We start from the raw sequence: 55,470 nt of genomic DNA, 5'->3' as shown, positions 1-55,470 counted from the left end.
TGATCAGGATGAGGCAAGACGAATCGATCTCTCGGGCGACGCCGGAGAATGCTGGCTGTTCGCCCCCCGGGTAAAGCCCGAGGTTAGCGGAACATATCGGAAACGTCAGCCCGGGATGATCCGGCGCAGCCAGCTCTCGCGCTCACCGCTCGGCGCCACGTCGGGACGCTGGCCTTCTTCAGTCAGCAGGGCGTAGGCCTCGGCGTACCAGGGGCTGCCCGGATAGTTGTGACCGAGCACGGCGCCGTTGCGGGTCGCCTCTTCCTTCAGGCCGAGCATCAGATTGACCTCGACGAGCCGGAACAGGGCCTCAGGCGTGTGCGAGGTGCGCTGATAGGCCTGGTTGTCGATCACCGCCTTGTAGCGGTTCAGCGCCGCCAGCGGCTGGCCGGCGCGCTGGTAGTAGCGGCCGATCGCCATTTCCTTGCCGGCGAGCTGGTCGTTGACCATGTCGATCTTGACCGTGGCGTCGCTGGCATAGGTGGTCCCGGGGTAGCGGCGAACCACGTCACGCAGGCCGTCGAGCGCCGCCTGGGCGTAGCCCTGGTCGCGGCCGACGTCGGTGATCTGCTCGAAATTGCTCAGCGCCTTCATGTAAAAAGCGTACGGCGCGCTGGGATTGCCCGGGAACAGCTGGATGAAGCGGTCCGAGGCGGCGATGGCCTCGGCGTAGTTGTTGTTCTGATAGTGGGCGTAGATCTGCATCAGGATCGCGCGGCGCGACCACTCCGAATACGGATGCTGGCGCTCGACCTCCTGGAAATAGTCGATCGCGTCGGCCCAGCGCTGGCTTTCCAGGCGCTGGTAGCCGGTGTTGTACAGGGCCTCGACCGGGCGCTCTTCGTAAGCCAGGCGGGGCCGGTCGGAGCGGCCGGCGCACGCCGCCATCGTCAGGGCTGAGACGGCCACGGCCGACAGGATCAGGCCAGTGCGAATCTTCGAAGCGAGCAAGGACGACCTCAACATGACATGCCGACGGGTTTGCCCCCCGCCGACGCCCCCTGGGAACGAGACGCGATCTCTACACCAGCCGACAAGTCCACGCCAATGCGAGAAGAAGTCGTTCAAAAAGACGCTCAGCGCCTTGTGGCCCCGCCGTCCCCTGATATGTAGCGCGCCAACGCCACGGCGGCGAATGAGCCGGGCGATGACGGCGAAAGGATGACCGGACATGAAGCTGCTCTCTGGCAACTCCAACCGGACCCTGTCCCAGGCGATCGCCGATCACCTGGACACCCCTTTGACCAAGGCGCAGGTCAAGCGATTCGCTGACAACGAGGTGTTCGCCGTCATCGAGGAGAACGTCCGCGGCGAGGACGTCTTCATCATCCAGTCGACCAGCTATCCGGCGAACGACAACCTGATGGAGCTGTTGATCATGACGGACGCCCTGGTGCGGGCTTCCGCCAAGCGGATCACGGCGGTGATGCCCTACTTCGGCTACGCCCGTCAGGACCGGAAGACCGGCGGCCGCACCCCGATCTCGGCCAAGCTGGTGGCCAACCTGATCACCCGCGCCGGCGCCGACCGGGTCCTGACGATGGATCTGCACGCCGGCCAGATCCAGGGCTTCTTCGACATTCCGACCGATAACCTGGTGGCCACCCCGGTGCTGGCCCAGGACATCAAGGACCACTATCCGCGCGGCGACGACCTGATGATCGTCTCGCCCGACGTCGGCGGCGTGGTGCGCGCCCGCTCGCTGGCCAAGCGCCTGGATGCGGACCTGGCCATCGTCGACAAGCGCCGCCCCAAGGCCGGCGAGAGCGAGGTCATGAACATCATCGGCGACGTCGAAGGCCGTCGCTGCATCCTGTTCGACGACATCGTCGATTCGGGCGGCACCCTGGTCAACGCCGCCCAGGCCCTGATCGACAAGGGCGCGACCGAGGTTTCGGCCTACATCAGCCACGGCGTGCTCTCGGGCCCGGCGGTCCAGCGGGTTACGGACGGCCCGCTGAAGGAGCTGGTCATCACCGACTCGATCGAGCAGCCCCACGAGGTGCTGAACTGCGCCAAGATCCGCAGCGTCTCGGTCGCTCCGCTCATCGGCGAGGCCATCCGCCGCATCGCCAACGAAGAATCGGTCTCCAAGCTGTTCGACTGAGTTTTCGCGGAACGCCTTCGGGCCCGCCGTATTAGCGCCCTACGGTTCGGCGTTGATGGGGCGTCGGCATTCCGAGGAGTTCGTATGAGATCGGCTGTCCAACGCCGCGGCGTCGCCGTGGCCGCCATCGTCGCCGCCGCCGTGCTGGCCAGCTGCGGGACCACCCAGGCTGAGCTGCAGGCCCAGGCGGCCGCGGAACGCGCCGCCGCCGAAGCGGCCGCCGCGCTTGCCCCCCCGCCGGTGAGGCTGGACGCGGGCGTGGCCGAGGCCGCGGCGGTCTATGTCGCCTTCACTCGCGAGATGTCGGCCATGCAGGGCGGCTTCGACAGCCCCGAAGCGGTGCAGGCGGCCCTGCGCAGCGGCTCGTCCTACAATGCCGAACAGCTTTCGCGCGGCCTGGTGGCCTACGCCTCGATCCTGGCCCTGCAGTCGCCGGAGTATGTCGCCGGGGTGCGGCAGTACACGCTCAATCCGGATGCGCGCCGCGAGCTGGTCGCCAAGATCATCGCCGACCCCCGGCAGGCCTCGTACATCGACGGCGCGGACGCTGCGGCCCAGCTGGTCACCTCGATGCTGAAGCGGGACATCGACGCCCTGAGTCGCGCCGCCAACTCGGTCGAGAACGACGCCTACGCCGTCCAGGCCCGGCACGATCCGCGGCGCGGCTGGGGCGTGGCCGAGGTGTTCGACCGCGAGGGCCGGCTGGCCCGGACCAAGGCCCTGTCGGCGCAGGACGTGCTGCCCTCCGCCTCCGAAGCCGCCGAACTGCTGGCGGCGGCTCAGGGCGGACGCGAGCTGTCCAGCGAAGGACAGCGCCGCAGGCCGCCCTATCCGCCGGTGATCGAACGGGCCCTGGCCATTGCGGCTCTGGCTGCGCTCGGCGAGGGCGACCGGGCCAACACCGAGGCCCTGCAGGTCGAGGCCGTCAGCGAGCGCTGCCTCAACCTGTCCAAACTGATGCTCTTCCAGTGCCTGGCCGCGTCGCGACCGAGCTATGAGGACATGTTCTGCGTCGGGCGGCACGTCGTGCGCGACCTGGCCACCTGCACCCGCGGCGCGGCGATGCCCGCGGCGATCGTAACCGTCTCGGACGTGGTGCCGGCGCCGTCGATCACTCCTGCCCCGTTCACGCCGGACCCGCCGGCCCGCAGCGAACCGGCCCCGACACCGACCCCGACGCCGGCGCGCGTCACGCCGCCGGCGCCGCGCATCCAGACCCCGACGCCGCGGCCGCGGCCTGTGACCCCGGCGCAGACTCCGGCCCAGTCCCCCGCGCCGACCCCGGGCCCCGCCTCGCCGGCCAGTTCGATCACCGAGCGGCTCAACACCGGACCGGGCGCAGAACGCTGACGGAAATGTCGCCCTCGCGACGCATCTTATTGCTACGCTTGGATTAACGCTCGGCGAACCCTTTTGGCCGCGATATAAGCGATGGTCGTCATTCGCGTCTGAAAGCGGACGCACGGGTCGTTGGGGGTATGCATGGTTGAAGCTCACGTGCGTAGGGGACTGGCGCTCGCCGCCGTTGCCGCCGCGGCCATTCTGGCCAGTTGCGCCACCCCGGAGCCGGAGCCTGCTCCGCCGCCACCCCCGCCGCCGCCGCCGCCGGCCGTGAGCATGAACGAGGGCGTGGCCCAGGCCGCCTCGATCTACGTCGCCTTCATGCGCGACGTCGGCACCATCCCGCCGGGCGGCTTCCCGGACGCCGAGTCCATCCAGGCCGCCCTGCGCAAGGGCTCCGCCTATGAGCCGACCCAGCTGTCGCGCGGCATGATCGCGTACGGCTCGATCCTGGCTCTGCAGTCGCCCGAGTTCGTCAACGGCGTCCGCACCTTCGCGACCGATCCGACCACCCGCCAGGAAGTGATCGCGCGCATCATCGCCGACCCAGCCTACGCCGCCACCCTGCCCGGGGCGGACGCCGCCGCCGGCCTGATCGTCGAAACGATCGGCAAGGACTCGGCCGCCATGCTGCTGATCGCCGACGCGGTCGAGCAGGACGCCTACACCATCCAGGGCCGCTCGGACCCGCGCCGCCGCTGGGCCGTCGCCCACGTGCAGAACCGCGAAGTCCGCCTGCAGACGACCAAGACCCTGTCGGCCAACCAGATGCTGCCCTCGGCCGAAGAATCGGCCCGCTTGTTCGCCGCCGCCAACAGCGGCGCCGGCCTCGAGGTCGCTCCCGCGCAGGCCACGCCGCCCTACACCCCCGCCGTGGTGCGTTCGCTGGCCCTGGCGGCTCTGGCGGCCTTGGGGGCCGGCGGCGAGGACGCCCGCGCCAACACCGAGGCCCTGACCGTCGAGCAGACCAACGAGTTCTGCCTGAACATGTCCAAGCTGATGCTCTTCCAGTGCCTGGCGGCCTCGCGCCCCAGCTATGAGGACATCTTCTGCGTCGGCCGCCACGTGGCGCGTGACCTGGCCACCTGCACGGCGAACTACGTCCGCCCGGCCCCGCCGACCGTCCCGATGCACGCGACTCCGGGCGAGGGCGAGGTGCCGCTGCAGACGTCGGTCGCCGCTGGAGCGGCCGCCGCTTCGACCACCGCAACGGCCGCACTGAACGGCCGAAGCTGATCGCGGAGCACAAGACGCCGCGGAGACGGTTGCGTCCCGCGGCGTCTGCGTGTAATAGCCCGCGCTCTTGAATTCCGAGGGTTCGAGGACCCCGCCGCGCGGCAGTATATGTCAGCGCGGCGCTTCTGTTGTTGAGGCGAGCCAGATGGCCGAGATCATTCTGAACGTCGACGTCCGTGACGGCGTTGGCACCGGTGGCGCCCGCGCCGCGCGTCGTGCGGGCATGGTCCCGGGCGTCCTGTACGGCGGCGACAAGGCCCCCGTCGCCATTTCGGTGAACGAGAAGGACTTCCGCAAGTCCCTCTACACCGGCAAGCTCCTGGGCCACCTGGTGACCCTGAAGTACGGCAAGGAAACCCAGCCGGTCATCGCCCGCGACGTGCAGTTCGACCCGGTGTCGGACCGCCCGCTGCACTTCGACCTGATGCGCGTCGACGAAAAGCAGACCATCAAGATCGAAGTGCCGGTGCACTTCATCAACCAGGACCAGTGCGAAGCCTTCCGTCAGGGCGGCTCGCTGGAAATCGTCCGTCACTCGGTCGAAGTGAAGGTCCGCGCGGACCACATCCCGGAAGACCTGATCGTCGATCTGGCCGGCCACAAGCTGGGCGACACCATCCGCTGGACCGACCTGAAGGGCACGGAAGAGGTCGAGCCGACCATCACCGACCGCGACTTCGTGATCGCCTCGATCAAGGCCTCGTCGGCCGCCAAGGCTGCTGACGAGATCGAAGAAGCCATCGCCGAGGAACAGGCCGCCGCCGCCGAGGCCGCTGCCGAGGACGTCCCGGCCACCGAACAGGCCGAAGGCGAAGACGCCGCCGCCGAGGGCGAATCGTCGGAAGGCTAACGCCTCCTACGATCGACTGTTATCTGGAGCGGCCCCTTCCGGTTACGGATGGGGCCGTTTCCTTGTCCGGAGCATGCCATGATCATCGTCGCCGGCCTGGGCAACCCGGGTCCGAAATACCAGGGCAACCGCCACAACATCGGCTTCATGGCCGCCGACGAGATCGCGCGCCGCTGGTCGTTCGGGCCGGAGCGCGCCAAATTCCAGTCGGTGATCCGCGAGGGCGAGGTCACCACGGTCAAGGGGCCGGTCAAGGTCCTGCTGATGAAGCCCCAGACCTATATGAACGAGAGCGGCCGGGCCGTCGGCGAGGCGGCGCGCTTCTACAAGGTCCAACCGGCCGACGTCATCGTCTTCCATGACGAGATCGACCTGGCCCCGGGCCGCTTCCGCATGAAGTTGGGCGGCGGCGCCGCCGGCCAGAACGGCGTGCGCAGCCTGATCAGCCAGCTGGGCGCCGACTTCCGCCGCGCCCGCATGGGCATCGGTCATCCGGGCGAGCCGCAGCTGGTCCACGGCCATGTGCTGAGCGACTTCCACAAGGCCGACCAGGCCTGGCTGCAGCCGATGCTGGACGCCTGCGCCGACGCCCTGCCCTTCGCCCTGGCCGGCGACGACGACCGCTATCAGGCCGAGGTCATGCGCCTGGCCCCGGCCCCCAAGTTCAGCCCCCGCCAGGCGGCGCAGGACGCGCGGAACGGCGGCTAGTCCAGCCGAGACGTACGGTCGCGGTTCCCAAGCGGCCCGCGCCCGGCTAGGAGGGCGGCGTGAACGCCCGGGCCGACAATTGGTCGCTTTCGAAGTCGCTGGCCTTCCTGGCCGCGGTGTTCGCGATCACGCTCGGCAGCCTGTTCCCGTTCGCGGCCCTGGCCGCGGTCCAGCCCGGCCAGCCGCTGATCATCTGCTCGGCCCAGGGGCCGATGGAGGTCCAGCTGGGCGGCGACATGGACGGCCCGGCGGGCAAGACCCACCTGCCCAAATGCGCCGCCTGCGTCATGCCGCTGCTGGCCGCCCTGCCCGCCCCGCCGACGCCCGAGCCGACCATCACCCCCGCCTCGGCCGAGGCCATCGCCTACACTCCCCAGGCCGCGGCTCCACCGCCGCCCGCCCGCGCGCCGCCGCGCCCGCCGTCGACCGCCCCGCCCCACGCCTGAAGCAGAACCGCGCCCTCGCGCGCATGTCCCCGCCCGCCGACCGGCGCGGCGGGCGCCCTTCTCTGTTTCAGGACCCATTTGATGTCCCTTCGGACCCTCGCAGCGCCCTGCGCGCTGCTGCTTGCGGCTTCGGCCGCGCCCGCCTTCGCCCATGAGCCTGCTGCGCCGAGCGACGACCCCGCCGTGCTAGACAGCGTCATCGTCACCGGTCGCCGCGATCCGGAAGATCCCCAGGTCGTCGCCGACGCCCGCGCCCTGATGGCCCGTACGCCCGGCGCCGTCGCCGTGGTCTCGGCCGAGAGCTATGAGACCCGCTTCGCCCAGGGCTTCTCCGACAGCCTGCGCAATGTGCCCGGAGTGATGGCGCAGAAACGCTATGGCGAGGAGAGCCGCCTCTCGATCCGCGGCTCGGGCATCGCCCAGGGCTTCCACCAGCGCGGCGTGCTGCTGGCCCAGGACGGCGTACCCTTCGCCGACGCCGACGGCTTCTCCGACTTCCAGGGGGTCGATCAGCTCGGCGCCCGCTATATCGAGGTGTGGAAGGGGTCGAACACCCTACGCTTCGGCGGGGCCCAGCTGGGCGGCGCGATCAATCTGGTCACGCCCACCGGCCGGACGGCGCAGGACGAGCTGAGGCTGCAGGCCGAGGCCGGGTCGTACGGCTTCCGCCGCCTGCACGGCGAGGCCGGGGGCGTGCGCGGCGACTGGGACGGCTTCGTCGCGCTCACGGCGATGGAGGCGGACGGATGGCGGGCGCAGAGCGACCAGTCGCAGGCCCGCATCGCCGCCAACCTCGGTTACAGCTTCGGCGACGACCGCGAGGTGCGCCTGATCGTCCAGGCGGCCGACATCCAGCAGTCCGTGCCGGGCGCCCTGACCCTGAACCAGGCCCTGACCACGCCGCGCATGGCCCCGGCGAGCAACATCCTCAACGACAACGCCCGCGACCAGACGCTGAAGCGGGCGACCCTGCAGACGCGCTGGCGGTTCGACGATCAGACCCTGTTCGAGGGCGCGGTCTGGGGCTGGGGCAAGGCGCTGTATCACCCGATCTTCCAGGTCGTGGACCAGCAGAGCGAGACCCGCGGCGCCTTCGCCCGCGTCGACTGGACCGGGACCGTCGCGGCTCTGAAGGCCGACGCCTTCTACGGCTTCAGTTGGCGCGACGGGGGGCTGGACGCCCTGCGCTACGTCAATGTGGGCGGCCAGCGCGGAGCTCTGACGGCCAAGGCCTATCAGCAGGCCGACGGACTGGACGTGTTCGGCGAGGGCCGGCTGTTCGTGACGGAGCAGCTGGCGCTGGTCGCCGGAGGTTCGTTCGGACGGGCGACGCGCAACTACGCGGACCGGCTCGACCCGGCCAATGACGACGCCATCGCGTACGACTGGTTCGCGCCGCGCCTGGGCCTGTTGTGGGAGGCCGAGGACGGGGCGCAGGTGTTCGCCAACCTGACCCGCTCGGTCGAACCGCCGGCCTATGGGGCGCTGGTGCAGGCGCCGCTGGCGGGGTTCACCCCGGTCGAGGTGCAGGACGCCTGGACCGCCGAGCTCGGCACGCGCGGGCGGCGCGGGGCCTTCGCCTGGGACCTGGCCGTCTATCGCAGCGAGATCGAGGGGGAGATCCTCAGTTTCATCGTCGGCCCGGACATCCCGGCGGCGACCTTCAACGCCGGTCGGACCGTGCACCAGGGGATCGAGGCCGGGCTGGACTGGCGGCTGCCGTCGCTTACGGGGGGCGACCTGTTGCTGCGCCAGACATACGCCTTCAGCGACTTCCGCTTCGAGAACGATCCGCGCTGGGGCGACAACCGCCTGCCGGTGGTTCCCCGGCGCCAGTACCGGGCCGAGCTGACCTGGCGGCGCGGCGGAGCCTTCGTCAGTCCGTCGGTAGAATGGCGTCCGCAGGACGTCTGGGTCGACTACGCCAACACCCTGAAGGCGCCGAGCTACGCCCTGCTGGGATTGAACACCGGCTTCGACGTGAGCGAGGGCGTCGCGGTCTACGCCGACCTGCGCAACCTGACCGACGAGCGCTACGTCGGCGAGTTCGCGGCGGTCACCGATGCGCGGACCGCCGGGACGGCGGTCTTCTATCCCGGCGAGGGCCGCTCGGCCTACGTCGGCGTGCGGGTGAGCTACTGATGGACAAGCTGCGAGCCGTCGCGCCGATCTCGGGCGCCTATCGCGCCGTCTGGCGCTGGCATTTCTATGCCGGGCTGATCGTCCTGCCCGTGCTGATGCTGATGTCGCTCACCGGCGGAATCTACCTGTACCGGGCCGAGATCGAGGACGCGGTCTATCGGCCGGTCGCCGAGATCAGCGCTCAGAAGGAGACGGTTTCGCCCGACCTCTGGGCCGCGGCGGCCGCCCGCGAGGGCCGGGTGGTCAATGTGCTGAGGCCCGCGCGCGACGATCGCGCCGTGCGCTTCACCGTCGAGCGGGCGGACGGGCGGCAGGCTTTCGTCTTCGTCGATCCGCACGACGCGCGAGTGACCGGCGTGGCCGAGGGCGGCGGGCCGATGGAGACGGTCAAGCGGCTGCACTCCCTGGTCATCGCCGGCCCGTGGGCCAACATCCTCGTCGAGATCGTCGCCGGCTGGGCCATGATCCTGGTCGCCACCGGCCTGTTCCTGTGGTGGCCCCGCAAGCGCGAGGCCGGGGTGCTGACCGTGCGGGCCCGGGCCGGACGCGGCCTGTGGCGCGACATCCATGCGGTGACCGGCCTCTACGCCGGGGCGGTGATCTTCTTCCTCGCCTTCACCGGCATGCCCTGGTCGGCGGTGTGGGGCGACCAGATCCTGAACGTCATGCGCGAGAGCGGAATCGGACGCCCGCCGGCCCCGGCGGCGGAGAGCTGGGCGCACGCCGAGCACCATGACGAACCGGCCGGCGTGGGCTGGACGATGGAGCACGCGACGATGGCGCACGGCGCGCCGGGGACGCCGAGCCTGGCCAAGGTGGTCGCGGCCCCCGAGTCACGCGGCCTGCCCCGGCCCTATCTGATCTCTGCGCCCAAGAGCGACGGGCTGGCCTGGACGGCGGCGACCCAGCCGCAGCGGGTGGAGGACACCCGCATCCTCTATGTCGACGGGGTGACCGGCGCGGTCCGTGGCGATATCGACTACGGCCAGTTCGGCTGGGGCGCCAAGGCCTTCGAATGGGGCGTGGCGACCCACCAGGGGACGCAGTACGGCGAGGCCAACCGGATCGTCATGCTGCTCGGCTGCATCGCCATCTGGGTGCTGTCGCTGAGCGGCCTGGCCATGTGGTGGACGCGGCGGCCTCACGGACGCCTCGGCGCCCCCGTAGCCCCGCCGGGACCGCGCGTGCGGGCGGCGGTTCTGGGAATCGTCATTCCCTTCTCGATCCTCTATCCCCTCACCGGGTTGAGCCTGCTCGTCGCCCTCCTGCTGGACTGGGTGGTGAGGACGGCGATGCGGCCCCGGCCTGCCTCTGCGTGAAAGGACTGCGCATGAAGACCCTGCCCCTGCTGGCCTCGGCCTTCGTTCTGGCCGGACTGGCCGCCTGCAACCAGGGCGGCGCCAAGAGCGCGGGCGGCGCCGAGGCCGCGACGGTGCAGGTGACCGGCGCCCTGTGCCGGCCGACGCCTCCGGGCCGGAAGGTGACCGGCTGCTATCTGACGATGACCGCCTCGACGAACGACCGCCTGGTCTCGCTCAGCTCGGAGGCCGCCGGCCGGGCGCAGCTCCACGAGAGCAAGATGGAGAACAACATGATGGTCATGTACGAGCTGCGCGAGGGCCTCGCCCTGCCGGCCGGCGAGGCCGTCGTGCTGGAGCCGAACAATCGGCACATCATGCTGCTGGGGGTGAAGGAGCCGCTGAAGGCCGGCGACACCGTGCCGCTGACCCTGACCTTCGCCTCGGCGCCGCCGGTTCAGATCGAGGCGAGCGTGGCCCAGCCGCCCGTCCCCGGGACCGAACACGCAGGTCATTGAGGCCTTCGACGACGCGCGAGCCTGACAAACGGCCTCAGGTCCGCTAAGGGCACGCGCTCATCAAGGAATACCCGCCCCCATGGCTCTGAAAGTCGCGATCGTCGGCCTGCCCAACGTCGGCAAGTCCACCCTGTTCAACGCCCTGACCAAGACGGCGGCGGCGCAGGCGGCGAACTATCCGTTCTGCACCATCGAGCCGAACACCGGCGACGTGGCCGTGCCCGAGCCGCGCCTCGACGTGCTGGCGGCCATCGCGGGCTCGAAAGAGATCATCCCGTCGCGGATCACCTTCGTCGACATCGCCGGCCTGGTGCGCGGCGCGTCGAAGGGCGAGGGCCTGGGCAACCAGTTCCTGGCCAATATCCGCGACTGCGACGCCGTGGCCTTCGTCGCCCGCTGCTTCGTCGATGACGACATCACCCACGTCGAGAACCGCATCGACCCGATCTCGGACCTCGAGATCATCGAGACCGAGCTGATGCTGGCCGACCTCGAAAGCCTCGAGAAGCGCTACCCCAACGTCGAGAAGCGCGCCAAGACCGGCGACAAGGAGATGCAGGGCACCCTGCGCCTCATCAACCTGGCCCTCGAACAGCTGCGCGCCGGCAAGCCCGCCCGCGTCGCCGAGATCAGCAAGGAGGACGAGAAGGCGTGGCACATGCTGCAGCTGCTGACCTCCCTGCCCGCCCTGTACGTCGCCAACGTCGACGAGGGTTCGGCCGACAAGGGCAATGAACTGTCTGACCTAGTCGCCAAGCGCGCCGCCGCCGACAACGCCAAGTCGGTGGTCATCTCGGCCAAGATCGATTCCGAGCTGGCCGTGCTGGACGCCGAGGAGCAGGCCGAGTTCCTGGAGAGCCTGGGCCTAGCCGAGCCGGGCCTGAACCGCCTGATCCGCGAAGCCTATGCGCTGCTGGGCCTGCAGTCCTACTTCACCGTGGGACCGAAGGAGGCGCGCGCCTGGACCATCCACGTCGGCGACACCGCGCCCCAGGCGGCCGGCGTCATCCACACCGACTTCGAGAAGGGCTTCATCCGCGCCGAGACCATCGCCTACGACGACTATGTCGCGTTGAAGGGCGAAGCCAAGGCCCGCGAGGCCGGCAAGCTGCGCGCCGAGGGCAAGAGCTACGTCGTCAAGGACGGCGACGTGATGAACTTCCTGTTCAACTGATCGCGGCTTCGCCTCAGCCCTTCGCGGCGGTCTCGTTCAGCTGCGTGCATTTCGTGAGGGCGACCGTCGCGTTGTCGCGGTTCAGCCAGGTCAGCCGCATGGTCTGGCCGGCGACCTCCATGCGGATGCGTTCGTTCGAGGTCATGCCTTCGCCGGTGCATGTCAGGGCCGCCTCATAGCCCTGGCTCACCTGGTCGACGGCGGCGATGGCGCAGCTGTTTTCATAACCCTCGAACCGGGTCGTGGTGATCTCGATCGGCCGCTCCGGGCCTTCCCGGTTGAGACACCAGGCGACATCGGCGGCCCAGCGGCCGACAAATGAGCGGGGACCGGCGCCCGGCATCACCGTGCCGACCCCGGGTGGCGGCGGCGGCGGCGGAGCCGCGGCCTGAGGCGTATCGATCGGCTGAGCGGGTTCGGTAGGGGGATTGGTCGCCTGCGGACCGCAAGCGGAGAGGGCGAGCAGGCTGATCAGGGTGAGTCGCAAAGGGGCCATGGCGAAGCTAACGCGCCGCCTCAAGGAGGGGTCCAAACGGACTTGTCCGCGGCAATTTACTCGCCTGAATGACGATTTTCGCGGCCACGCTTGCATCCCCGGCTTGTTTTTGCGACCGCTTCGGCAGTGTCGAGAACAAGGGGGCGTCCCGAATGACTCAGAACACCAATCCGTGGGCAGTTCAGATCGATCCGCTGGCGCAGGACGTCGCAGCGGTGCTCAAGCGCATGGGCGGTTCGGCCCACCAGCGCGATGTCGTGCAGTGCGTCGCCGCCATGAAGCGACAGCGCGGCGAGATGGTCGCCCAGGATCTGGCCAACCGGATCATCGAGGTCTTCGAGCGCTATCGCGACCTGTTCTTCAAGCCGTTCGGCGAAGGCTCGATGCGCTGGGCGTTGCAGCCCGGGGTCGCCTGAGGCCCGCGCGCCTCGGAGCAAACGAAAAGGCCCGCGACGTCGCCGTCGCGGGCCTTCGTGCATCTGGCTATCCGATCAGAAGCGACGCACGTAGCTCAGGCCGTAGGTGTCGAGCTCGCCGCCGTCGTCCTGGAAGTCGCGACGGGTCCAGTCGGCGCGCAGGCCGTTCTGGCTGTCGAAGAACCAGTTGGCGCCGGCGCCGTAGTTGACGCTCTCGCCGTCCGCCTGGGCGGTGACGCCGGCCACGTCCGCCTTGATCGAGGTCGTGCCGTAGCCGACCCGACCGAACAGTTCGAGGTTCGGGCTCACCGGCACGTTGGCGACGCCGTAGATGGCGGCGTCATAATCATGCTCGAGCTTGCCGTCGACGCCGGCGAAGGAGATGTCCTCGTCCTTCACGCCGACCGAGGCTTCGCCCTCGACGCCGAAGTAACGGCTCATCTTGGCCGTGACTCGACCCGTGACGGCGCCCAGGTCACCTTGGTCCCCATCAAGTTGAGTGTAGCCGAGCGAACCCGTCCATTGAGGGTTCGAAACGCTCTGAGCCATCGCAGGCGCAGCGATCAGAGTAAGAGCGGCGGCGGAGAGTAGAATAGTACGCATAGTTTCTGTATCCCTTTGGATGTGGTGACTTCTGTGGTCACCAGCCCCATCCAGCGGGTCTACAAATGGCTCTCTAGCCGAGCCGTTCCAGAGCCCATGCTAAACCTGAATCAACCTGTGAGCGCGGGGACACATACACCGCTACGCCAACCTTGACCTTATCGTGTCCATAGGCTGAACGCAGGATGACTAGCGGTCTTTTTCCCGCTCCGTCCCGGCCCGGGCGTGCAGTGCGGCCTGGGCAGCGGCGAGGCGAGCGATGGGCACGCGGTAGGGCGAGCAGCTGACGTAGTTGAGGCCCGCCTCCTCGCAGAAGGCGATCGAGGCGGGGTCGCCGCCGTGCTCGCCGCAGATGCCCATCTTGATGCCAGGACGCACAGCGCCGCCCCGCTCCGCGGCGATGCGGATCAGGTCGCCGACGCCGTCGCGATCCAGCCGGACGAAGGGATCGGTCTCGAAGATGCCCTTGTCCAGATAGGCCTGCAGGAAGCGGCCGGAGTCGTCGCGGCTGATGCCGAAGGTGGTCTGGGTCAGGTCGTTGGTGCCGAAGCTGAAGAATTCGGCGTGCTCGGCCAGGTCGCCGGCGCGGAGCGCCGCGCGGGGCAGTTCGATCATGGTGCCGACCAGGTAGTCGATCGACTGGCCGGTCTCGGCGAACACCGCCTGGGCGGTCCGGTCGGTCAGCTCGCGCAGGTATTTCATCTCCAGGCCCAGGGCGACCAGCGGGTGCATGATCTCCGGCAGCGGGGCCTGGCCCGAGGTCGCCTGCACCTCCAGGGCCGCCTCGATAATGGCGCGGACCTGCATCTCGTAGATCTCGGGATAGGCGACGCCGAGGCGGCAACCGCGGTGGCCGAGCATGGGGTTGGTCTCGTGCAGTTCGCGGGCCCGGCGCTTGAGCTTGCCGGCGTCGATGCCCGAAGTCTTGGCCAGGGCGTCCATCTCCGCCTCGGTGTGCGGAATGAACTCGTGCAGCGGCGGGTCGAGCAGGCGGACTGTGACCGGCAGGCCGGCCATGATGGTGAACAGCTCGACGAAGTCCGCCTTCTGGAACGGCGCGATCTTGGCCAGGGCGGCGCGGCGGCCGGCTTCGTCGTCGGCGAGGATCATCTCGCGCACGGCGGCGATGCGGGTGTCGTCGAAGAACATGTGCTCGGTGCGGCACAGGCCGATGCCCTCGGCGCCGAAGCCGCGGGCGGTCTTGGCGTCCAGCGGCGTCTCGGCGTTGGCGCGGACGCGCAGGCGACGGACCTTGTCGGCCCAGGCCATCAGGGTCTGGAAATCGCCGGTCAGCTCGGGCTCGATCATGCGCACAGCGCCGTCCAGCACCTCGCCCTTGGAGCCGTCGATGGTGACGATCTCGCCGGCGCGGAAGGTGCGGCCACGCGCGGTGAAGGTCTGGGCGCGATCGTCGATGTGGATCTCGCCGGCCCCGGACACGCAGGGCCGGCCCATGCCGCGGGCGACCACCGCCGCATGGCTGGTCATGCCGCCGCGGGCGGTGACGATGCCGCGAGCCGCGTGCATGCCGTGGATGTCCTCGGGCGAGGTCTCCTCGCGCACCAGGATCACCGCCTCGCCCAGCTGAGCCAGGCGCTCGGCCTCGTCGGCGTCGAAGACGATCTTGCCGGTGGCGGCGCCCGGACTGGCCGGCAGACCGGCGGCGACGACATTGCGGACGGCGTTCGGATCCAGGGTCGGATGCAGCAACTGGTCCAGAGCCGCCGGCTCGACGCGGCTGATCGCTTCCTCCTGGGAGATGACGCCCTCGGCGGCCAGGTCGACGGCGATCTTCAGCGCAGACTTGGCGGTGCGCTTGCCGTTGCGGGTCTGCAGCATCCAGAGCCGACCCTGTTCGACCGTGAACTCGATGTCCTGCATGTCGCGGTAGTGGCTCTCAAGCCGTCCGACGACCTCGACGAACTGGCCGAACACCTCCGGCATCGCCTCTTCCATCGAGGGATGGATGTCGCCCATCTCCTCGCGCCCGGCCCGGGTCAGGGCCTGGGGGGTGCGGATGCCGGCGACGACGTCCTCGCCCTGGGCGTTGATCAGGAACTCGCCGTACAGGCGAGCCTCGCCGGTCGAGGGGTTGCGGGTGAAGGCCACGCCGGTGGCCGAGGTCTCGCCCATGTTGCCGAACACCATCGACTGGATGTTCACGGCCGTGCCCCAGCTCTCGGGGATGTCGTGCATGCGGCGATAGAATTTGGCCCGGTCGTTCATCCAGCTGGCGAAGACGGCGCCGACGGCGCCCCACAGCTGGTCGTGCGGTTCCTGCGGGAAGGCGTGGCCGAGGTTGCGCTGCACCACCGCCTTGTAGTCGGCGACGACCTTCTCCCAGTCCTTGGCTCCCAGGTCGGTGTCGACGGTGACGCCGAGGCGGTCCTTATGGTCGTCCAGCACCTCTTCGAAATCGTCATGGCTGAGCCCCAGCACGACGTTCGAATACATGGTGATGAAGCGGCGGTAGCTGTCGAGGGCGAAGCGGCGGTCGCCGCTGAGATTCGCCAGCCCCTCGACCGTCTCGTCGTTGAGCCCGAGGTTGAGGACGGTGTCCATCATCCCCGGCATCGAGGCGCGGGCGCCCGAGCGGACGGAGACCAGCAGGGGGTTGGCGGGATCGCCGAAGGTCTTGCCGGTGACGGCCTCGACCTGGACGAGGGCCGACTTCACCTGACCTTCGAGCTCGGCCGGATAGGCCTGGCCGTTCGCATAGTAGTGGACGCAGGCCTCGGTGGTGATGGTGAAGCCCGGCGGCACCGGCAGGCCGAGCGAGGACATCTCGGCGAGGTTGGCCCCCTTGCCGCCGAGAAGGTTCTTCATCGACGCATCGCCGTCGGCCGAACCGCCGCCGAAGCCGTACACCCACTGAGTCATCTGACAGCCCTGAACCGTGGTCCAGCCGCAGCGGATTCGCTCCGCCCGGCGTGTTGGCCCCGCTTACCGCGCCGGGGGCGCCATGGCGAGGCTGAGCGCGTAACAAAACGTGAGCGGGTGTGACGGTTCCGCCGGCCAAGGCCGCATCGACCTTCCGGCTTGCGCCGGAGACCTGTGCTGCGTCAGGAAAGGCTCGACGAGCTTGAGCTTGAGGGGAAGACGATGAAACGCACGGTCATGACGGCGGCGCTGGCGGCCGGGCTCATTCTGGCGCCCCTGGCCTGCGCTGCCTCGGTCGCTGCGCAGGAAGCGGCCCAGTCCGACCCTCAGGTGAAGATCAACCTCGGAGGCGAGGCCGCGCCGCAGTCCGAGGCGAGGCACTACGCCGTCTACGAAGCCGCCATTACCGACTTCAACACCGGCGGCTTCGCCGCGCTGGCCCCGCATCTGGCGGGCCTTCGCGAGGCGCTCGCCGCAGCGCCGGCGACCTATCCGGCCGTGATGCAGGTCGACGGCGGCTGGGTGATCCATTCGGACGACTTCGAGGAAACCATGATCCTCGCCCAGGACATCGGCATGGACTTCGCCGCGTCGGGCGGCCGGGGCGAGCTCAAGGTCGTGGCGCGGCCCAATATCTATCCGCGCATCGCCTTCCTGCTCGGCAGCGAGGCGTTGGAGCGTCGGGACTTCGACCAGGCGATGACCTTCCTCGACCAAGGCCTCGCCCTCCAGCCGCTGGATCGCCTTCTGCTGAACGAGAAACTGGTCGTCCTGCACGCCCAGCAGCGTTGGGATGACGCCTACGCCCTGATCAAAGAGGCCATGGCGGCGGAGGATCCGCTCCTGACCGCCAAGCCGGCGCATCTTCAGCGGCGCCTGGGCTACACCCTGGTCGAACTCGGGCGGATTCCCGAGGCGCGCGCCGCGTACGAGGCCTCGCTCGTGGCGGAGCCCGGCAACCAGACAGCCCTGCAGGAACTCGAGTTCATCGCCGGGCTGGAGGCCAAAAAGCCCGTCTACGGCGAGATGCAGATCACCGCTCCCCTCGCGCCGCGGCCCGCGGAGTGACGGGTCGCGCTGCGGCGCCGGGCTGAGGCCATCTGCGCCGGGAACCGAGGGTTTTCCCGGATGAACAGGCGGCCGGCGCTGCGCGATGGTGGCTCCAGCTGAAGGACCGCCGTTCGATGTGGACCACCATCGCCGCCTGGCTCGATTTCGCGCCGGCCATCGTGCTGGGGCTGATCATCCTCTTGGCCATGACAGCGGCCGGTTGGCTCGGGAAGAGGCTCCGGACCTGGAGCGACCGGGATGCCGTCCTGACAGGGCAGGAACTCAAGGAATCCCAGGAAGGGTATCTGGTCTCGGCCGTGGTCGGGCTCCTGGCCCTGCTGGTGGGCTTCACCTTCTCCCTGGCGGTGGACCGGTTCGAGACCCGGCGCTCGCTTGTGCTCCAGGAGGCCAACGCCATCGGCACGGCCTATCTGCGCACCCAGCTGCTGGAAGAGCCGCACCGCGCGCGGTTAAGCCGGCTGCTGGTCGCCTACACCGAGAACCGGCTGGTGCTGTCCAAGGCCACCGACCGATCCCAACTCCCGGCCCTGCTGGCCCGGAACGACCGTCTGGCGACCGATCTCTGGCAGGCGACGGTGGCCGCCTTCCCCACGATCCGCGGCTACGACTTCTCGAGCACCTACCTCGAGAGCATGAACGAGGTCATCGACCTCGACCGATCGCGCAAGGCGGCCCGGCTGGTGCGAATACCGACCGAGGTGTTCGTGGTCCTGCTCGTCTACATGATCGTGACGGCGGCGGTCATGGGCTTTGTGCTTATCGGGCCGCGCGGCCGGGCGACCGGCTTCTTCCTGATGTTCCTGACCAATATGGCGGTCGTGCTGATCATCGATATCGATCGGCCGGCCCGGGGCGGCATCACCGAGGGTCAACGGCCGATGGAATGGCTGCGCGACGACATGCGCGAACATCCTCCGTCGACCTATGATCGCTTCCTGCTGCCCGAGGCGCCCACAAGGGAAGCGCCGCGGTCGTGAGCGGTTTGGTTACCCGAACTTAACCGTGATGATTCACCAATCCCCCTTCAAGCTGAGCGGGATCGCGTATCATGTCCGAGTTGAAGACCGATGTCGTCCTTCGGGGCGACTGCATCGAAGTCCTGAAGGGCCTGCCGGACGCGTCCGTGGACATGGTCTTCGCCGACCCGCCGTATAACCTGCAGCTCGGCGGTGACCTGCTGCGTCCGGACAACAGCATGGTCGACGCCGTCGACGACGACTGGGACAAGTTCGACAGCTTCGCCGCCTATGACGCCTTCACCCGCGCCTGGCTGGCGGAATGCCGCCGGGTTCTGAAGCCGGAAGGCTCGATCTGGGTGATCGGCAGCTATCACAACGTCTTCCGCCTCGGCACGGCGATCCAGGACCTCGGCTTCTGGGTGCTGAACGACATCATCTGGCGCAAGTCGAATCCGATGCCGAATTTCAAGGGCACGCGCTTCACCAATGCGCACGAGACCCTGATCTGGGCGGCCCGGTCGCGCGAGCAGAAGCGCTACACCTTCAACTACGACGCGCTGAAGGCCTTCAACGAAGACACCCAGATGCGCTCTGACTGGACCTTCGCCCTGTGCACCGGCGAGGAACGGATCAAGGACGCCGACGGCAAGAAGGCCCACCCGACCCAGAAGCCCGAGGCCCTGCTGCACCGGGTGCTCCTGTCGGCGACGCGGCCGGGCGACGTGGTGCTGGACCCCTTCTTCGGCACCGGCACCACCGGGGCCGCGGCCAAGCGGCTGGGCCGCCACTTCATCGGCATCGAGCGCGACGAGGGCTATGCCAAGGTCGCCGAGAAGCGGATCAAGGCGGTGGTCCCGGCCTCGCCGGAAGACCTGCAGGTCATGGGCTCCAAGCGGTCCGAGCCCAAGGTGCCGTTCGGTGCTCTGGTCGAGGCCGGCCTGCTGCGTCCGGGCGACCGCCTGTACTGCCCCAAGGGCGAGCGCGAGGCCCGCGTCCGCGCCGACGGTTCTCTGGTCTCGGGCTCGCTGAGCGGCTCGATCCACAAGCTGGGCGCCCTGTTCGAGAACGCCCCGGCCTGCAACGGCTGGACCTACTGGCGCTTCAAGTCGGACCAGGGCTTGCGTTCGATCGACGCCCTGCGCGCCGAGATCCGCGCCGGGATGCAGTAACGACGGGTGCGATAGGGGCGGCGGTTCAATCGGTTGCCGCCCGCTCCTGCCTGAAAGTCCGAACGGACCGCCAGCGCTGTAATTCTCTGTAAACGGCTAAGTTTACAGAGAAAAAGATCGCCGTTCCCGGAACTTCGCAACTGCGAGATGGTTAGCTGATCCGTCGCCGAGTCCGCGTCGGGAGGCTGCTTGCCATGAAGATCGCCCAGGTCACGCCGTTGTATGAAGCCGTCCCGCCCAAGCTCTACGGAGGGACTGAGCGCGTCGTGGCGCACCTGACCGACGCCCTGGTCGACCTCGGACATGAGGTGACCCTGTTCGCCTCCGCCGACGCTGAGACGCGGGCGCGGCTGATCCCGGTGCGGGATCAGGCGATCCGGCTGGATCCGGCGCCGCTGAAGTCAGATCTGGCGGCCCATATGGCCATGCTGTGCGAGGTGCTGGAGCGGGTCGACCAGTTCGACGTGATCCATTTCCACACCGACATGCTTCACTTCCCCTTCTTCAGCCGCCACGCGGACAAGACGGTCACCACCCTGCACGGGCGGCTGGACCTGAAGGACCTGCCCGGCGTCTACGAGCGCTGGGCCGAGTTCGGTCTGGTGTCGATTTCGGACGACCAACGGCGGCCCCTGCCCTTCGCCAACTGGCAGGCCACGGTGCACCACGGCATGCCGGCCGATCAGTTCCGCTTCTCGCCGAAGTCCGAGGGCTACCTCGCCTTCCTCGGCCGCATCTCGCCGGAGAAGCGACCCGACCGGGCCATCGAGATCGCCGCCAAGCTGGGCAAGCCGCTGAAAATGGCGGCCAAGGTGGATGCTCAGGACAAGGCCTACTGGGAGACGGTCATCAAGCCGCTCGTGGACGCCAATCCCAACGTCGAGTTCATCGGCGAGATCGGCGACCACCAGAAGTCGGCCTTCCTCGGCGGGGCCGAGGCCCTGCTGTTCCCGATCGATTGGCCGGAGCCCTTCGGCCTGGTGATGATTGAGGCTATGGCCTGCGGCACGCCGGTGGTGGCCTTCCGCTCGGGCTCGACGCCGGAGGTTATCGAGGACGGCGCGACCGGCTTCCTGGTCGACAATCTTGAGCAGGCGATCGCCGCCGCGTCGCGAGCGCATTTGCTGGACCGCGAGGCCATCCGCGCCCGGTTCGACCTGCGCTTCTCGGCCACGGCCATGGCCCGGCGCTATCTCGACGTTTACGGCGACCTGCTGGCCCGCCGCCCGTTCGCCGAGGCTCCGCTGGAGGACGTGGTGACGCCGCTGCGCCCCTGGGAAGGCAAGACCTTCGCCGCCAACGGCTGACATCCGGCCCCCGCCCTAGGGGCTGAACCTCCGGCGGCTTCGTCTGTTTCGGTACCGAGGGGCCTTCAACGGCCGCATTCGAGTGCGAGGTTCCGGAGGCCCTGGTCGTAAACCGATCCGAGGTTCCGCATGGACGACGCCTATACCGTTCAGGTCACCGCCGCCGAGTCGCAGGAAGTCGGCGGGCTCGAACAGCTGATGGCGCTCAAGGACGCCGACACCTTCCTGGTCGCCGACAGCTGGGGCGACATGAAGGGCGGCGCGGACGGCCTGTTCGACCATGACACCCGGTTGCTGTCGCGCTTCATCATGACCGCCGGCCAGGCGCGGCCGTCCAAACTGAGTTCGGGCGTCAGCCAGGACAACGTCTTCTTCATCAGCCACACCACCAACCGGCCCCTGCCGCCGATGGGCGGACGGTCGGCGCCGGCGGGCGTGCTGCATATCGAGCGGCGGCGCTTCGTCTGGGACCGGCGGATGTTCGAGCGTGTCCGCATCGCCAACCACGGCATCGAGGACGTGCTGCTGCCCCTGGCCTTCGATTTCGGGGCCGACTTCGTCGACATCTTCCAGGTCCGGGGCACGCCGCGGTTGAAGCACGGGACCCAGGAGCCGCCGGTGCTGGACGGGCGACGGGTGACCTTCCGCTATCATGGCCTCGACGGCGTCGACCGGATGAGTTGCCTGGCCTTCTCGGAGCCTCCCGCGCGGCTAACGGCTTCGCGGGCGGAATTCATGTTCAGCCTGCCCAAGGGCCGGCGCTGCGACCTCTACATCGAGTGCGGCGGGCAGTCGTGCGAGCCACCGGACGAAGCGCGCTTCCGCCTGCACGCCCTGCAGGCCCGCGTGTCGATGCGCAGCCGCCGGCGGCGAGGGGCGTCGGTCCGCGGCCCGCGCAGCCCGCGCTTCAACGACTGGCTGGACCAGAGCCGGGCCGACGTCGCCCTGCTGACCACCGACCTGCCGACCGGCCCCTACCCCTATGCTGGCATTCCCTGGTTCTCGACGCCGTTCGGGCGCGACGGGATCATCACCGCCTGGCAGATGCTGTGGCTCGATCCCAGCCTGGCCAAGGGGGTGCTGACCTATCTGGCCATGCGCCAGGCCACCGAGGTCTCGGCCTTCCAGGACTCGGCCCCCGGCAAGATCATGCACGAGACCCGGCGCGGCGAGATGTCCGCCCTGGGCGAGGTGCCGTTCGGCCTCTACTACGGCGGCGTCGACACCACCTGCCTGTTCGTGGCCCTGGCAGGGGCCTACGCCCGGCGGACGGGCGACTTCGAGCTGATCGAGAGGCTGTGGCCGAACCTGATCGCCGCGGTCGGCTGGATGCGCGACTACGGCGACATCCGCGGCGACGGCATGATCAGCTACCAGCGCGGGGCGGACACCGGCCTGTCGAACCAGTGCTGGAAGGATTCCGAGGACTCCATTTTCCACGCCGATGGCCATTTCCCGAAAGGCCCGGTCGCGGTGCTGGAGGTGCAGGGCTACGCCTTCGCCGCTTGGCAGGCGATGGCCGACCTGGGCCGGGTGCTCGGTGACGAGCGGACGGAGGAATGGGCGGACCGGGCCGAAACCATGCGGACGCGGGTCGAGGAGCGGTTCTGGATGGAGGACGAGCAGTTCTACGCCATCGCCCTGGACGGCGACGGCCGGCCCTGCCGCTCGATCGCATCCAACGCCGGCCACCTGCTGTTCACCGGCTTGCCGACCCCTGAGCGCGCTCGGATCGTGACGCGCCGGATGCTGTCGGCGGAGTTCCGCTCGGGCTGGGGCGTGCGCACCCTGGCCACCGGCCAGGCGCGCTTCAACCCGATGAGCTATCACGACGGTTCGGTCTGGCCGCACGATACCGCCATGGCGGCCGTGGGCATGGCCCGCTACGGCGAGCGCCGCGCCGTAGCCCTGCTGCTGGGCGAGGTCTACGCCGCCGCCACCCATTTCCACATGCGCCTGCCCGAACTGTTCTGCGGCTTCGAAAAGACGACCGGCGAGCCGCCGATCGCCTATCCGGTCGCCTGCCTGCCCCAGGCCTGGGCGGCGGGATCGGTCTTCCACATGCTGCAGGGCGCGCTCGGCCTGACCATCGATGCGTCACGCTCGCTGGTCGAGATCGACGATCCGATGCTGCCGATGGGCATCGATCGGCTGAGCATCACCAATCTGCAGGTCGGGGACGGCCTGGTCGACATCAGCTTCGAGCAGGCGGGGCGGCATACAGTGGTCGTCCCGCACCGCCGCCAGGGGAATGTCTCGGTGCGCACCATGACCTGGGGCTCCGCCCGCTATCGCCCGTCGACGCGGGCGCCGAACACCTAGAGCGAGGCCAGACCGCGCTCCAGCGCCTTGCGGAACACCGTCGGCAGGGCGGTCAGCGCCTCCTCGGCGGGGATCCACAGGAAGTCGCCTTCGCCCTCCGCCGCCCGCACCAACAGCGTCAGGGAAAAGTGGGTGAAGACGTGCTCAACCGCGCCCGCCTCGCGCCAGTCGGCCTCGACCGGCGGGACCGGCGGGGCGGGCGTCGCGCCCCACTCCGACGTCGGCAGGCCCAGCATGCCGCCGAGCAGGCCCTTGGCGGGGCGCTGAACCAGAGCCACCCGTCCCGCCGCGTCTCTCAGCACCCAGGCCGCGCCGGCGCGGTGCGGACGCTCCGCCTTCGGAGCCTTGACCGGAAAACGCTCGGGCGCGCCTGAGCGGTACCCCTCGCACCAGGCGGTCAGCGGGCAGCGGTCGCACGCAGGCTTGCCCGGACGGCATACGGTAGCCCCCAGGTCCATGAGCGCTTGGGCCCAGTCGCCGGGCCGGTCGTCGGCGACGAGCGAACCCGCCAGGCGACGCAGTTCGGGTCGGGCGGCGGGAACCGGCGTCTCGACGGCGAACAGCCGGGCCGTGACCCGCTCGACATTGCCGTCCACGACATTGGCGGCGCGCTCAAAGGCGATGGCCGCCACCGCCGCGGCCGTATAGGCGCCGACTCCCGGCAGGGCCAGCAGGGCCGCCTCCGTATCCGGGAAGACGCCGCCGTGTTCAGAGGCGACCGCCCGGGCGCAGGCCAGCAGGTTGCGGGCGCGGGCGTAGTAGCCGAGCCCCGCCCAGGCGGCCATGACCTCGGCGTCCGCGGCCGCCGCCAGGTCCGAAACGGTGGGCCAGCGGCGGGTGAAAGCCTCGAAATAGGGCGTCGCGTGCGGCGTGGTTGTCTGCTGCAGCATCACCTCGGAGAGCCACACCCGGTAGGGGTCGGGCCGGCCCTCGCCGGGCCGTTTGCGCCAGGCCAGGGTGCGGCCGTGGGCGTCGTACCAGGCCAGCAGGGCGGCGCGGAGCGCGGGGACGTTCATCCCCTCCTCCCTAGCGTTAGTCCCCGGCCTTGTCCCCTGCGCCGCCAGTGGTCCGCGCGACAAGCCCGGGCCGGACGGCTATGACGGTGGAATGCGCCGCACCCTGCCCACCGACGCCGAGGTCCAGGAGATCCTGTCGCGCCGCCGCACGCGCCCGGCGCCGCGGCCCGCGCCCAGGGCCGGGCGGGCCTTGCAGGGGCTGATCAAGGAGCTGGACGCCAAATTCGGACGCGGCGCCTCGGCGCTGGAGCCGCGCTGGGCCGAGATCGTCGGCGACCGGCTGGCCCGCGTCACCCGGCCGCAGAAGCTGAGCAAGGGTCGCGGCGGCGCGGGCGGCGTGCTGGAGCTGCGCGTGGCGGGCCCCGCGGCCCTGCTGGTGCAGCACCAGTCCGAGGACATCATCCAGCGCGTGAACCTGTTCCTGGGGCCCGGCAGCGTGGAGAAGCTGCGTATCGCCCAGGGCCCCGTGAAGCCGCCCGTCGGCCTGCCCGCCCAGGCCCGCTCCCGTCCCAAGCCGCCGCCCCTGGCCGCGGCCGCCGAGGCCGAGCTGAAGGCGACTCTGGCCGAGGCGCCGGAGTCGCTGAAAGCCTCGCTGGAGCAGCTCGGCCGCGCGGTGCTCAGCGACCCCGAGAAGGGGCGCGACCGTTCGGGCCGTTGACAAAACTTCGCCGCTTCTGTTCTCGAAAACCCATGTGCGCGCATTTCCGGGGGAATCGCGCGATGCTTCCAGACCCCGTGCAGAGGAAGACGCCATGAGCGCCACGAACCGTTACGCTGCGATGAGCCGCCGCGCCGCCATCACGGCCGCCGCCCTGGCCGCCATGGCCACCCTGGCCGGCTGCGGCAGCAAGGGCGGTCCGGCGGAAGGCGACATGGCCCTGGGGGCCGCCGACGGCGCCAAGGTCACCGTCGTCGAGTACGCCTCGGTCACCTGCCCGCACTGCGCCGCCTGGCAGGAAGAGACCTGGCCCGCTTTCAAGACCAAGTACGTCGACACCAACAAAGTCCGCTACGTCTTCCGCGAACTGCCGACCCCGCCGGCGCCGACCGCCGTCGCCGGCTTCCTGCTGGCCCGCTGCGCCGGCGACGAAGCCAAGTATTTCCAGGTCATCCACGAGCTGATGGCCGACCAGCGCGAATTCGTCACCAACCCGCGCGCCACCCTGTTCCGCGTCGGCAACGCCGTCGGCCTGAACCAGCAGCAGGTGCAGCAGTGCATCACCGACGAGGCCGCCCTGAAGGCCGCCGACAAGCGCTCCAAGCAGGCGGTCGACGCCGGCGTCAGCACCACGCCGGCCTTCTTCGTCAACGGGACCCAGGTCATCACCCCGGGCGGTGAAGGCGCCAGCATCGACGACCTGTCGAAGGTCATCGACGCCGAACTGGCCAAGGGCTGAGACCGACGTGGGGCGGGCGTCGCGTTTCATTCTGCCTTTGATGGCGGCGATGGCCCTTCCGGTCCTCGCCCAGGCGCAGACGGTCGCCCCCGTACGTGAGGGCGACCGGACCCTGGGCTCGCCCACGGCGCCCGTCACCCTGACCGTCTACCTGTCCGCCACCTGCAGCCACTGCGCCGATTGGCACACCAATGAGTTCCCGGCCTTCCGCGCCAAATACGTGGACTCCGGCCAGGTGCGGGTCGCCTTCCGCGACCTCCCGACGCCGCCGGCCCAGCTGGCGGCGGCCGGGGCCGTGATGGCGCGCTGCGTTCCCGAAGACAACTACGACGCGGCGCTGGACGCCCTGTTCAAGGGCCAACAGGCGATCCGGGACGCCGGCGGCGCGCGTCCGGCGGCGGTCGCCTGGCTGCGTTCCGCAGGTGAGGCCGGCGGGCTGACGCTCGAGCAGATGAACGCCTGCATGTCCGATGCGGCAGGGTTCGCCGAGATCGAAGCCCGCGCCGGCCAGTCCGTCGCCGACGGGATCAACAGCACGCCGTCGTTCCTGATCAACGGCGAGAAGGTCGATGTGGAAGCCATGGGGGCCCGCGACGTGGCCGCCTTCGAGCCGCTGATCCAGCCCCTGCTGGCGGGCCGGTGATCCGCTAGCGGGATGCAGTTCCAGCGCCTCCGGCTCGTGGGCTTCAAGTCCTTCGTCGACCCGGCCGAAGTGCATATCGAGCCGGGCCTGACGGGCATCGTCGGGCCCAACGGATGCGGCAAGTCGAACGTTCTGGAGAGCCTGCGCTGGGTCATGGGCGCCAACTCGGCCAAGGCCATGCGCGGCCAGGGCATGGACGACGTCATCTTCGCCGGCGCCGCCAACCGCCCGCCGCGCAGCCACGCCGAAGTCCAGCTGACCATCGACAACGCCCAGCGCCGGGCGCCCCAGCCCTTCACCGACAGCGCCATCATCGAGGTCAGCCGCCGCATCGACCGCGGCCAGGGCTCGACCTACCGGATCAACGGCAAGGAAGTCCGCGCCCGCGACGTCCAACTGCTGTTCGCTGACGCCTCGACCGGGGCCAACTCCCCGGCCCTGGTGCGACAGGGCCAGATCAGCGAGCTGATCGCCGCCAAGCCGCAGAACCGCCGCCGCATCCTCGAAGAGGCGGGCGGCGTGGCCGGTCTGCACACCCGCCGCCACGAGGCCGAACTGCGGCTGAAGGCGGCCGAGTCCAACCTCGAGCGCCTCGACGACATCGGCCGCGAGCTGGAGACGGCGCTGGGCCGGCTGAAGCGCGAGGCGCGGCAGGCGGAGAAGTACAAGAAGATCTCGGCCGAGATTCGCGCCCTGCAGGCCGCCCTGCTGTTCGTGCGCTGGAACGACGCCAAGCTGGCGGCCGAGACGGCGGCGTCCGAACTGGCCGCGGCCGACCGGGCGGTGGTCGAGGCGGCGACCGCCTCGGGCCGGGCCCAGACCGCCTCGCTGAACGCCCAGGAGGCGCTCAAGCCCGCCCGCGAGGAGGACGCCGTCGCCGGCGCCCTGCTGCACCGCGCCAGCCTGGAGCGCGACCGCCTCGACATGGCCGAACAGGCCGCCCGGGCCGAAGTCGACCGGCTGAAGGCCGAGGGCCAGCGCATCGCCGCCGACATCGAGCGCGAGACCAATATGGCCGGCGACGCCGAGAGCGAGCTGGCCCGGCTGACCGAGGCCTTCGAACAGGTCAGCGCCGAGATCGCCGCCGCCCCCTCGCGCGGCCCTGAGCTGGAAGCCGCCCTGACCGCCGCCGAGAGCGCCCGCAAGGCCGCCGACGCCGAGGTCGAACGCGTCGCCGGCGCAGTGGCCGCGGTCGAGGCCCGGGTCTCCGCCGAAAACGCCCGCAAGCGCGACGCCGAAGCGCGCGTCGACCGCGCCAAGGCCCAGCTGGCCCAGGCCCAGCGCGAGCGCGAGGCGCTGGGGCCGCTGGAGACGCCCGAGATCGAGGCCGCCAAGGCGGCGCTGGAAGCCGCTCAGACCCAGCTGGCCGCCGCCCGCGCCGCCGTCGAAACGGCTGAGGCCGACCGGGGCGACAAGGCCCGGACTGAGCAGGAGGCCCGTCAGGCGGCGCGGGCGGCCGAAGATCGCCTCGGCCGACTGCAGACCGAGGCGCGCGGCCTGGCCCAGCTGCTGGTGCAGGGCAAGCGCGAGCATCCGCCGGCGCTGGACAAGGTGCAGGCCGACAAGGGCTACGAAGCGGCGCTGGCTGCGGCCCTGGGCGACGACCTGGATGCGGCGCTGGACGCCCGCGCGGCGGCGCACTGGGCCGGGGCGGAAGCGCCCTCCCCGACCTGGCCCAAGGGCGTCGAGCCGCTAGCGGCCCATGTCTCGGCCCCGGACCAGCTCAAGGCGCGCCTGGCCCTGTGCGGCGTGGCGGCGCGCGGCGAGATCGAGGGTCTGGCCAAGGGCCTGCCGGTCGGGGCTCGACTGGTCACCAAAGAGGGCGACCTGTGGCGCTGGGACGGCTTCGTCCAGCGCGCCGAGGCCCCCCGTCCCGCCGCCGTGCGGCTGGCCCAGCGCACCCGCCTGTCCGAGCTGGAAGCCGAGATCGACGAGGGCAAGCCGGCGCTGGAGAGCGCCCAGGCGGCCCTGAAGGCGGCCACCGAGGCCTTCCGCGCCGCCGAGGAGACGGTGAAGACCGCCCGCGCCGCGCCCTTCCCGCTCGACAAGGCGGTCACCGCCGCCCGCGACCGCGTCGAGGCCCTGGGCCGCGATCAGGCGCGCAAGGAGGCCCGCGCCCAGGCGCTGGACGAGACCCTGGTGCGCCTCAAGGCCGAGGTCGAGGCCGCCGAGACCGCCCTGGCCGAGGCCCAGGGGACCGAGGCTCCGTCGGAGACGCTGGAAGGCCTGCGCAACGAACTGACCGCCGTCCGCACGGCCGCCGACGCCGCTCGTGGCGCGGCCTCGACCGCCCGGGTCGAGCGCGACGCCGAGGCCCGCGACGCCGCCGCCCGCGTCTCTCGTCTCGAAAGCCTGAAGCGCGACCGCGAGGGCTGGGCTGTCCGCGCCAAGGACGCCAAGGTCCGCGTCGGCGCGCTCGAGAAGGACGCCGAGAAGACGGCGGCGAAACTGAAGGCCGCCTCGGACGCGCCCGAGCAGCTGGCCGCCCAGCGCTCGTCACTGCTGGACGCCCTGACCGCCGCCGAGACCCGCCGCAAGGCCGCCGCCGACGCCCTGGCGACGGCGGAAGCCCAGGCCGGCGAGGCCGACCGCGCCGCCCGCGCCGCCGAGGCCGCCGCCTCCACCGCCCGCGAGGCCCGCGCCGGCCTGGCCGCCCGCGCCGAGGCCGGCGCCGAACGGCTGGAAGAGGCCACCGCCAATGTGCGCGAGACGGCGCAAATGTCGCCCGAGGAGCTCGGCCAGAAGCTGACCGACGACGCCATCGCCCGCCCGCCGGACGCCGCCGGGGCCGAAAGCCTGCTGTTCGGCCTGGAGCGCGAGCGCGAGGCCCTCGGCGCGGTCAACCTGCGCGCCGAGGATGAGGCCACCGAATACGGCGACCGGCTGCAGACCATGAAGGTCGAGCGCTCGGACCTGACCTCCGCCATCGCCAAGCTGCGCGACGGCATCGACGAGCTCAACGCGGAGGGCCGCGAGCGGCTGATCGCCGCCTTCGACATCATCAACGAGAATTTCCGGACCCTGTTCGAGGCCCTGTTCGGCGGCGGCCAGGCCGAGCTGAAGCTGGTCGAGAGCGACGACCCGCTCGAGGCCGGCCTCGAGATCTACGCCTGCCCGCCGGGCAAGCGGCTGTCGGTGATGAGCCTGATGTCCGGCGGCGAGCAGGCCCTGACCGCCGCCGCCCTGATCTTCGCCGTCTTCCTGGCCAACCCGGCCCCGGTCTGCGTCCTCGACGAGGTCGACGCGCCGCTCGATGACGCCAACGTCGACCGCTACTGCCGCATGCTCAACGAGATGCGCAACCGCACCGACACCCGCTTCATCGTCATCACCCACAACCCGGTGACCATGAGCCGGATGGACCGCCTGTTCGGCGTCACCATGCCGGAGCGCGGGGTCAGCCAGCTGGTCAGCGTGGATCTGGGGCAGGCCGAGCAGTTGGTGGCGTGAGGATCCGACCGGATTCGCTCGTGATCGCGGCCGTGCTCGTCACGGGCTGCGCCCTATACTTCGGAGCGCCTGGCTTGGCGTTCGAGGCACGCGCCTGGCTGATGGGCGCGCCTCATGTCTACACGGACGACGAAGACATTCGGGCGCATGAGTTGCCCGTTCCGTCGTCGGTCCGCCATCCGTCAGCGTCGAACGGGGCGCTGAACCTAGTGTACGAAATTCTTGTCGACACTCAGGGTCGAACGGTAGCTACGACCTTAAAGTTCGACCGGGAGAAAACGTCTCCCGCCTTGCGTGCACAGGTTGCTCAGAATCTGAAGCAATGGCGGTTTCGCCCATTCACCAAGGCAGACGGTTCGCCCACACCCGTACGCCTGTGGGTTTCGACGGGCGTCCTGCCGCCCGAGAAGCGACCGACGCGGCACGTTCCTTTCCCAGAAACGGCCGGCAGGCCCATCAGCATTTTCCTCGAGCGCACCGGATGCTTCGGAACTTGCCCCGCCTATGTGGCGATCCTCCGAAACGACGGAACGGTCTATTTCTGCGGCCGATACTACGTTCAAGCCGCTGGCTGGCGTGAAGGCCGTATAACCCGAGAACAGTTCGACACGCTTGTCGAGCGCTTCCGCAAGGCCGACTTCTTCTCGCTGGACGACGAGTACTTCACTGAGGTCACCGACAACCCGACCTACCTGCTCGGCATCAATGTCGATGGACGGAGCAAAGTCGTACTGGACTATGTCGGCTTGGAAGCGGGAATGCCATCCGCTGTCACCGAGCTTCAAGACGCGGTGGACGCCGCCGCAGGTACAACGCGCTGGATCGGGCCTCAGCAGGAGTGGGGCATGGGGCTGCCTGCGGCCGTCCAGGACTGCTCAACGCCACCAACCCCGTTCAGCGGCTCAACACCTCAGTCCTGACGAACCACCCGAAGATAGCCGGCCCCTCGATCACATAGCGCCGGAACATCCGCCGCGGCTGGCTGAGCAATCGATGCAGCCACTCCAGTGACAGCGTCTGGAACAGCTTCGGCGCCCGCTGCTGGCGGCCGGTGAGGAAGTCGACCGAGGCGCCGACGCACAGGGCGACGCCGCGCTCGCGGCCGGCGGCCTTGAGGGCGTGGGCGAACAGCTCCTGCTTGGGGAAGGAGACGCAGGCCAGCAGGACGTCCCAGTCGGCGCGGACGGCGGCGTCGACGGCCTGGATCCACTCACCCGAGCCCGGCGTCAGCATCGGCGCCTCGAGGAAACGCAGGGTCTGTCGCGGATAGCGGGCGACGAGGTCGTCGAAGGCGGCCCGGTCGGGGCCGAAGACGGCGATGGTCAGCCCCTCGGTCTCCGGCGCGGCCAGCAGGTCGGCGGTCAGGTCCGAGCCGGGATAGACCGGCAGGGTCACGCCGCGCAGGCGGGCCAGATGAGCCAGGATGCGGCTGTCGCAGATCTTCAACGCCGCGCCGTCGTAGACCGCGCGGGAGACCCGCCCGTCCATCAGCTTGACCACATGGTCGACGTTCGGCGTCACGACATAGCCATAGGGCCTGCGCGCCAGGGCGCGCACTTGCGCGCGCAGGTCGGCGCGGTCTCCAGCGGCGAAATCGAGCGTCATGAAACGCGTCATGGCGAAGAGCCTATCGCGCCGCGGTCAACGGGCGGTTACGACGGCGCATGATACTCGCCGCCCTCTCGCTGTTGCTCACCCAGGCCGCCGAGCCGGAGCAGCACCGCTTCGTCTTTCTCGGCGCGGGCCGCTTCGCCCAGTACGCCGACCTGGCCAGCCTGCATCCCGCAGGCGCGGGCGGTCGCATCCGCGTGCTGCAGGTGGTCGAGCCGGATTTCCGCGCCGGCGGCGACGCCTACTGGGGCGGCTGGTCGTGGTGGTCCTTCGACTGCGACAGCGGGTCGGTCGACCGCCTGGACTTCGCCTCGGTGCGCGAGGGCGGCGCCGAGGGTCCCGCCACGGCGGACGCAGCCCCGGCCTATGAGGCCGCCCCCGGCGGCGACGCCCATGAGCTGCTGGTCGCGGCCTGCAATCCCGGCGACTACGCCACGGACGCGGCCACGCTGGAGGAAGCCGTGGCCCACGGAAGGGCGCAGCTGGCGCTTTAGCGCGCCGCCGCCTCGACCATATCGGCCAGCTTCTGGGTCGCGTCCGGCAGGGCCGCCGAGCGGGCGCCGGCGCTCATGGCCGCCAGGCGGGCCGGGTCGGACAGGATCGGCTCCAGCACCGCCCGCAGCCCGTCCACGGTCACGTGGTCTTCGAGGATCATCTCGGCCCCGCCGGCGTCGACCAGGCTGGCGGCGTTGAAGCGCTGGTGGTCGTCCGTGGCGATCTTGAGCGGGATCAGCACCGACGGCAGGCCGGCGACCGCCAGCTCTGAACAGGTCGACGCCCCGGCGCGGCCGATGACCAGGTGGGCGGCCGACAGGCTGGCGGCCATGTCGCGGAAGAAGGGGGCGACCTCGGCGTCGATGCCGGCTTCGAGATAGATCTGCCGGGCCGTCTCCATGGTCTCGGGCCGGGCCTGCTGTTGCACCTTCAGCCGGGCGCGCAGCGCCTCGGGCAGGGCCGCCAGGGCGCGCGGCGCGGTCTCGGCCAGGATGCGGGCCCCCTGGCTGCCGCCGGTGACCAGCACGCGGATCGGCCCGTCGCCGACCGGGGCCACGTAGGGGCGGTCCAGCAGGCCCTTGATGTCCGGGCGCACCGGATTGCCGACCAGGGTCACCCGCGCACCGACGCCCTGGGGCACGCGCTGCAGGTTGGGGAAGGAGGCCCCGATCGCGCCGACATAGGGGGCCAGCCAGCGGTTGGTGCGGCCCAGCACCGAGTTCTGCTCGTGCAGCACGGTCGGGCGGCGCTGCATCAGGGCGGCCAGCAGGGCCGGCGCCGATGGATAGCCGCCGAAGCCGACCACCACGGCCGCGTCCAGCCCCTTCAGCGCGCCCTGGGCCCGGCTTGCGCCCTTCATGATGGCGAGCAGGGCCTTGGCCAGGCCTATCGGCCCCTTGCCGGTGGCGGCGTCCAGCGCGATCCGCTCCTCGGCCGGGAAGGCGTGGGCGTAGCTCTCGCCGCGGGCGTCGGTGGCCAGCACGATGCGCCAGCCGCGCGCCTGCAGCTCACGCGCCAGCGCCTCGGCGGGGAACATGTGGCCGCCGGTGCCTCCGGCGGCGACGACGCAGACTTTCGACGACATGGGCGGCCTTTACGGGAGGATGCGGCGGCGTTGCGGCAGGCTGGCGCCCGGCTCATAGGCGCCTGGACGACGACGGGTCAGGGCCAGGGCCAGACCCATGGTCAGGCCCATGGCCAGCATGGACGAGCCGCCGTAGCTGATGAACGGCAGGGTCATGCCCTTGGTCGGGATCAGGTTCAGGTTCACGGCCACATTGATGCAGGCCTGCAGGCCGATCAGCATGAACAGGCCGGCGGCGGCGGTCTGCTCATACGGGTCGTTCAGCTTCATGGCCCGCTTCAGGCCGCGCAGGACGATGAAGGCGTAGAGCGCGATCATCGCCAGGGACAGCATCAGGCCGAACTCCTCGGCGCCGACCGAATAGATGAAGTCGGTGTGCAGGTCGGGCACGTGGCGCTTCATGACGCCCTCGCCGACGCCGCGACCGACCAGGCCGCCGGCGCGGATGGCCTCGGACGCACGGTCGATCTGGTGGGTGTCGGTGCTCTCGGGCGACAGGAAGCGGCTCAGGCGGTCCCGCATGTGGCCGAAGGCGAAATAGAGCGACACCAGTCCCGCCATGCCCGCGGCGGCGATCACCGCCACCCACTTCAGCGGCACGCCGGCCATGAAGAAGACGGCCATGAAGGTGGTGGTGACCAAGAGAGTCTGGCCGATATCGGGCTGGATCAGCAGCAGGCCGACGGTCAGGGCCCAGAAGCCGAAGGCGATGCTGACGCCCGGGACGCCCTGCCCCTTCTGGGCCTCGGCGAACATCCAGGCGGCGAAGACGATCAGGCCGGGCTTGGCGAACTCGGACGGCTGCAGGCTGAACGGGCCGAGGTTTATCCAGCGCGCCGCGCCCTTCACCTCGTCGCCGATGAACGGCAGGGCCATCATGGTCAGGATGGCCAGGATCAGGGCCAGCACCGCGATGCGCCGCACCCCGCGCGGCGACAGCAGCGACGTCGTCAACATGATGCCGAGCCCCATCGAGGCCCAGACCAGCATCCGGTACGAATAGTGGAAAGGCTCGGTGATCGACTGGTCGGCGAGGATGGCGGCCGGGCTCGACGCGAAACTCAGCGCCACGCCGAGGCCCATCAGGGTCAGGGCGGCGGCCAGCAAGCCGCGGTCGACGGTCCAGAACCACTTGGCGATCGGGCTCTGGTCGTTGCGCGAAAAGGCGGGGCTGTAGCTCTGGGTCATGAGGCGCTCGCAGGGGTGGCGCCGAGGGCCAGGACGGCGGCGCGGAACGCCTCACCCCTGGCCTCGAAGTCGGGATACTGGTCGAAGGAGGCGGCGGCCGGCGACAGCAGGACGACCTCGTCCCGGCCGGTCGCGGCGGCGGCGTCGTAAGCGGCCTGCACGGCGGTGGCCATGTCGCCGCTGATACGGTGCGGGGTCTCGCCCAGGGCGGCGGCGAACGGCCCGGCCGCCTCGCCGATCAGGAAGGCCTCGACCACGCGCGGGAACAGGTCCTCGATGTCGTCGATCCCGCCCGCCTTGGCCCGCCCGCCGGCGATCCAGTAACTGCGCTCATACGAGGCCAGCGCCTGCCGCGCGGCGTCGGCGTTGGTGGCCTTGGAGTCATTGATGAAGCGCACCCGGCCGAGCTGGCCGACGGTCTCCATGCGGTGGGCGAGGCCGGGGAAGGTGACGAGGCCCTGGACGGCGGCTTCATGCGACACGCCGAGCGCGCGGGCGGCGGCGTAAGCGAAGGCCGCGTTCTGGGCGTTGTGGCGGCCTGGGAGCGAGCGGGCTTCATCCAGTCGCGCGATAAGCAAGCCATCCGCCGTCACGTCGCCGGCGAGGGCCTCCATGGAAAGGAAGCGCCCTTCCAGGAAAGCGCTTTCCCGAGCGCTCCCCCTCTCCGCGACCCGCTCGACCGCCAAACCCGGGAGCCGCCCTCCCCCCAACACAGCGATGTTGGTCAGGATAGAAGTGACCGAACCCTGCTTATGAAGCGCCTTGTAGATTTCGCCGCCCCAAGCATCGTCGATGCCAACCAGAGCGACCTTGTCCTCGCCGTGGTGTTGGAACATCCGCGTCTTGGCCTTCACATAGCCCTCCATCCCGCCGTGACGGTCGAGATGGTCCGGCGAGATGTTGGTCAGGATCGCCACGTCCGGCGCGAAGCTCGTGGTCAGGTCCAACTGATAGCTCGACACCTCGATCACATAGACCGCCTCGGGCGTCGGGGCCGGCAGGGCGAGCACGCCTATGCCGATGTTGCCGCCGACGTGGACCTTCAGGCCTGCCTGCTTCAGCACCCAGCCGATGAGAGCGGTGGTCGTCGACTTGCCGTTGGTGCCAGTGATGGCGACCACCTTCGGCCGCTGATCCTGCGGCAGAACCGCCAGCGCACGCGCGAACAGCTCGATGTCGCCGAGCACCTCGACGCCCGCCGCCTTGGCCTTGTCGACGGTCCAGTGCGGCTTGGGGTGGGTCAGGGGCGCGCCGGGGGAGAGGACCAGGGCGGCGAAGCCGGACCAGTCGGCGGCGGTGAGATCCTCGACGGCGAAGCCCTCGGCCTCGGCCTGCATGCGACTGGAGACGCTGTCGTCCCACAGCACCGGCAGGGCGCCGCCGGCCTTGAGGGCGCGCGCGGCCGTCAGTCCCGACCTGCCGAGGCCGAAGACCGCGATCCTCCGCCCTTCGAAGCCGGGTGCCGGGATCATGGCTCTATCGCAGCTTGAGGGTGGCGAGGCCGGCCAGGGCCAGCATGGCGGAGACGATCCAGAAGCGGATCACCACGGTCGATTCCGGCCAGCCCATCTTCTCGAAATGGTGGTGGATCGGGGCCATCAGGAAGATTCGTTTGCCGGTGGCCTTGAAGTAGGCGACCTGGATCATCACCGAGGCGGCCTCGATGACGAACAGGCCGCCGACGATGCCCAGCACCAGCTCGTGCTTGGTGGCCACGGCGATGGCGCCGAGCGCGCCGCCCAGGGCCAGCGAACCGGTGTCGCCCATGAAGATCTTGGCCGGCGGGGCGTTGTACCAGAGGAAGCCGACGCCGCCGCCGATGATGGCGGCGCAGAAGATGGCCAGCTCGCCCGAGCCCGGCACGTGGTGCACGCCCAGATACTGGGAGAAGATGAAGTTGCCGACCAGGTAGCTGATGATGCCGAAGGCCGCGGCGGCCATCATCACCGGCACGATGGCCAGGCCGTCGAGGCCGTCGGTCAGGTTCACGGCGTTCGAGAAGCCTACGATCGTGAAGGCGGCGAAGGCGACGTAGAACCAGCCGATGTTGATCAGAACCGCCTTGAAGAAGGGGAAGGCGATCGAGGTCTCGAGCCCCGGCGAAGTCGGCGAGACGGTCATCCAGGCCACGGTCATGGCCCCCGCGACGATCGAGACGATGACCTGGGCGACCAGCTTCTGCTTCGAGGTGAGGCCGGCCGAGGTCTGTTTCGACACCTTGGCGTAGTCGTCGATGAAGCCCAGCACCCCGAAGGCGCCGGTCACGAACGAGACGATCCAAATGTAGGGGTTGGTCAGGTCGCCCCACAGCAGCACCGCCACGGCGATGCCGGCCAGGATCATCAGCCCGCCCATGGTCGGGGTGCCGACCTTCGACAGGTGCGAGACCGGGCCGTCGGCGCGGATCGGCTGGCCCTTGCCCTGCTTGACCCGCATCCAGGCGATGAAGCGGCTGCCCATGGCGACCGCGACGATCATGGCCGTGGCCATCGCCAGGGCGACGCGCACCGTCTGGTACTGGACCAGGTTCAGCAGCGGGTAGTCCTGGGCGATGTCGGCGTAGTGGAGATACAGCAGATAAAACATCAGGCTTCCCCTCCCAGGGCGGCAAGAGCCTTCGCGACCAACGACGCCTTGGATCCGTTCGATCCCTTGACCATCACGACGTCGCCCGGCCCGACAAGCTCGGCCGCCTCGGCGGCCAGCTCGGCGGCGGTCTCACGCCACAGGCCGCGGCACTCGACCGGCAGGGCGTCATGCAGGCGCTTCATCTCCGGCCCGGCGGTGTGCACAAGGTCGAGGCCGGCGGCGGCGATCGGCGCGGCCAGGCCCTCGTGCAGGGCGCGCGACTGGTCGCCCAGCTCCAGCATGTCCGACAGCACCACGATGCGTCGGCCGCCCGGCGTGACCGGCTTGGCCCCCAGGCTGCGGAAGCCCGCGGCCATCGACAGCGGATTGGCGTTGTAGCTCTCGTCGATCAGGGTGAAGGCCCCGCCGGGCGCCTGAACCACGGTGGTCTGGCCGCGGCCCGCCAGCGGGCGGAATTCGGCCAGGGCGGCCAGGCCGGTCTCCAGCGGCACATCCAGGGCGTCGAGCATCAGCAGGACGCAAAGGCTGTTCAGGCCCCAATGGAAGCCGGACTGGGCCAGGGTGAAATCGATCGAACGGCCGTACAGCTCGGCCTTGACCCGCGCCCCGCCCTCGAAGGGCTGGAAGTCCAGCAGGCGGGCGTCGTGACCCTGGGCCGTGCCGAAGGTGACCGCGCGGGCGCCAGCCTTGCGGGCGGCGGCTTCGAGCACGGCGGCGTAGGCGACATCGCCGTTCAGGACGGCCGCGCCGCCCTCGACCAGGCCCTCGAAGATGGCGGCCTTCTCGGCGGCGACCCCGGCCTCGCCGTCGGCGAAGGCCTCGATGTGGACCGGGCCGACCGTCGTGACGCAGGCGGCGTGCGGGCGGACGAATTTGGACAGGGGGGCGATTTCGCCCGGGGCGTTCATGCCGATCTCGAACACGGCCCGCTCGACCGTGGTCGGCATCCGGGCCAGCGTCAGCGGCACGCCGATGTGATTGTTGTAGCTCTTGATCGAGGCGTGGGCGGGCCCGGCCAGGTCGAGGCCGGCCTTGATGGCCTGGGTGACGCTGGTCTTGCCGACCGAGCCGGTGACCGCGCCTCGACGGACGTGCGGGCTGCGTTCGCGCGAGAAGACGCCCAGTTGCTCCAGCGCCCGCAGGGTGTCGCCGGTGACCACCGCCGGGCCGCCCTCGACCGCGCGCTCGGTGATCGCCCCCGTCGCCCCGGCGGCGAAGGCGGAGGCGGCGAACTCATGCCCGTCGCGCGCGCCCTTCAGGGCCACGAACAGGTCGCCCGGGACGATCTCACGGCTGTTGTAGGTGATGCCGTCGGCTTCGAACGGTGCGCCCGTCAGGTCGCCGCCAGTGGCGGCCAAAATCTCGGCGGAGGTCCAGAGGGGGCGGTAGTCGGCGTCAGGCATGGACCAGCAGGGCTTCGGCGGCTTCGGTGGCGTCGTCGAAGGGGTGGGTTACGCCGCCGACGATCTGTCCCTGCTCATGCCCTTTTCCGGCGATGACGACCACATCTCCGTCGCGCATCTGTTCGATTGCGTGGCGGATTGCGGCGCGACGGTCACCGATCTCGGTTGCATTCGGGCAGCCCTCGCGCACGGCGCGACGGATGGCGGCCGGATCCTCGGAGCGGGGGTTGTCGTCGGTGACGATGGCGACGTCGGCCAGGCGGCCGGCGATCTCGCCCATGATCGGGCGTTTGGCGCGGTCGCGATCGCCGCCGGCGCCGAAGACCACGATCAGACGCCCCGAAGCGTGCGGGCGCAGCGCCTTGAGCACCGTCTCCAGCCCGTCCGGGGTGTGGGCGTAGTCGACATAGACTTCGCCGCGGGCGGGAACGCCCGCTGGGCCGGCGATGCGCTGCAGGCGGCCCTGCGCGCCCTCGATCTTCTCCAGCGCGGCCAGCACCCGCTCGGGGCTCTCGCCGCCGGCGATGCACAGGCCCGCGGCGACCAGGGCGTTGGAGGCCTGGAAAGCGCCGGCCAGCGGCAGCAGCACCTCAAACAGGCGACCCTGCACATCGATGGTCAGGCGCTGGCCTTCGGGCACGGCGTGGCGCTCGACCAGGCTGAGGTCGCGGCCGCGCTCGCCCACGCCCATGACGCCCAGGCCCGACATGATCGAGGCGGCGGCGAAGCTGGAGTAGGCGTCGGAGTCGGCGTTCAGCACGGCGGTGCGGCCGCGCGGCAGCAGGGTCTCGAACAGACGCAGCTTGGCGTCGCGATAGGCGTCCATGTCGCCGTGATAGTCGAGGTGGTCCTGGGTCAGGTTGGTGAAGGCCGCGGCCTTCAGCGTCACCCCGTCGAGGCGGCGCTGGTCGATGCCGTGCGACGAGGCCTCCAGCGCCAGGTGGGTCACCCCGCCCTGGGCCAGCTGGGCCAGCAGACGGGCGGCGTCGGCGGCGTCGGGGCTGGTCAGGCCGGGGCCGGTCAGGGCCTCGGACATCGTGCCAGCCTGCGCCACGACGCCGAGCGTGCCCATGCTGGCCGCGGTCAGGCCCAGCCCGGCCCAGATCTGGCGGCAGAAGGCGGCGACCGAGGTCTTGCCGTTGGTGCCGGTCACGGCGACGCAGGTGGCCGGCTGGGAGCCGTAGAAGCTGCGCGCGGCCAGGGCGTAGGCGCGGCGCACATCGCCCGAGGTGACCAGCAGCGGGGCAAGGGCCGCGTCGGTGTCGGCCGGCGCCAGGACGGCGGCGGCGCCCTGCGACAGAGCCTGGGGGATGAAGGCGCGGCCATCGGCGGCCGTGCCCGGCAGGGCGACGAACAGACCGCCCGGCGCGACCTTGCGGCTGTCGGCGGTGATGCCGGTGATCACCGGGTCGACGGGGACGTCGCGACGCAGCAGCTCCGAGAGGCGAAGGGCGGCGCTCATCGCCCTTCCTCTTCGATCGGGGCGAACAGCGGGACCTTCTCGCCGGTCGCGGTGCGGTACTGGTCGGCGCGGCGCTCGACGCCGAGGAAGGGCGCGATGCGGTCGGCGATGCGGCCGACGGCGGGTGCGGCGACGTAGCCGCCGGTGCGCGGATAGGCGCCCGGCTCGTCGATCAGCACCAGGATCGAGTAGCGGCGCGCGTTCAGCGGACCATCGGCCGGGAAGACGGCGGCGAAGGTGCCGACGGCGTGGGTCGGGTCGTAGCGGCCGTTGACCAGCTTGTTGGCCGAACCGGTCTTGCCGCCGACGCGCAGGCCCGGGGCCTCGGCGAAGCCGCCGGAGCCGCGCACGACGTTGCGGCGCAGCAGGTCCAGCAGGGTGGTGGAGGTCTCCGGCGAGACCACCTGGCGGGTCTCGACGCCCGGCCGGCCGCCCTTGCGCAGGGTCAGCGGGATGAAGCGCCCGCCGTTGGTCAGGGCGCCCATGGCCGCCGACATCTGGGCCGGGGTGATCATGATGCCGTAGCCGAACGACAGCGAGGCCAGGGTCGAGTCGTCCCACTTGCGCGGGCGGCGAGGCTTGGCCGACTCGTGCAGTTCGATCGGGGCGGCGTCCAGGAGGCCGAAGCGGGTGAAATAGTCCCGCATCACGTTCGGCCCCATCTCGACCGCCAGGCGCGAGGTGCCGATGTTGGACGAGTGCAGGAAGACCTCTTCCAGCGTCAGGATCTGGTTGGTGGCGTGGAAGTCCGTGATGCGGCGATTGCCGATCATGAAGGCCTGCGAGGCGTCGAACTTGGTCTCCATGTCGGCCCGGCCGGTGTCGATGCCGGCGGCGACGGTGAAGGTCTTGAACACCGAGCCCATCTCGTAGTGGGCCGAGACGGCGCGGTTCAGGCTCTGGTCGGTCGGCCAGCTGGCCATGCCGAGCACCTCGCCGGTCTGCACGTCGGCGATGATGCCCACGGCGCCCTTGGCCTGGGCCTGCAGAGCGGCGGCGGCGAGTTCGTTCTCCAGCACGCCCTGGACGCGCAGGTCGATCGAGAGGGGGAAGTCCTGGCCCTGTTCGCCGGCGGCGCGGATGTCGGCGTTGAAGGCCAGCTCGGCGCCCGAGATGCCCTGCCCGCCGGTGTCGGCCAGACCGAGCACATGGCTGGCCGAGCCGCCCAGCGGATAGACGCGGCGGTCTTCCGGCTCGAAGGTCACGCCGCCCAGGGCCAGGGCGTGAATGGCGGCCTTCTCCTGCGGGGTCAGGCCCGGCAGGACGATCAGGCGGCGCTCGCCGTTCAGCACCTTGTTCAGCTTGGCCATCGAGACGCGCGGCAGGGCGCGCTTGATCTGCGCGGCGGCGGCGCGGCGGTCCCAGACCTCGCGCGGATCGATGTACAGGCCGTAGTGGGTGATGTTGGTGGCCAGCAGGGCGCCGTTGCGGTCGACGACGTCGGCGCGGCTGACCGCGTTCGGGTGGTGCACAGCGCCGGCCGCGCCGCGCGGGGCCAGCAGGGCGGCGTTGGCGGCGCCCAGGGCCAGGCAGCAGAAGACGAACGAGAACAGAGTCAGGATCACGAAGATCCGGACGCGCGTGTCCTCTTCGGGCCGGGCGTCGGCGCGGGCTCGGCCGAACGAGTGCTCGATGGCCCACATGGCCTCGGCCAGCCAGCGCCACGACGGCATGTTCAGACGAGCGCCGGGACGGCCGGGCGCCGGGCGATCCCAGGCGGCGTGAGGATCGTGCACGCTCATTGCGCCGCCTCCGCCGGGGGTTCGGAGACGGCTTCGCCCGCGGCAGGCGCGGGCGTTGCAGGAACGGACTGAGGCACTGTCGGGGCGACGATCACGCGCGGCTCTGGAACGGGCGCCAGGCTCGGCAAGCTGGCCTCGGTGGCCTGCCGTTTGACGTCGACCGGACCTAGGCCCGCGCCGCGCGACAGGGCCTCCAGGCGGCCCGGCTGCTCCAGCCGGGCGACCTCGGCCCGCAGCAGGCGGACCCTCTGGCCGTTCTCGGCGATCTGCCGCTCCAGGCTGTCGATCTGCGCTCCTTCACGGGCCGCGGCCGCCTTGGCCAGGTAGACCGAGAAGACCATGGCCGCGACCAGCATGACGCCGATGATCTCGATCCAGCGGATGCCGCGCACCTTCCAGTCGAAGACGCGCTTGAAGACGGCGACGGGCATGGAGGCGACGCTCATGCGGCGATCCTCCCCCAGGGCGCAGCATCGGTGCGGACGGCGGCCCGCAGGCGGGCGGAGCGGGCGCGCGGGTTGGCGGCCAGTTCGGCCTCGCCGGCCTCGACCGCGCCCTTGAACTTCAGGGTGAAGCTCGGCTTGCGGGTCTCGACCGTCACCGGAGCGTGGCGCGAGCCGCCCGGGGCGTTGCCCGTGCGCTCGGTCAGGAAGGCCTTCACGATGCGGTCTTCCAGCGAATGGAAGGTGACGACCGCCAGCCGACCACCGGGGGCCAGGGTCGCCTCGGCCGCCTCCAGCCCGGCGCGCAGCTCGCCCAGCTCGTCGTTGACCGCGATGCGCAGGGCCTGGAACACACGGGTGGCCGGATGGATGGCCGCGCCGCGACGGCCGCCCAGGGCCTTTTCGACCACCTGGGCGAGATCCAGCGTGCGCGAGAACGGCTGCTCCGCGCGGCGGCGCAGGATGGCGGTCGCCACGCGGCCCGACTGACGCTCGTCGCCATAGAGCTTGAAGATGTGGGCCATGGGACCGTGGTCCCAGGTGTTGACGATGTCGGCGGCGGTCTCGCCGCCGTGGTCGCTGTTGGCCGACATGCGCATGTCCAGCGGCCCGTCGCGCATGAAGGAGAAGCCGCGCTCGGCCTGGTCCAGCTGCATCGACGAGACGCCGATGTCGAAGACCACGCCGTCAAGCTTCGCCTCACCCGTCCCCTCGAAGGCCTCGGCCAGGCCCGAGAACGGCGTGCGCACCAGGCGGAAACGGTCGGAATAGTCGGCGGCGACCGCGTCGGCGTGAGGCTGGACGGTGGGGTCGCGATCCAGGGCGATGACCGTGGCCCCGGCCGCCAGGATGGCGCGGGTGTAGCCGCCGGCGCCGAAGGTGGCGTCGATGATCACATCGCCGGCGCGCGGCTCCAGGGCCTCCAGGACCTCATCAAGCAGGACCGGGGCGTGGGGAGAAGCCATCAGACCCCCTCCCCGCCCGGACGACGGCCGGCCAGAAGCGCCTTGCGCCCGGCCTCGCCGCGCTCGCGCACAGCCTGACGCGCCAGGGCGCGGCGCTCGTCGCGACGGGCGTTCCAGCGGGCGCGGTCCCAGATCTGGAAGCGGGAGCCCAGGCCGATGATGACCACGTCCTCGCCGAGCCCAGCCTCCTGGCACAGGCTTTCCGGCAGGGTGATGCGGCCGCCGCCGTCGTAGGCCAGCGGACGCTGGCCCGCATAGAAGGTCTCTTCCAGAGCCGTGCGCAGGTCGTCGCCGAAGGGCAGCTCTTCGATCATCGAGACGTATTCGGCCATCAGCTTGTCGCCGCCGGCCTCGAGGCAGTCAGACTCGATCGAGAAGAAGCAGAAGACCCCGTGTTCCGCGCCGTTGTCAGCCGTCCGGAACTCCTGAGGAATCAGGAGCCGACGTTTGCCGTCCAATTGTTTCTCGTAGGTCGAGAGAAACACGTTGCGCCCAAACCGGACCCTTCGATCCGCCCTCTATCCCTGGACGCAGCCACGCGTCCGATGACAACCCCAACTCGAAGTAATGGGATAGCATGGGATGAACTGGGTCTCAATGGGATTGATACCGACTGGTTAACCTTCTTCGATCACGAAACGCCCGCAAATTCCGGAACATACACAGAACATCGAACCTATCGACAGGCTGTGGAGCGATCTTGCGGCGCGTTGCGGAGCAAAGGGTTAACGGGCGGTAGAAGGGTCGAGGGTTGAGGGTTGAGGGGGTCAGTAGCGACCACGCCTCAGGCGACGGCGTATGTTCGGGTCGCGACCTCAGCCACCCTCAACCCTCAACCCTCAACCCTCGACCCTCGCCGCGCTCAAGCAGCGAGCCGCCGGGCGGCGAGCGTTAGCGCACCAAGATAAAGCGTCAGACGGCCTGTAAGCCGGGTTCTGTTCCGCACCGAAGCGCGGCGACGATCATTCCTCTGGACCGGCCATTGCTGACCGGTTCTCGCGACCTACCCGGACGCCTCGGGCGGTGAGCCCTGCAGCCGAAGCTGCGCGACGTCCCTATTCGGTCTTGCTCCAGGCGGGGCTTGCCATGCCGTCGCTGTTGCCAGAGACGCGGTGGGCTCTTACCCCACCCTTTCACCCTTCCCTGCCTCGCGAGGCAGGCGGTTTGCTTTCTGTGGCGCTATCCCTCGGGTCGCCCCGGGCGGAAGTTATCCGCCGCCTTTTCACCGTGGAGCCCGGACTTTCCTCGACAGGGCAAGCCCCGCCGCGACCGCCCGGCCGTCTGACGGGGGCTAAGTGCGCTTTCATGGCGCCACGGTCAACGTCCTCAGGCCAGCACGCCCGTCACGCTCTCAGCCGTGGCCACCTGCAGCACCCCCATCAGGGTCGCGCGGGTCTCGCCGTCGGCGACGCCGTCGACCTGCGAGGACCGCCAGTGGCGTTGGAAGGCCTCGACCGCCAGCCGGGTCTCGTCGTCATACTCGAGGCCGCCCTTGGTCAGGCCGTAGCCGAGTCGGCTGAGCCCGGCGCGCAGCACCACGACGCCCAGGCCGTCTGCGCCCATCGACAGCGGAGGCCCCAGGGCCTCGATCCGCTCGGCGGCGGGCTCGAACCACAGGCCGTGGCCGACGGCGGCCAGTTTCTTCCACGGGAAGCGCTCGCCCGGGTCCTGCTTGCGGTCCGGCGCGAGGTCCGAGTGGCCGATGATGCGGGCGTCCGGAATGGTCCAGCGCGTCCGGATGTCGGTGATCAGGCTGATCACACAGTCGATCTGGACGTCCGGGAAGTCGCGGTAGCCGAACTCATGGCCCGGATTGACGATCTCGATGCCGATCGAGGCGGCGTTGCAATCGGTCTCGCCCTGCCAGGAGCCGCGGCCGGCGTGCCAGGCGCGGCGCTCCTCGGGCACCAGGCGCAGGATCGAGCCGTCTTCCTCGACCACATAGTGGGCCGAGACCTTGGCCGCGGGATCGCGCAGCCGGGCGATGGCCTCCGCGCCCGTGCGCATGCCGGTGTAGTGCAACACCAGCATGTCCGGCGGGGCGCGCCGGCTGTCGAAATTAGGGGAAGGCTCGTCCCTGACGCTGAGCACGGGCGACGGTCCGCCTTAGCGCACCGGTTTCTCCCAGCCGTAGGCGACCCAGGCGCCGTCTACCTTGCGAGCCTCGATGACGTCGTCGCTGCGGCGGGCGCGCACCGTCACGCGGCGGCGGGCGCGCATGGCCAGACCGGCGAAGAAGACGAGCACGGCGGCGACGACGGCGATGACGGCCACGGCGGCGGCGGTGATGACAGCCAGGACAGCCCCGACCGCCATGGCGACCATGGTGGCGAAGAGCCCGGCGACCCACATCAGCGGCGCAAGCAGTCCGTTGGCCGCGCGGCGATCCGCGCCGGGGCCAAAGATCAGGCGGTCAGACTGGGTCATGTCGTCACCTCTCAAGCGCCGGTACAACGCCGAACTTTCAATCTCGGTCCATCGAAGCGGCCGGTCAATGACCGGCCGCTTCACAGGCGAGTGTCCAAAGGTCGCGCTCTCAGTAGGGCTGGTCGGCCAGAACGGTGGCTCCTGAGGCCCGGGCGCGCTCGGCCTGCAGCTGCCGGACGGCGGCTTCGGCCTGCGGATCGTTCATCACGCCGCCGATGCCGACCAGCACCTGGGCGGCCTCGCCCGAGACGCCGAACGCCTCCGACAGGGCCTGGAAGGGCGAGCGGGCTTCGGGGAAGCGCTTGAAGCGGACGGACTCATCGGCCGGAATGCTCGCCAGCTGGCGGGCCTTGGCGATGGCCTCCTCCAGACCGCCGAGTTCGTCGACGAGGCCCAGCGATCGGGCCTGGGCGCCGGTCCAGACGCGGCCGCGAGCGATCTCGCGCACACGAGCCGCCGGCAGACGACGGCCCGCCGAGACGCGGGCGATGAACTCCTCATAGGTGCGATCGATGCCGGCGGCGAAGGCGGCGCGGTCGTTGGCGTCGAACGGGCGCGCCGGCGAGAAGGCGTTGGCGTAGTCGCCGCCGACCGACAGGTTGCGCAGGTCGAGGCCGAAGCGGCCGAGGGCGTCGGCCAGCACGATCTTGCCGCCGAACACGCCGATCGAGCCGGTCAGGGTCGAGGGCTGGGCCACGATCCAGCTGGCTTCCGAGCTGACCCAGTAACCGCCCGAGGCGGCGTAGTCGCCCATGGACACGACCACCGGCTTGCCGGCGGCCTTGGCGGCGCGCACCGCGGCCAGGATCTGCTCCGAGGCGTCGGGCGAGCCGCCCGGCGACGAGACGCGGAAGACGATGGCCTTCACCGACTTGTCCTCGATGGCGTCGTAGATCGCTTCGGCTACGTCGTCGGACATGATCGAGGAGCCGCCGCCGAACGGGTCGGCGCCGCCGCCCGTTCCGGTCATGATGGCTCCCTCGCCGCCGACGATGGCGATGGCGTTGCGGCCCGAGCCCGAACGCTCGCCCTTGGACGAGGCGTAGTCGTCGAATTCGATGATCTCGGCGTTGCGGCCGGCGCGGCGCTTGGCGGCCGCCTCGGCCTCCTCGACCTGGCCGACCTTGTCGATCAGGCGGCGCTGCAGGGCCTGGGCCGAGCTGTGCGGGCCGGCTTCGATGGCGGTGCGCAGGGCCTCGGGCGTGACGCGGCGGTCCTGCGCGGCGTTGGCGATGGCCGAGGTGTAGATCGAGTTCATCCAGGCCGCCATCGCCTCGCGGTGGGCCGGGGTGAAGTCGCTCTCGGTGTATTCGTTGACGGCGTTCTTGTACTCGTAGCGCTGCTCGAACTGGGCGTTGACGCCGTATTTCTCGAAGGCGCGGCCCAGGAACAGGGTGTCGGCCGAGAAGCCCGCCAGCTGGAAGCTGGAGGTGTTCTGCATCCACAGCTCGCCGCTCGAGGCGCCGATCATATAGCTGGAGATGGCGGCGCCGACCGGCTGGAAGCCCTGGGAATGGGCGATGACGGGCTTGCCGGCGCGACGGAAGCGACGCACGGCCTGGCGGATCTCATCGGCGGCGGCCGGGGTGATGCCGGCTTCCGGCAGGCGGATCAGCAGCACCTTCACCCGCGGATCGTCCTCGGCCTGGGCCAGGGTGTCGACGATCTGCATGGTCGACAGCCCGCCGCCGCCGAAGATGGCGAACGGATTGGTCGGGGCCTGGTCCGTGACGCCTTCGCGCAGGTCCAGCTCCAGCACGGAATGGGCCGGGGTCGAGTCCTTCGACGAGGCCGAGCTGATCGCCAGGGTGATCAGGATGACCGGCACGACGATCAGGAAAAGGAACAGCCCGGCGAAGACGCCCAGCATGGTGAGGAGGAACTGCTTCATCGGGAGGTCGTCGTCCGGAGCGCGGGCCGAGGCATGGCCACATTTTGACCATAGAGCGGCAGGCTTTGCCGTCAAATGAACGTCCGGTAACGGGCGAGTTGTCGCGGGCGTGAATGGTGCGTTGCAACAGCGTGATTGCTGCGCACGCGGCGAGCCCCTATATCAGGCGCCAGCGAGCGGGGGCATCGCCCCGCGTATTGTATGAGACCGCACTCCCCATGCTGGTCACCCTGATGAAGGCCAAACTGCACCGCGCGACGGTGACCCAGGCCGACCTCGATTACGAAGGCTCCATCGCCATCGACGCCGACCTGCTCGACGCAGCCGGCATCTTCCCGCACGAGCAGGTCGATGTCCTGAACATCACCAACGGCGCGCGCTTCACCACCTACGCCATCGAAGCCCCGCGCGGCTCGAAGGTGATCGGCGTCAACGGCGCCGCGGCCCGCCTGGTGCAGAAGAACGACAAGGTGATCGTGGTCACCTACGGCCAGCTGCCCCAGGAAGAGGCTCGCCAATGGTCGCCGACCGTCGTCCTGCTGGACGACAACAACGACATCAAGCGCGCCGCCTGATCGACCCCAAAGGGTCCAAGCTTCACCGTAATTGAGCGCTCGTCTCCTCCCCATCCAAAGGGAGGACGAACTGCCATGAAATCATTGATGATCGCCGCCGCCTGCGGCGCGATGGCGCTCGCCGGCGCGGCGCAGGCGCAGGCTGGCGGACGGGCCACGATCGTGGTTCGCGGCGAGGGTCGGGTCGAAGCCATGCCGGACACCTTCGCCATGAGCGCCCAGGTGGTCGGCCGGGGCGCGACCCAGTCCGAGGCCGTCAGGCAGCTGGCGCTGAGCCAGACCACCGTGACCGATGCCGTATCTCGACTGCAGGGACTGACCGCTGCCGAAGTCACCACCGGCCTTCCCGCCGTGACGCCGACCTACTCAGGGGAGTGCGCCCGCGACACTCACGACAAATGCACGCCCTCCGGCTACGTCGCCGTCCTGGAGGTCACGCTCGAAGGCATGCCTGCTGAACGCGGCGGTGACGCCGTGTCCCTGGCCGCCGAACGGGGCGCGCAGAGCGTCCGACTGACCCGCCTCTTCCTGGCCGACGAAACCGGGCAACGCAGCCAGGCCGCCCGAGTCGCCTTCACCGATGCACGGCGCCAGGCCGAGGACATCGCCACGGCCTCGGGGCAGCGCATCGTGCGGGTCGCCAAGGTCGCCTCGCCCGACCGTCAGCGAATCTATGGCCTGTACAATGAGGCCGAGGTTGACGCCTACTATGGCGCCACGGGCTATTTCACGCCCGAGACGTCATTGGACCTGTCCCCGGACGCCGTCAGCATCTCGTCCAGCCTCGAGGTCACCTTCGAGATCGAATAACCCAACCTTGACGCGCGGGCCGGAGAGGCATTCCCTTCGGAGCATGGATCGGACCCGCGCGCTCAAGACGCTTCGCTGGACGCTGTACGGCGCCTGGGTCGTCGCGTCGGCGCTGGCGATGATGATGGCGCTCACGCCGGGCCTCGACCTGCTGGGCCTGCCGCCGGAGCGGATCAGCTTCATCCCGGCCACCTTCACCGGCATGCCCTGGACCCTGCCGCTGTTCTTCAGCGACTACGACTCCGTCACCACCCTCGCGATCGTGCTGGTCGGCCAGGTGCTGAACGTCTCCATCGGCCTGATGCTCGCCCGCGGGGACGACTAACGGCCCAAAAAAGGCCCCGGCGCACGCGCCGGAGCCTCGTTCTTCCATCCCTGATCAGCGGATCAGGTCGTAGACGCCGGTGATGTCGATCCGGACCGTCAGTTCGCCGGGGGCGACCGGGGTACTGCCGGCGTCCATGGCCATCTCGGCGCGGGCGTACATCGGGCGCGGCGGCTGGGGCATGTAGCCGCCGCCCTCGGTCAGCGAGCGGATGCCGCCCAGGCGCACGCCCAGAGCGTCGGCGTACAGGGCCGCCTTGGCCTGCAGGTTGCGCACCGCCAGCTGGCGGGCCTGGTTCTCAGCCGCGCTGGGGTCCTTCAGGCCGAAGCCGATGCCGTCGATCTGGTTCACCCCGGCGGCCACCACGGCGTCAGCGGTCGAGCCGACCTTGGTCAGGTCGTTGATGGTCACCGTCACCCGGTTGTTGGCCTGGTAGCCGCGCAGGCGCGGCGGCTCGTTCTGCACGTAGTCGTACTGCGGCGACAGGTTCAGGCCGGAGGTCTGGACGTCGCGCTCGGCGATGCCGGCGCGGCGCAGAGCGGCCATGACCTGGTTCATGCGGGTCGCATTCTGGGCCATCGCCTCGGCGGCGGTCGGGGCGTCGGTGACCACGCCGAAGCTGATCGTGGCCATGTCCGGCGCGGCCTTGACCTCGCCATAGGCGCCCAGGTTGACGGCCGGAGTCTCGGTCACCGCCTGGATGGTCAGCGGCGCGCCGCCGCCGGGCTGGCTCTGGGCATGGGCCGCAGGCGCGGCCAGGCCGATTGCGGCGGCGACCATCACGGCGCCGCTCATCATCAGCAGGCGGTTCGACAGAGCCGGCAGGCTGGCGGCCTTGGCGACGGCGCGGGGAGCGCCAAAACGGGCGGCGGGGCGGTTCATACGGGTAGTCTCCTGATAGCGGCGATCCGTCCGGCCCGGGTTCGGGCGAGGACCGTGAACGCACCTTGACCGTTCGAGCCTGAACGAACGCTCAGGCCCCATTGGCAGGTTCCATTCATCGGCGTGAAATCGACGAAAGGTCGGTGTCGCGGGCATGACCCTTGGCAAGCCGCGCACGGCCCTGCTAGGCCGTGCAAACCGCCACGGCGGGCCCGTAGCTCAATGGTTAGAGCCGACCGCTCATAACGGTCTGGTTGCAGGTTCGAGTCCTGCCGGGCCTACCGGCTCCCCCAGCCCCAGCCGCCGCGCCAGCGGTCTTCGCCGCGCGGGCGTTCGGAGTAGATGTAGCGGCCGTCGCGGTCGTACCAGCCGTAGCCGTCGCGGAAGCGGTCCCAGCCGTCCAGCGAATAGCCGTCGTCATAGTACTCCAGGCCCAGCAGCCCGTCCTCGGACGCCCACCAGTTGCGCGGATAGGAGCCGTTGGCGCACTCCCAGCCGTCGCCCGGGCGCCAGTACGGCTCATGCCGGCCGCGCCCGCGGTCGCGGAAGTACGGGCGGCACACGTGGTGCGAATAGACGCGGTTGCCGCGCGCCTGGATGTTGGCCCGGTCTTCCTGCCAGAACACCTGCTGCACGCCGGCGAAGGTGTTGTTGTTCAGCACCGCGTTGCCGGCGGCGGCCGCGACGCCGACCGTCCCGGCGCGGATGCGGCTGTCGGTCAGGCGCAGCTCGCCGTTGTAGAGCACCACGCCCTTGTCGGAGCGGCCGATCCGGCTGTTCGTGACCTCGACCGAGGCGCCCTCGATGGAGACGCCCTCGATGAAGCCGACGATGTTGGAGTTCTCGACCTCCACGCGGCCGTAATCGCGGCCCGAGCGGACGATGAGGCCGATGGAGCGCGGACCGAAGGCGTTGGGCGCGCCCGTGCCCATCAGGGTGGTCGAGGCGATGCGCGAGGCCTGGCCGGCGCCCGGAATGACCTCCATGCCCGACTGCGAGCCCTTCACCACCACTTCCCAGGCGTTCAGCACGGCGCCGTCGGCGACCACGGCCGGCGCAATGGTTTCGGCCTCGATGACCGTGTCGCGCATGTCGAGCAGGCCGCCGTCGGCGTAGATGGCCGCCTCGTCGCCGGCGTGGCGGAAGCCGACGCGGTTCATGACGATCTCGGCCCCGTAGCCGACAATGCAGGCGGCGTCGCCGGCGCGCGGCGAGGCGAACACCATATCGCGGATTTCGACCCGGACGCCTTGGGCCACGGTCATGCACGGCAGGCCGTCGGGGGCCTGCAGGGTCGGCTCGGGCGAGCGGTTCCAGTCACGCGGATTGAAGCCGCCCTCGCCGATGATGGTCATCGGCTTGTCGATGTTCAGCCAGCCGACGCACGCGCCTGCGCGGGTGCGGATGATCAGGGTGCCGCCCGGACGGACGCGGCGCACCGCGTCCTCGACGGCGCCGGTGCCTGGATTGCCGCCGCAGTCGACCAGCACGACCTCTTCGGTCCCCTGGCGGAAGGGCGGATAGGCCGGGCCGCCCCAGTCGGGGCGATGGCGGCCGTAGTCATAACGGCGGTGTTGCCCGCGGCTGCGCGATCCGCGCGACGGCGGGTCCAGTAGGACGCCGAAGTTCGGCCGCGTCTGGCTCTCGACCTTGGCGGCGGTCTGGGCCTTGGCTTCGCTCCCGTCCGCGAGATTGAGGATGAAGGCCGACGCGGCGATGGCGGCGCCCCCGCAGAGCAGGCTGCTGAAGCGACCGAGGGGGAAACGGGTCATCATATCCAGGCCCTCCTTAACGGCGCTGCTGGGAACGGGAGACCTGGGCCAGGACGGCCTGCAGGCGGGCGGCCGAGGGGCCGAAGCCGGACAGGGCCGAGTCGATGCGCAGGGCCACGGCCTGGGCCTTGTCCTGGTCGGCGACCCCGGAGACCCCGAGCGCGAAATAACTCGACATGGCGAACTTGGCCTCCGGGCTGCCCTGGCGGGCGGCCTCGTCGAACCACTTGAAGGCGCGGGCGTAATCGGCCGGCAGGCCGATGCCCTCGGCGTACATGACCGCCAGAACGAGCTGGGCCTCGGACGAGCCGTTGACGGCCGCGAGCTGGATGGCGCGGACCCGCTCCAGATTGGACAGCCGGCTCTCCATCGGATGGCCGAGCATGGCCTCCAGGGTCTCGATCTGGCGCTTGGACAGCTCGTCGGGGCTCTGGGCGGCGGTCTCGGTGACGCCGAGGTAACGCAGGGCGCGGCCGACGTGGATGAAGGGCAGCTCGCCGCTCATTCGGCTGAGCGCGTACTCATAGGCGTCGCCGCGCGGGCGGCTCTCGTCCGAGAAGGGCACGCCCGAGGCCGGGGCCTTGTTCGGATAGAATTCGAACGGCGGCGTCCACTGCCGGGCCTTGGCCTCGACGAAGCGGCTGTACTGGTCACGGCTCGGCGCGGAACGCTCGAAATCCTTCATCAGCACATAGGCGCCGACGTCGCCGGTCTGCACCGCCAGGTAGTTGTACAGATAGGCGTCGACGTCGTTGCGCTGGAACAGGCTGGTGGCGGCGCGATAGCCGCGCTTGGTGCGCTCGCCGGCGTTGGGGGCCTTGCCCTTGCCCCAGGCCTCGCGGGCCTCGCGGTTGTCCTCGGGCTCGCCGAACGGGCCGTAGAGGCCGTCGTGCAGCCTGGCCAGGGTGCGGAAGCCCGCCGCGTCCTGGGTCGAGAGGATGTAGATGACGCGGTCGCGGACCGCCTCCTGCTCCTCGCGGGTCATCTGGCCGAGCTGGCGGTCAAGCTTTTGATAGGCCTGATGCCGTTCATAAGCTCGGCAGTCGTCATAGCGCGACAGCGGCCGCCAGCCGCCGAAGCCGCCGCGGTCGACGCGGTTGATCGGGGCGTATCCCTGATCGTTGGCCAGGGCCATGGCGTACCAGGTGGCGCTCTCAATCGGGTCTTCGATGTTCTTGTCGGTGGCGCGCACGGCGGCGTAGCGCCCGCCCAGTTCGAGCTGGGCGAAGAAGTCGCCACGGAAGGCCGCGCGGCGCAGGGCGCGCAGGCCGGTCTCCTGGGCGTTGAATTCGGATCCGGTCAGCGACGCCGGACGCGGGCAGGTGTTGGCCGTCGCGTTCTCGCCCTGCCAGAATTGGAAGCCCGTCCGATCTCCGCACGAGGCGACGCCAAAGGCCGCCACGGCCAGGACGCCGGCGACGGCGGCGATAGCCACGGGCCCGCGCGAACGCGCAAAGCGGCCCTGTTCGTGCGTTGTCCCCTCGCCCTCGACCATCTACCCCTCGCACTACTGGAGCGGGCGTTCCCCGGCCCGCCCGTTAAGCTTCGCGCGACCGGACAGTCCGGTCCAGTTAACCATCTGTCAAGGTTAACGCCGTTTTGCGACAAAGCGTTGCCGCATGTGTGCCATTTTGTGACGCATCCGAAAATCCCTTTCAGAACCATAGGGTTGCGTTTTCCCCTGACAGGCGAATCCCGGACCCTCGCCTGATGGCCTAGGCCGTCCTATATGCGGGCCTTCGATCCGGAGTCTTTTCCCGCATGTCCTACGTCGCCCGCGACGATCGCCCCGCCGACAAGGCCGCTCGCTACTCCGAGGTCGAAGGCGAGATTCTCGCAGTACTGGAAGGCGAATCGAACCGGATCGCCCGCATGGCGACGGTCGCGTCGATGTTGGCGGACGCCTTCCCCATCTTCTTCTGGACCGGCTTCTACGTCGTCGACGAGGCCAAGGCCGACGAGCTGGTGGTCGGACCCTACCAGGGCACGCTGGGCTGCCTGCGCATCGCCTTTGGGCGCGGCGTCTGCGGCGCGGCAGCCGCCACCCGTCAGACCCAGCTGGTCGAGGACGTCCACGCCTTCCCGGGCCACATCGCCTGCGATAGCCGCTCGGAGAGCGAGATCGTCGTGCCGGTGTTCGACGCTTCCGGCGACCTGATCGCCGTCTTCGACGTCGACGCCACCGAAAAGGCCGCCTTCGACTCTGTCGACGCCGAGGCGCTGGAGCGGCTGCTCGGCAAGGTGTTCGCGGCCTGAGCGGCCACGACCGCGTCTGACGCAGCGGCCTGCCAAGTTCGAAATGTGCACCCACAAGTGCACTTAAAGTGCACTCGAAAGTGCACCCTAGTGTCTCTCCCAGGCCCGCCACGACTGGGCTTCAGGCGGAAAAGTGCCCTAAGTGCACTCGAAAAAATATCTCGGCGCCGGCCGCGCGATTCTGCACTAAGTGCACTCGATTTTTTCGTTTTGAGCGGAGCGACCCATGTCTGATCGCGTGATCGTAGTGACCGGTGGACATGGAGCGCTGGGCCGCGCCGTGGTCGAGGCCGCTCTGGCCGACGGGCTGAAGGTGGCGATCATCGATCACGCTGCGGGCCAGTCCGCCCCCGAGGGTGCGCTTGAGCTGGGCGGCGTCGACCTGACCGACCCGGCCTCGGCCGCCAAGGCCATCGACGCCGTCGTGGCGCACTTCGGTCGGCTGGACGCCCTGCTCAACATCGCCGGCGGCTTCACCTGGCAGACCACCGACGACGCCGACCCGGCGTGGGAGAAGATGTTCGCCCTCAACCTGAAGACCGCCCTCAACGCCAGCCGCGCCGCCCTGCCCCACCTGAAGGCGTCGGAAGAAGGCCGTATCGTCAACGTCGGGGCCAATGGCGGGCTCAAGGCCGCCGCCGGCATGGGCGCCTACGCCGCCGCCAAGTCCGGGGTGCACCGCCTGACCGAGGGCTTGGCCGAGGAGCTCAAGAAGACCTCGGTGACGGTCAACGCCGTCCTGCCGTCGATCCTCGACACCGCGCAGAACCGCGCCGACATGCCCGACGCCGATCCCAAGAAGTGGGTGCAGCCGTCCGACCTGGCGCGCGTCATGCTCTTCCTCGCCTCGCCGGAGAGCCGGGCCATCACGGGGGCCCTGGTGCCGGTGACGGGCCGGGTCTGATGAGGCCCGCCCGCAGCGTCCTCTTCCTGCCCGCCACCAACCCGCGGGCGATCGAGAAGGCGCGCGGCCTGGCCTGCGACGTGGCCATCCTCGACCTCGAGGACGCCGTCGCGCCCGAAGGCAAGGCCGAGGCCCGCGCGGCCGCCGTCGCGGCGGTCGAGGCCGGCGGCTTCGGGCCGCGGCTCGGCGTGCGGGTCAACGGCCTGGACACGCCCTGGGGCGAGGCCGACCTGCAGGCTCTACAGGGGACCAGCATCGACCTGGTCGTGGTCCCCAAGGTCGAGCATCCGCAAGCCATCCTCGCCCTGTGGGAGCTGTCGCCCCCCGGCGCCGACCTGTGGGCCATGATCGAGACCCCGCGGGCGGTCGTGCATCTGGACGCCATCGCCCATGCCGGCGGGCCGCTGCGCGGGCTGATGCTGGGGGTCAACGACCTGTCGGCCATGCTCTTGACCGGCCACGCGCCCGACCGCGAACCGCTCAAGCCCTGGCTGGCCAAGACCGTCGCCGTCGCCCGCGCCTACGGCCTGCTGGCCATCGACGGGGTCTACAACGCCTTCACAGACGCCGAGGGCTTCGCCGCCGAGGCCGCGCAAGGGCGACTCTACGGCTTCGACGGCAAGAGCCTGATCCATCCGTCGCAGATCGCGGCCGCCAACGCCGCCTTCTCCCCCTCCCCTGAAGAGGCGGCCTGGGCCCGCGCCATCGTCGCCGCCTTCGCCTCGCCCGAGGCGGCCGGTCAAGGTGCGATCCGGGTCGACGGGGCGATGGTCGAACGCCTGCACCTGGCCGCCGCGGAACGAACACTCGCCCGTCTCGACCCGGGCGCCTGACGCGCCTATCTAGTCAGTCCAGAAACAGAACGCAGGCCCCTCAAGCAGTGAGGCGCCGCGCGTCGAGCGTTAGGGGCTCAAGACACGTATGACCAAAGCCGTCATCGCCGCCACCGGGCTGTTCACCCCGGAGCAGTCCATCTCCAATGAAGAGCTGGTCGCCGCCTACAACGCCTACGCCGAGCGTTTCAACGCGGCGAACGCCGCCGAGATCGCCGAGGGCGAGGTCGCGGCCCTGACCCCGTCGTCGGTCGAGTTCATCGA

Annotated in this window: 51 protein-coding genes, 1 tRNA gene and 1 other RNA gene (1 of these 53 running past the window's edge); 30 read left to right on the top strand and 23 right to left on the bottom strand. The window is 70.0% G+C overall.

Annotation, left to right across the window (positions count from 1 at the left end; genetic code table 11):
• Positions 1 to 105 precede the first annotated feature (105 nt).
• Positions 106 to 966, bottom strand: a complete 861-nt coding sequence (locus ASC65_RS07760; RefSeq protein ID WP_056451336.1) for an outer membrane protein assembly factor BamD — start codon at positions 964 to 966, stop codon at positions 106 to 108.
• A 205-nt stretch (positions 967 to 1,171) separates the two neighbouring features.
• On the opposite strand from ASC65_RS07760, the gene ASC65_RS07755 reads away from it, so the two are divergent.
• From ASC65_RS07755 to ychF, 10 genes are all read left to right on the top strand, one after another.
• Entirely contained in the window at positions 1,172 to 2,107 is a 936-nt protein-coding gene (locus tag ASC65_RS07755; RefSeq protein WP_056451334.1) for a ribose-phosphate pyrophosphokinase, read from the top strand.
• Between the two features lie 84 nt (positions 2,108 to 2,191).
• Positions 2,192 to 3,457, top strand: a complete 1,266-nt coding sequence (locus ASC65_RS17715) for a hypothetical protein (protein WP_200939808.1) — start codon at positions 2,192 to 2,194, stop codon at positions 3,455 to 3,457.
• A 132-nt stretch (positions 3,458 to 3,589) separates the two neighbouring features.
• Complete coding sequence (locus tag ASC65_RS07745) at positions 3,590 to 4,684, top strand: hypothetical protein (RefSeq protein WP_082525925.1); 1,095 nt, start codon at positions 3,590 to 3,592, stop codon at positions 4,682 to 4,684.
• Between the two features lie 145 nt (positions 4,685 to 4,829).
• Positions 4,830 to 5,534: a 50S ribosomal protein L25/general stress protein Ctc gene (locus tag ASC65_RS07740; protein ID WP_056451332.1), complete on the top strand. Its 705-nt coding sequence runs from the start codon at positions 4,830 to 4,832 to the stop codon at positions 5,532 to 5,534.
• A gap of 78 nt (positions 5,535 to 5,612) precedes the next feature.
• Positions 5,613 to 6,242: an aminoacyl-tRNA hydrolase gene (pth, locus tag ASC65_RS07735; RefSeq protein WP_056451331.1), complete on the top strand. Its 630-nt coding sequence runs from the start codon at positions 5,613 to 5,615 to the stop codon at positions 6,240 to 6,242.
• Positions 6,243 to 6,301: 59 nt separating this feature from the next.
• Positions 6,302 to 6,688, top strand: coding sequence for a DUF2946 family protein (locus ASC65_RS07730; RefSeq protein WP_056451329.1), 387 nt, complete (start codon positions 6,302 to 6,304; stop codon positions 6,686 to 6,688).
• 81 nt (positions 6,689 to 6,769) lie between these two features.
• Complete coding sequence (locus ASC65_RS17710; RefSeq protein ID WP_056451327.1) at positions 6,770 to 8,830, top strand: TonB-dependent receptor family protein; 2,061 nt, start codon at positions 6,770 to 6,772, stop codon at positions 8,828 to 8,830.
• Positions 8,830 to 10,149: a PepSY-associated TM helix domain-containing protein gene (locus tag ASC65_RS07720; RefSeq protein WP_056451325.1), complete on the top strand. Its 1,320-nt coding sequence runs from the start codon at positions 8,830 to 8,832 to the stop codon at positions 10,147 to 10,149. Before ASC65_RS17710 ends, ASC65_RS07720 begins: the two co-directional genes overlap by 1 nt.
• A gap of 11 nt (positions 10,150 to 10,160) precedes the next feature.
• Positions 10,161 to 10,646: a copper chaperone PCu(A)C gene (locus ASC65_RS07715; RefSeq protein WP_056451323.1), complete on the top strand. Its 486-nt coding sequence runs from the start codon at positions 10,161 to 10,163 to the stop codon at positions 10,644 to 10,646.
• Between the two features lie 79 nt (positions 10,647 to 10,725).
• On the top strand, positions 10,726 to 11,820 hold the full coding sequence (gene ychF, locus ASC65_RS07710; RefSeq protein ID WP_056451321.1) for a redox-regulated ATPase YchF: 1,095 nt from the start codon (positions 10,726 to 10,728) through the stop codon (positions 11,818 to 11,820).
• 13 nt (positions 11,821 to 11,833) lie between these two features.
• Here ychF and ASC65_RS07705 read toward each other — a convergent pair whose 3' ends face one another.
• On the bottom strand, positions 11,834 to 12,316 hold the full coding sequence (locus ASC65_RS07705) for a hypothetical protein (RefSeq protein WP_056451319.1): 483 nt from the start codon (positions 12,314 to 12,316) through the stop codon (positions 11,834 to 11,836).
• A 152-nt stretch (positions 12,317 to 12,468) separates the two neighbouring features.
• On the opposite strand from ASC65_RS07705, the gene ASC65_RS07700 reads away from it, so the two are divergent.
• Positions 12,469 to 12,732, top strand: a complete 264-nt coding sequence (locus tag ASC65_RS07700; protein WP_056451317.1) for a hypothetical protein — start codon at positions 12,469 to 12,471, stop codon at positions 12,730 to 12,732.
• Positions 12,733 to 12,807: 75 nt separating this feature from the next.
• Here the strand turns inward: ASC65_RS07700 and ASC65_RS07695 are convergent, their stop codons facing one another.
• Together ASC65_RS07695 and ppdK are read right to left on the bottom strand one after the other, a co-directional pair.
• The gene (locus ASC65_RS07695) at positions 12,808 to 13,281 is read right to left on the bottom strand and encodes a porin family protein (RefSeq protein WP_235561431.1); all 474 of its coding nucleotides are present in this window, start codon (positions 13,279 to 13,281) and stop codon (positions 12,808 to 12,810) included.
• A gap of 243 nt (positions 13,282 to 13,524) precedes the next feature.
• Positions 13,525 to 16,215: a pyruvate, phosphate dikinase gene (gene ppdK / locus ASC65_RS07690; RefSeq protein WP_056451313.1), complete on the bottom strand. Its 2,691-nt coding sequence runs from the start codon at positions 16,213 to 16,215 to the stop codon at positions 13,525 to 13,527.
• A 222-nt stretch (positions 16,216 to 16,437) separates the two neighbouring features.
• On the opposite strand from ppdK, the gene ASC65_RS07685 reads away from it, so the two are divergent.
• The 5 genes from ASC65_RS07685 to ASC65_RS07665 all read left to right on the top strand — a co-directional run bounded on the left by ASC65_RS07685 (position 16,438) and on the right by ASC65_RS07665 (position 23,043).
• The gene (locus tag ASC65_RS07685) at positions 16,438 to 17,283 is read left to right on the top strand and encodes a tetratricopeptide repeat protein (RefSeq protein WP_056451311.1); all 846 of its coding nucleotides are present in this window, start codon (positions 16,438 to 16,440) and stop codon (positions 17,281 to 17,283) included.
• Positions 17,284 to 17,399: 116 nt separating this feature from the next.
• Positions 17,400 to 18,263, top strand: coding sequence for a bestrophin-like domain (locus tag ASC65_RS07680; RefSeq protein ID WP_056451309.1), 864 nt, complete (start codon positions 17,400 to 17,402; stop codon positions 18,261 to 18,263).
• 71 nt (positions 18,264 to 18,334) lie between these two features.
• Positions 18,335 to 19,414, top strand: coding sequence for a site-specific DNA-methyltransferase (locus ASC65_RS07675; RefSeq protein ID WP_056451306.1), 1,080 nt, complete (start codon positions 18,335 to 18,337; stop codon positions 19,412 to 19,414).
• Positions 19,415 to 19,608: 194 nt separating this feature from the next.
• Positions 19,609 to 20,721, top strand: coding sequence for a glycosyltransferase family 4 protein (locus ASC65_RS07670; protein WP_056451304.1), 1,113 nt, complete (start codon positions 19,609 to 19,611; stop codon positions 20,719 to 20,721).
• A gap of 129 nt (positions 20,722 to 20,850) precedes the next feature.
• On the top strand, positions 20,851 to 23,043 hold the full coding sequence (locus tag ASC65_RS07665) for an amylo-alpha-1,6-glucosidase (protein ID WP_056451303.1): 2,193 nt from the start codon (positions 20,851 to 20,853) through the stop codon (positions 23,041 to 23,043).
• Here ASC65_RS07665 and mutY read toward each other — a convergent pair.
• Positions 23,040 to 24,059 (bottom strand): A/G-specific adenine glycosylase, encoded by a 1,020-nt coding sequence (gene mutY / locus ASC65_RS07660; RefSeq protein WP_056451301.1) that lies wholly within the window; start codon positions 24,057 to 24,059, stop codon positions 23,040 to 23,042. The two genes, ASC65_RS07665 and mutY, sit on opposite strands and share 4 nt — an antisense overlap.
• A gap of 91 nt (positions 24,060 to 24,150) precedes the next feature.
• Between mutY and ASC65_RS07655 the strand changes: the two genes are divergently transcribed.
• The 5 genes from ASC65_RS07655 (at position 24,151) to ASC65_RS07635 (ending at position 30,469) form a co-directional block, all read left to right on the top strand.
• A complete protein-coding gene (locus ASC65_RS07655) occupies positions 24,151 to 24,717 on the top strand; it encodes a DUF721 domain-containing protein (protein ID WP_056451299.1) in 567 nt (188 codons plus the stop codon).
• A gap of 94 nt (positions 24,718 to 24,811) precedes the next feature.
• Complete coding sequence (locus ASC65_RS07650; RefSeq protein WP_056451297.1) at positions 24,812 to 25,456, top strand: DsbA family protein; 645 nt, start codon at positions 24,812 to 24,814, stop codon at positions 25,454 to 25,456.
• Between the two features lie 49 nt (positions 25,457 to 25,505).
• A complete protein-coding gene (locus ASC65_RS07645) occupies positions 25,506 to 26,099 on the top strand; it encodes a thioredoxin domain-containing protein (protein ID WP_056451295.1) in 594 nt (197 codons plus the stop codon).
• Between the two features lie 12 nt (positions 26,100 to 26,111).
• The gene (gene smc / locus ASC65_RS07640; protein WP_056451293.1) at positions 26,112 to 29,549 is read left to right on the top strand and encodes a chromosome segregation protein SMC; all 3,438 of its coding nucleotides are present in this window, start codon (positions 26,112 to 26,114) and stop codon (positions 29,547 to 29,549) included.
• Between the two features lie 74 nt (positions 29,550 to 29,623).
• Positions 29,624 to 30,469 carry a DUF6438 domain-containing protein gene (locus ASC65_RS07635; protein WP_156459585.1) on the top strand — a complete coding sequence of 282 codons (846 nt, stop codon included), beginning with the start codon at positions 29,624 to 29,626 and terminating at the stop codon, positions 30,467 to 30,469.
• Here ASC65_RS07635 and ASC65_RS07630 read toward each other — a convergent pair.
• The gene (locus ASC65_RS07630) at positions 30,444 to 31,166 is read right to left on the bottom strand and encodes a WecB/TagA/CpsF family glycosyltransferase (RefSeq protein ID WP_056451291.1); all 723 of its coding nucleotides are present in this window, start codon (positions 31,164 to 31,166) and stop codon (positions 30,444 to 30,446) included. The two genes, ASC65_RS07635 and ASC65_RS07630, sit on opposite strands and share 26 nt — an antisense overlap.
• Positions 31,167 to 31,213: 47 nt before the next feature.
• Here ASC65_RS07630 and ASC65_RS07625 point away from each other — a divergent pair, with 47 nt between their 5' ends.
• Entirely contained in the window at positions 31,214 to 31,654 is a 441-nt protein-coding gene (locus tag ASC65_RS07625) for a hypothetical protein (RefSeq protein ID WP_056451290.1), read from the top strand.
• Here the strand turns inward: ASC65_RS07625 and murG are convergent.
• The 14 genes from murG to sppA all read right to left on the bottom strand — a co-directional run bounded on the left by murG (position 31,651) and on the right by sppA (position 46,849).
• Complete coding sequence (gene murG, locus ASC65_RS07620; RefSeq protein WP_056451289.1) at positions 31,651 to 32,739, bottom strand: undecaprenyldiphospho-muramoylpentapeptide beta-N-acetylglucosaminyltransferase; 1,089 nt, start codon at positions 32,737 to 32,739, stop codon at positions 31,651 to 31,653. The genes ASC65_RS07625 and murG overlap by 4 nt on opposite strands.
• A gap of 9 nt (positions 32,740 to 32,748) precedes the next feature.
• Entirely contained in the window at positions 32,749 to 33,927 is a 1,179-nt protein-coding gene (locus ASC65_RS07615; protein ID WP_056451288.1) for an FtsW/RodA/SpoVE family cell cycle protein, read from the bottom strand.
• On the bottom strand, positions 33,924 to 35,399 hold the full coding sequence (murD, locus tag ASC65_RS07610) for a UDP-N-acetylmuramoyl-L-alanine--D-glutamate ligase (protein WP_056451287.1): 1,476 nt from the start codon (positions 35,397 to 35,399) through the stop codon (positions 33,924 to 33,926). Before murD ends, ASC65_RS07615 begins: the two co-directional genes overlap by 4 nt.
• 4 nt (positions 35,400 to 35,403) lie before the next feature.
• Complete coding sequence (gene mraY, locus ASC65_RS07605) at positions 35,404 to 36,513, bottom strand: phospho-N-acetylmuramoyl-pentapeptide-transferase (RefSeq protein ID WP_056451286.1); 1,110 nt, start codon at positions 36,511 to 36,513, stop codon at positions 35,404 to 35,406.
• Complete coding sequence (locus tag ASC65_RS07600) at positions 36,513 to 37,919, bottom strand: UDP-N-acetylmuramoyl-tripeptide--D-alanyl-D-alanine ligase (protein ID WP_056451285.1); 1,407 nt, start codon at positions 37,917 to 37,919, stop codon at positions 36,513 to 36,515. Before ASC65_RS07600 ends, mraY begins: the two co-directional genes overlap by 1 nt.
• A complete protein-coding gene (locus ASC65_RS07595) occupies positions 37,912 to 39,381 on the bottom strand; it encodes a UDP-N-acetylmuramoyl-L-alanyl-D-glutamate--2,6-diaminopimelate ligase (protein ID WP_056451284.1) in 1,470 nt (489 codons plus the stop codon). The genes ASC65_RS07600 and ASC65_RS07595 overlap by 8 nt, the downstream gene beginning before the upstream one ends.
• Positions 39,378 to 41,123, bottom strand: a complete 1,746-nt coding sequence (locus ASC65_RS07590) for a peptidoglycan D,D-transpeptidase FtsI family protein (RefSeq protein ID WP_056451283.1) — start codon at positions 41,121 to 41,123, stop codon at positions 39,378 to 39,380. Before ASC65_RS07590 ends, ASC65_RS07595 begins: the two co-directional genes overlap by 4 nt.
• Positions 41,120 to 41,569: a cell division protein FtsL gene (ftsL, locus tag ASC65_RS07585; protein WP_156459584.1), complete on the bottom strand. Its 450-nt coding sequence runs from the start codon at positions 41,567 to 41,569 to the stop codon at positions 41,120 to 41,122. Before ftsL ends, ASC65_RS07590 begins: the two co-directional genes overlap by 4 nt.
• A complete protein-coding gene (gene rsmH, locus ASC65_RS07580) occupies positions 41,566 to 42,534 on the bottom strand; it encodes a 16S rRNA (cytosine(1402)-N(4))-methyltransferase RsmH (protein WP_156459590.1) in 969 nt (322 codons plus the stop codon). The genes ftsL and rsmH overlap by 4 nt, the downstream gene beginning before the upstream one ends.
• On the bottom strand, positions 42,531 to 43,016 hold the full coding sequence (locus ASC65_RS07575) for a division/cell wall cluster transcriptional repressor MraZ (RefSeq protein WP_056451281.1): 486 nt from the start codon (positions 43,014 to 43,016) through the stop codon (positions 42,531 to 42,533). Before ASC65_RS07575 ends, rsmH begins: the two co-directional genes overlap by 4 nt.
• 423 nt (positions 43,017 to 43,439) lie before the next feature.
• An RNA gene (gene rnpB, locus ASC65_RS07985) (RNase P RNA component class A) lies at positions 43,440 to 43,816 on the bottom strand.
• Between the two features lie 41 nt (positions 43,817 to 43,857).
• Positions 43,858 to 44,622, bottom strand: a complete 765-nt coding sequence (locus tag ASC65_RS07570; RefSeq protein WP_056451280.1) for an N-acetylmuramoyl-L-alanine amidase — start codon at positions 44,620 to 44,622, stop codon at positions 43,858 to 43,860.
• Positions 44,623 to 44,637: 15 nt separating this feature from the next.
• The gene (locus tag ASC65_RS07565; protein WP_056451279.1) at positions 44,638 to 44,958 is read right to left on the bottom strand and encodes a hypothetical protein; all 321 of its coding nucleotides are present in this window, start codon (positions 44,956 to 44,958) and stop codon (positions 44,638 to 44,640) included.
• Between the two features lie 109 nt (positions 44,959 to 45,067).
• Entirely contained in the window at positions 45,068 to 46,849 is a 1,782-nt protein-coding gene (sppA, locus tag ASC65_RS07560) for a signal peptide peptidase SppA (RefSeq protein ID WP_056451278.1), read from the bottom strand.
• A gap of 218 nt (positions 46,850 to 47,067) precedes the next feature.
• Between sppA and panD the strand changes: the two genes are divergently transcribed.
• From panD to ASC65_RS07545, 3 genes are all read left to right on the top strand, one after another.
• Positions 47,068 to 47,424, top strand: coding sequence for an aspartate 1-decarboxylase (gene panD / locus ASC65_RS07555; protein WP_056451277.1), 357 nt, complete (start codon positions 47,068 to 47,070; stop codon positions 47,422 to 47,424).
• Positions 47,425 to 47,499: 75 nt separating this feature from the next.
• Positions 47,500 to 48,234 (top strand): SIMPL domain-containing protein, encoded by a 735-nt coding sequence (locus ASC65_RS07550; protein WP_082525922.1) that lies wholly within the window; start codon positions 47,500 to 47,502, stop codon positions 48,232 to 48,234.
• Between the two features lie 43 nt (positions 48,235 to 48,277).
• Positions 48,278 to 48,559, top strand: coding sequence for a hypothetical protein (locus ASC65_RS07545; RefSeq protein WP_056451274.1), 282 nt, complete (start codon positions 48,278 to 48,280; stop codon positions 48,557 to 48,559).
• 54 nt (positions 48,560 to 48,613) lie between these two features.
• Here ASC65_RS07545 and ASC65_RS07540 read toward each other — a convergent pair whose 3' ends face one another.
• On the bottom strand, positions 48,614 to 49,441 hold the full coding sequence (locus tag ASC65_RS07540; RefSeq protein WP_082525921.1) for an SIMPL domain-containing protein: 828 nt from the start codon (positions 49,439 to 49,441) through the stop codon (positions 48,614 to 48,616).
• Between the two features lie 208 nt (positions 49,442 to 49,649).
• Between ASC65_RS07540 and ASC65_RS07535 the strand changes: the two genes are divergently transcribed.
• Positions 49,650 to 49,722, top strand: a tRNA-Ile gene (locus tag ASC65_RS07535).
• Here the strand turns inward: ASC65_RS07535 and ASC65_RS07530 are convergent.
• Positions 49,720 to 51,216 (bottom strand): hypothetical protein, encoded by a 1,497-nt coding sequence (locus ASC65_RS07530; protein ID WP_235561430.1) that lies wholly within the window; start codon positions 51,214 to 51,216, stop codon positions 49,720 to 49,722. The two genes, ASC65_RS07535 and ASC65_RS07530, sit on opposite strands and share 3 nt — an antisense overlap.
• Before the next feature lie 13 nt (positions 51,217 to 51,229).
• Positions 51,230 to 52,708: a tetratricopeptide repeat protein gene (locus ASC65_RS07525; protein WP_056451272.1), complete on the bottom strand. Its 1,479-nt coding sequence runs from the start codon at positions 52,706 to 52,708 to the stop codon at positions 51,230 to 51,232.
• A gap of 266 nt (positions 52,709 to 52,974) precedes the next feature.
• On the opposite strand from ASC65_RS07525, the gene ASC65_RS07520 reads away from it, so the two are divergent.
• The 4 genes from ASC65_RS07520 to ASC65_RS07505 form a co-directional block, all read left to right on the top strand.
• Complete coding sequence (locus ASC65_RS07520) at positions 52,975 to 53,469, top strand: GAF domain-containing protein (protein WP_056451270.1); 495 nt, start codon at positions 52,975 to 52,977, stop codon at positions 53,467 to 53,469.
• Positions 53,470 to 53,695: 226 nt separating this feature from the next.
• The gene (locus tag ASC65_RS07515; RefSeq protein ID WP_056451268.1) at positions 53,696 to 54,373 is read left to right on the top strand and encodes an SDR family NAD(P)-dependent oxidoreductase; all 678 of its coding nucleotides are present in this window, start codon (positions 53,696 to 53,698) and stop codon (positions 54,371 to 54,373) included.
• Positions 54,373 to 55,206, top strand: coding sequence for an HpcH/HpaI aldolase/citrate lyase family protein (locus ASC65_RS07510; protein WP_056451266.1), 834 nt, complete (start codon positions 54,373 to 54,375; stop codon positions 55,204 to 55,206). The genes ASC65_RS07515 and ASC65_RS07510 overlap by 1 nt, the downstream gene beginning before the upstream one ends.
• An 88-nt stretch (positions 55,207 to 55,294) precedes the next feature.
• Positions 55,295 to 55,470: the 5' portion of a beta-ketoacyl-ACP synthase III gene (locus ASC65_RS07505; RefSeq protein WP_056451264.1), read on the top strand. 967 nt of this gene lie beyond the right edge of the window; 176 of the gene's 1,143 nt are visible here — the first part of the coding sequence; its start codon is at positions 55,295 to 55,297; the stop codon falls past the right edge of the window.

The organism is Brevundimonas sp. Root1279 (assembly GCF_001425945.1).
GTDB lineage: Bacteria > Pseudomonadota > Alphaproteobacteria > Caulobacterales > Caulobacteraceae > Brevundimonas.
The sequence above is the reverse complement of the archived record's forward strand: the minus strand, read 5'-3'. Positions and strand labels throughout refer to the sequence as shown.

Excerpts from the sequence above, each read along its gene's own strand:
- ASC65_RS07760 (WP_056451336.1), bottom strand. The coding sequence starts at position 966 with ATGTTGAGGTCGTCCTTGCTCGCTTCGAAGATTCGCACTGGCCTGATC.
- ASC65_RS07755 (WP_056451334.1), top strand. The coding sequence starts at position 1,172 with ATGAAGCTGCTCTCTGGCAACTCCAACCGGACCCTGTCCCAGGCGATC.
- ASC65_RS17715 (WP_200939808.1), top strand. The coding sequence starts at position 2,192 with ATGAGATCGGCTGTCCAACGCCGCGGCGTCGCCGTGGCCGCCATCGTC.
- ASC65_RS07745 (WP_082525925.1), top strand. The coding sequence starts at position 3,590 with ATGGTTGAAGCTCACGTGCGTAGGGGACTGGCGCTCGCCGCCGTTGCC.
- ASC65_RS07740 (WP_056451332.1), top strand. The coding sequence starts at position 4,830 with ATGGCCGAGATCATTCTGAACGTCGACGTCCGTGACGGCGTTGGCACC.
- pth (WP_056451331.1), top strand. The coding sequence starts at position 5,613 with ATGATCATCGTCGCCGGCCTGGGCAACCCGGGTCCGAAATACCAGGGC.
- ASC65_RS17710 (WP_056451327.1), top strand. The coding sequence starts at position 6,770 with ATGTCCCTTCGGACCCTCGCAGCGCCCTGCGCGCTGCTGCTTGCGGCT.
- ASC65_RS07720 (WP_056451325.1), top strand. The coding sequence starts at position 8,830 with ATGGACAAGCTGCGAGCCGTCGCGCCGATCTCGGGCGCCTATCGCGCC.
- ASC65_RS07715 (WP_056451323.1), top strand. The coding sequence starts at position 10,161 with ATGAAGACCCTGCCCCTGCTGGCCTCGGCCTTCGTTCTGGCCGGACTG.
- ychF (WP_056451321.1), top strand. The coding sequence starts at position 10,726 with ATGGCTCTGAAAGTCGCGATCGTCGGCCTGCCCAACGTCGGCAAGTCC.
- ASC65_RS07705 (WP_056451319.1), bottom strand. The coding sequence starts at position 12,316 with ATGGCCCCTTTGCGACTCACCCTGATCAGCCTGCTCGCCCTCTCCGCT.
- ASC65_RS07700 (WP_056451317.1), top strand. The coding sequence starts at position 12,469 with ATGACTCAGAACACCAATCCGTGGGCAGTTCAGATCGATCCGCTGGCG.
- ASC65_RS07695 (WP_235561431.1), bottom strand. The coding sequence starts at position 13,281 with ATGGCTCAGAGCGTTTCGAACCCTCAATGGACGGGTTCGCTCGGCTAC.
- ppdK (WP_056451313.1), bottom strand. The coding sequence starts at position 16,215 with ATGACTCAGTGGGTGTACGGCTTCGGCGGCGGTTCGGCCGACGGCGAT.
- ASC65_RS07685 (WP_056451311.1), top strand. The coding sequence starts at position 16,438 with ATGAAACGCACGGTCATGACGGCGGCGCTGGCGGCCGGGCTCATTCTG.
- ASC65_RS07680 (WP_056451309.1), top strand. The coding sequence starts at position 17,400 with ATGTGGACCACCATCGCCGCCTGGCTCGATTTCGCGCCGGCCATCGTG.
- ASC65_RS07675 (WP_056451306.1), top strand. The coding sequence starts at position 18,335 with ATGTCCGAGTTGAAGACCGATGTCGTCCTTCGGGGCGACTGCATCGAA.
- ASC65_RS07670 (WP_056451304.1), top strand. The coding sequence starts at position 19,609 with ATGAAGATCGCCCAGGTCACGCCGTTGTATGAAGCCGTCCCGCCCAAG.
- ASC65_RS07665 (WP_056451303.1), top strand. The coding sequence starts at position 20,851 with ATGGACGACGCCTATACCGTTCAGGTCACCGCCGCCGAGTCGCAGGAA.
- mutY (WP_056451301.1), bottom strand. The coding sequence starts at position 24,059 with ATGAACGTCCCCGCGCTCCGCGCCGCCCTGCTGGCCTGGTACGACGCC.
- ASC65_RS07655 (WP_056451299.1), top strand. The coding sequence starts at position 24,151 with ATGCGCCGCACCCTGCCCACCGACGCCGAGGTCCAGGAGATCCTGTCG.
- ASC65_RS07650 (WP_056451297.1), top strand. The coding sequence starts at position 24,812 with ATGAGCGCCACGAACCGTTACGCTGCGATGAGCCGCCGCGCCGCCATC.
- ASC65_RS07645 (WP_056451295.1), top strand. The coding sequence starts at position 25,506 with ATGGCCCTTCCGGTCCTCGCCCAGGCGCAGACGGTCGCCCCCGTACGT.
- smc (WP_056451293.1), top strand. The coding sequence starts at position 26,112 with ATGCAGTTCCAGCGCCTCCGGCTCGTGGGCTTCAAGTCCTTCGTCGAC.
- ASC65_RS07630 (WP_056451291.1), bottom strand. The coding sequence starts at position 31,166 with ATGACGCGTTTCATGACGCTCGATTTCGCCGCTGGAGACCGCGCCGAC.
- ASC65_RS07625 (WP_056451290.1), top strand. The coding sequence starts at position 31,214 with ATGATACTCGCCGCCCTCTCGCTGTTGCTCACCCAGGCCGCCGAGCCG.
- murG (WP_056451289.1), bottom strand. The coding sequence starts at position 32,739 with ATGTCGTCGAAAGTCTGCGTCGTCGCCGCCGGAGGCACCGGCGGCCAC.
- ASC65_RS07615 (WP_056451288.1), bottom strand. The coding sequence starts at position 33,927 with ATGACCCAGAGCTACAGCCCCGCCTTTTCGCGCAACGACCAGAGCCCG.
- murD (WP_056451287.1), bottom strand. The coding sequence starts at position 35,399 with ATGATCCCGGCACCCGGCTTCGAAGGGCGGAGGATCGCGGTCTTCGGC.
- mraY (WP_056451286.1), bottom strand. The coding sequence starts at position 36,513 with ATGTTTTATCTGCTGTATCTCCACTACGCCGACATCGCCCAGGACTAC.
- ASC65_RS07600 (WP_056451285.1), bottom strand. The coding sequence starts at position 37,919 with ATGCCTGACGCCGACTACCGCCCCCTCTGGACCTCCGCCGAGATTTTG.
- ASC65_RS07595 (WP_056451284.1), bottom strand. The coding sequence starts at position 39,381 with ATGAGCGCCGCCCTTCGCCTCTCGGAGCTGCTGCGTCGCGACGTCCCC.
- ASC65_RS07590 (WP_056451283.1), bottom strand. The coding sequence starts at position 41,123 with ATGAGCGTGCACGATCCTCACGCCGCCTGGGATCGCCCGGCGCCCGGC.
- ftsL (WP_156459584.1), bottom strand. The coding sequence starts at position 41,569 with ATGAGCGTCGCCTCCATGCCCGTCGCCGTCTTCAAGCGCGTCTTCGAC.
- ASC65_RS07565 (WP_056451279.1), bottom strand. The coding sequence starts at position 44,958 with ATGACCCAGTCTGACCGCCTGATCTTTGGCCCCGGCGCGGATCGCCGC.
- sppA (WP_056451278.1), bottom strand. The coding sequence starts at position 46,849 with ATGAAGCAGTTCCTCCTCACCATGCTGGGCGTCTTCGCCGGGCTGTTC.
- panD (WP_056451277.1), top strand. The coding sequence starts at position 47,068 with ATGCTGGTCACCCTGATGAAGGCCAAACTGCACCGCGCGACGGTGACC.
- ASC65_RS07550 (WP_082525922.1), top strand. The coding sequence starts at position 47,500 with ATGAAATCATTGATGATCGCCGCCGCCTGCGGCGCGATGGCGCTCGCC.
- ASC65_RS07545 (WP_056451274.1), top strand. The coding sequence starts at position 48,278 with ATGGATCGGACCCGCGCGCTCAAGACGCTTCGCTGGACGCTGTACGGC.
- ASC65_RS07540 (WP_082525921.1), bottom strand. The coding sequence starts at position 49,441 with ATGAACCGCCCCGCCGCCCGTTTTGGCGCTCCCCGCGCCGTCGCCAAG.
- ASC65_RS07530 (WP_235561430.1), bottom strand. The coding sequence starts at position 51,216 with ATGATGACCCGTTTCCCCCTCGGTCGCTTCAGCAGCCTGCTCTGCGGG.
- ASC65_RS07525 (WP_056451272.1), bottom strand. The coding sequence starts at position 52,708 with ATGGTCGAGGGCGAGGGGACAACGCACGAACAGGGCCGCTTTGCGCGT.
- ASC65_RS07520 (WP_056451270.1), top strand. The coding sequence starts at position 52,975 with ATGTCCTACGTCGCCCGCGACGATCGCCCCGCCGACAAGGCCGCTCGC.
- ASC65_RS07515 (WP_056451268.1), top strand. The coding sequence starts at position 53,696 with ATGTCTGATCGCGTGATCGTAGTGACCGGTGGACATGGAGCGCTGGGC.
- ASC65_RS07510 (WP_056451266.1), top strand. The coding sequence starts at position 54,373 with ATGAGGCCCGCCCGCAGCGTCCTCTTCCTGCCCGCCACCAACCCGCGG.